At 59.4% G+C, this 57671-nt stretch carries 44 protein-coding genes (1 of these 44 running past the window's edge); 22 read left to right on the top strand and 22 right to left on the bottom strand.

Going from position 1 to position 57671, the window contains the following annotated elements; genetic code table 11:
* A protein-coding gene (locus AK821_RS20205) for a benzoate/H(+) symporter BenE family transporter (protein ID WP_064391281.1) crosses the window boundary here: on the top strand, window positions 1-810 show its 3' portion. 381 nt of this gene lie to the left of the window's left edge; 810 of the gene's 1191 nt are visible here — the last part of the coding sequence; its start codon lies beyond the left edge, outside the window; the stop codon is at window positions 808-810.
* Between the two features lie 242 nt (window positions 811-1052).
* Here the strand turns inward: AK821_RS20205 and AK821_RS20200 are convergent, their stop codons facing one another.
* The gene (locus tag AK821_RS20200) at window positions 1053-1397 is read right to left on the bottom strand and encodes a YggL family protein (RefSeq protein WP_064391280.1); all 345 of its coding nucleotides are present in this window, start codon (window positions 1395-1397) and stop codon (window positions 1053-1055) included.
* A gap of 233 nt (window positions 1398-1630) precedes the next feature.
* On the opposite strand from AK821_RS20200, the gene dacB reads away from it, so the two are divergent.
* A complete protein-coding gene (gene dacB, locus AK821_RS20195) occupies window positions 1631-3091 on the top strand; it encodes a D-alanyl-D-alanine carboxypeptidase/D-alanyl-D-alanine endopeptidase (RefSeq protein ID WP_064391279.1) in 1461 nt (486 codons plus the stop codon).
* Between the two features lie 137 nt (window positions 3092-3228).
* Here the strand turns inward: dacB and AK821_RS20190 are convergent, their stop codons facing one another.
* Window positions 3229-5610, bottom strand: a complete 2382-nt coding sequence (locus tag AK821_RS20190) for a sensor domain-containing diguanylate cyclase (protein ID WP_064391278.1) — start codon at window positions 5608-5610, stop codon at window positions 3229-3231.
* Between the two features lie 147 nt (window positions 5611-5757).
* The gene (gene rlmKL, locus AK821_RS20185) at window positions 5758-8028 is read right to left on the bottom strand and encodes a bifunctional 23S rRNA (guanine(2069)-N(7))-methyltransferase RlmK/23S rRNA (guanine(2445)-N(2))-methyltransferase RlmL (RefSeq protein ID WP_064391277.1); all 2271 of its coding nucleotides are present in this window, start codon (window positions 8026-8028) and stop codon (window positions 5758-5760) included.
* Window positions 8029-8560: 532 nt separating this feature from the next.
* On the opposite strand from rlmKL, the gene rmf reads away from it, so the two are divergent.
* Window positions 8561-8776 (top strand): ribosome modulation factor, encoded by a 216-nt coding sequence (gene rmf, locus AK821_RS29610; protein ID WP_003223300.1) that lies wholly within the window; start codon window positions 8561-8563, stop codon window positions 8774-8776.
* Window positions 8777-9029: 253 nt separating this feature from the next.
* Here rmf and AK821_RS20180 read toward each other — a convergent pair whose 3' ends face one another.
* Window positions 9030-10049: a quinone-dependent dihydroorotate dehydrogenase gene (locus tag AK821_RS20180; protein ID WP_064391276.1), complete on the bottom strand. Its 1020-nt coding sequence runs from the start codon at window positions 10047-10049 to the stop codon at window positions 9030-9032.
* 222 nt (window positions 10050-10271) lie between these two features.
* On the opposite strand from AK821_RS20180, the gene AK821_RS20175 reads away from it, so the two are divergent.
* The 8 genes from AK821_RS20175 to cobA all read left to right on the top strand — a co-directional run bounded on the left by AK821_RS20175 (window position 10272) and on the right by cobA (window position 22074).
* On the top strand, window positions 10272-11483 hold the full coding sequence (locus AK821_RS20175) for a CmpA/NrtA family ABC transporter substrate-binding protein (RefSeq protein ID WP_064391275.1): 1212 nt from the start codon (window positions 10272-10274) through the stop codon (window positions 11481-11483).
* A 15-nt stretch (window positions 11484-11498) separates the two neighbouring features.
* Window positions 11499-12074: an ANTAR domain-containing response regulator gene (locus tag AK821_RS20170; RefSeq protein WP_042558507.1), complete on the top strand. Its 576-nt coding sequence runs from the start codon at window positions 11499-11501 to the stop codon at window positions 12072-12074.
* A 434-nt stretch (window positions 12075-12508) separates the two neighbouring features.
* Entirely contained in the window at window positions 12509-13720 is a 1212-nt protein-coding gene (locus AK821_RS20165; RefSeq protein WP_064391274.1) for a nitrate/nitrite transporter, read from the top strand.
* Window positions 13721-13727: 7 nt separating this feature from the next.
* Window positions 13728-15398 (top strand): bifunctional protein-serine/threonine kinase/phosphatase, encoded by a 1671-nt coding sequence (locus AK821_RS20160; RefSeq protein ID WP_064391273.1) that lies wholly within the window; start codon window positions 13728-13730, stop codon window positions 15396-15398.
* A 413-nt stretch (window positions 15399-15811) separates the two neighbouring features.
* Window positions 15812-18265: a nitrite reductase large subunit NirB gene (gene nirB / locus AK821_RS20155; protein WP_064391272.1), complete on the top strand. Its 2454-nt coding sequence runs from the start codon at window positions 15812-15814 to the stop codon at window positions 18263-18265.
* The gene (gene nirD / locus AK821_RS20150) at window positions 18262-18579 is read left to right on the top strand and encodes a nitrite reductase small subunit NirD (protein ID WP_053118721.1); all 318 of its coding nucleotides are present in this window, start codon (window positions 18262-18264) and stop codon (window positions 18577-18579) included. Before nirB ends, nirD begins: the two co-directional genes overlap by 4 nt.
* Entirely contained in the window at window positions 18579-21293 is a 2715-nt protein-coding gene (locus tag AK821_RS20145; RefSeq protein WP_064391271.1) for a nitrate reductase, read from the top strand. Before nirD ends, AK821_RS20145 begins: the two co-directional genes overlap by 1 nt.
* Before the next feature lie 13 nt (window positions 21294-21306).
* Window positions 21307-22074: a uroporphyrinogen-III C-methyltransferase gene (cobA, locus tag AK821_RS20140; protein WP_064391270.1), complete on the top strand. Its 768-nt coding sequence runs from the start codon at window positions 21307-21309 to the stop codon at window positions 22072-22074.
* 97 nt (window positions 22075-22171) lie between these two features.
* Here cobA and AK821_RS20135 read toward each other — a convergent pair whose 3' ends face one another.
* The 8 genes from AK821_RS20135 to ppsA form a co-directional block, all read right to left on the bottom strand.
* Entirely contained in the window at window positions 22172-23206 is a 1035-nt protein-coding gene (locus tag AK821_RS20135) for an OmpA family protein (protein WP_064391269.1), read from the bottom strand.
* A gap of 107 nt (window positions 23207-23313) precedes the next feature.
* Window positions 23314-23904, bottom strand: coding sequence for an RNA polymerase sigma factor SigX (gene sigX / locus AK821_RS20130; RefSeq protein WP_011333251.1), 591 nt, complete (start codon window positions 23902-23904; stop codon window positions 23314-23316).
* A 90-nt stretch (window positions 23905-23994) separates the two neighbouring features.
* Window positions 23995-24819 carry a mechanosensitive ion channel family protein gene (locus AK821_RS20125; protein WP_007916401.1) on the bottom strand — a complete coding sequence of 275 codons (825 nt, stop codon included), beginning with the start codon at window positions 24817-24819 and terminating at the stop codon, window positions 23995-23997.
* A 2-nt stretch (window positions 24820-24821) separates the two neighbouring features.
* On the bottom strand, window positions 24822-25070 hold the full coding sequence (locus AK821_RS20120) for a hypothetical protein (protein ID WP_008076827.1): 249 nt from the start codon (window positions 25068-25070) through the stop codon (window positions 24822-24824).
* A gap of 63 nt (window positions 25071-25133) precedes the next feature.
* Window positions 25134-26129, bottom strand: coding sequence for a zinc transporter ZntB (locus AK821_RS20115; protein ID WP_064391268.1), 996 nt, complete (start codon window positions 26127-26129; stop codon window positions 25134-25136).
* A 22-nt stretch (window positions 26130-26151) separates the two neighbouring features.
* Window positions 26152-26643 carry a ribonuclease E activity regulator RraA gene (gene rraA, locus AK821_RS20110; RefSeq protein WP_064391267.1) on the bottom strand — a complete coding sequence of 164 codons (492 nt, stop codon included), beginning with the start codon at window positions 26641-26643 and terminating at the stop codon, window positions 26152-26154.
* A 226-nt stretch (window positions 26644-26869) separates the two neighbouring features.
* Window positions 26870-27859 (bottom strand): alpha/beta fold hydrolase, encoded by a 990-nt coding sequence (locus AK821_RS20105; RefSeq protein ID WP_064391266.1) that lies wholly within the window; start codon window positions 27857-27859, stop codon window positions 26870-26872.
* 184 nt (window positions 27860-28043) lie between these two features.
* Window positions 28044-30419 (bottom strand): phosphoenolpyruvate synthase, encoded by a 2376-nt coding sequence (gene ppsA / locus AK821_RS20095; protein ID WP_064391264.1) that lies wholly within the window; start codon window positions 30417-30419, stop codon window positions 28044-28046.
* 332 nt (window positions 30420-30751) lie between these two features.
* Between ppsA and ppsR the strand changes: the two genes are divergently transcribed.
* Entirely contained in the window at window positions 30752-31570 is an 819-nt protein-coding gene (gene ppsR, locus AK821_RS20090) for a posphoenolpyruvate synthetase regulatory kinase/phosphorylase PpsR (protein ID WP_016985584.1), read from the top strand.
* 123 nt (window positions 31571-31693) lie between these two features.
* Here the strand turns inward: ppsR and AK821_RS20085 are convergent, their stop codons facing one another.
* Window positions 31694-33103: an aminotransferase-like domain-containing protein gene (locus tag AK821_RS20085; RefSeq protein ID WP_064391263.1), complete on the bottom strand. Its 1410-nt coding sequence runs from the start codon at window positions 33101-33103 to the stop codon at window positions 31694-31696.
* 115 nt (window positions 33104-33218) lie between these two features.
* Between AK821_RS20085 and AK821_RS20080 the strand changes: the two genes are divergently transcribed.
* Window positions 33219-34133, top strand: a complete 915-nt coding sequence (locus tag AK821_RS20080) for a DMT family transporter (RefSeq protein WP_177330966.1) — start codon at window positions 33219-33221, stop codon at window positions 34131-34133.
* A gap of 89 nt (window positions 34134-34222) precedes the next feature.
* Here AK821_RS20080 and prpD read toward each other — a convergent pair whose 3' ends face one another.
* The 6 genes from prpD to AK821_RS20050 form a co-directional block, all read right to left on the bottom strand.
* Window positions 34223-35707 (bottom strand): 2-methylcitrate dehydratase, encoded by a 1485-nt coding sequence (gene prpD / locus AK821_RS20075; protein ID WP_064391261.1) that lies wholly within the window; start codon window positions 35705-35707, stop codon window positions 34223-34225.
* 485 nt (window positions 35708-36192) lie between these two features.
* Window positions 36193-37383, bottom strand: a complete 1191-nt coding sequence (prpF, locus tag AK821_RS20070; RefSeq protein WP_064391260.1) for a 2-methylaconitate cis-trans isomerase PrpF — start codon at window positions 37381-37383, stop codon at window positions 36193-36195.
* Window positions 37384-37437: 54 nt separating this feature from the next.
* Complete coding sequence (gene acnD, locus AK821_RS20065; protein ID WP_064391259.1) at window positions 37438-40032, bottom strand: Fe/S-dependent 2-methylisocitrate dehydratase AcnD; 2595 nt, start codon at window positions 40030-40032, stop codon at window positions 37438-37440.
* Between the two features lie 206 nt (window positions 40033-40238).
* On the bottom strand, window positions 40239-41366 hold the full coding sequence (prpC, locus tag AK821_RS20060) for a bifunctional 2-methylcitrate synthase/citrate synthase (RefSeq protein ID WP_064391258.1): 1128 nt from the start codon (window positions 41364-41366) through the stop codon (window positions 40239-40241).
* Between the two features lie 147 nt (window positions 41367-41513).
* Window positions 41514-42407 (bottom strand): methylisocitrate lyase, encoded by an 894-nt coding sequence (prpB, locus tag AK821_RS20055; RefSeq protein ID WP_016983750.1) that lies wholly within the window; start codon window positions 42405-42407, stop codon window positions 41514-41516.
* Window positions 42404-43126: a GntR family transcriptional regulator gene (locus AK821_RS20050; RefSeq protein ID WP_172828118.1), complete on the bottom strand. Its 723-nt coding sequence runs from the start codon at window positions 43124-43126 to the stop codon at window positions 42404-42406. The genes prpB and AK821_RS20050 overlap by 4 nt, the downstream gene beginning before the upstream one ends.
* A gap of 357 nt (window positions 43127-43483) precedes the next feature.
* Here AK821_RS20050 and rloA point away from each other — a divergent pair, with 357 nt between their 5' ends.
* From rloA to pabB, 4 genes are all read left to right on the top strand, one after another.
* Window positions 43484-44020: a retropepsin-like aspartic peptidase RloA gene (gene rloA, locus AK821_RS20045; RefSeq protein WP_053116866.1), complete on the top strand. Its 537-nt coding sequence runs from the start codon at window positions 43484-43486 to the stop codon at window positions 44018-44020.
* A 5-nt stretch (window positions 44021-44025) separates the two neighbouring features.
* On the top strand, window positions 44026-45561 hold the full coding sequence (rloB, locus tag AK821_RS20040; RefSeq protein ID WP_064391257.1) for an osmotic stress tolerance membrane protein RloB: 1536 nt from the start codon (window positions 44026-44028) through the stop codon (window positions 45559-45561).
* On the top strand, window positions 45561-46547 hold the full coding sequence (locus AK821_RS20035) for an alpha-L-glutamate ligase-like protein (RefSeq protein WP_064391256.1): 987 nt from the start codon (window positions 45561-45563) through the stop codon (window positions 46545-46547). Before rloB ends, AK821_RS20035 begins: the two co-directional genes overlap by 1 nt.
* A gap of 316 nt (window positions 46548-46863) precedes the next feature.
* Window positions 46864-48207: an aminodeoxychorismate synthase component I gene (pabB, locus tag AK821_RS20030; RefSeq protein WP_064391255.1), complete on the top strand. Its 1344-nt coding sequence runs from the start codon at window positions 46864-46866 to the stop codon at window positions 48205-48207.
* 125 nt (window positions 48208-48332) lie between these two features.
* Here pabB and thrH read toward each other — a convergent pair whose 3' ends face one another.
* Window positions 48333-48950, bottom strand: a complete 618-nt coding sequence (gene thrH / locus AK821_RS20025; protein WP_064391254.1) for a bifunctional phosphoserine phosphatase/homoserine phosphotransferase ThrH — start codon at window positions 48948-48950, stop codon at window positions 48333-48335.
* 164 nt (window positions 48951-49114) lie between these two features.
* On the opposite strand from thrH, the gene AK821_RS20020 reads away from it, so the two are divergent.
* The 3 genes from AK821_RS20020 to AK821_RS20010 all read left to right on the top strand — a co-directional run bounded on the left by AK821_RS20020 (window position 49115) and on the right by AK821_RS20010 (window position 52751).
* Window positions 49115-49849, top strand: a complete 735-nt coding sequence (locus AK821_RS20020; protein WP_064391253.1) for a phosphoadenylyl-sulfate reductase — start codon at window positions 49115-49117, stop codon at window positions 49847-49849.
* 579 nt (window positions 49850-50428) lie between these two features.
* Window positions 50429-51967 (top strand): NCS1 family nucleobase:cation symporter-1, encoded by a 1539-nt coding sequence (locus tag AK821_RS20015; RefSeq protein WP_064391252.1) that lies wholly within the window; start codon window positions 50429-50431, stop codon window positions 51965-51967.
* Window positions 51968-52022: 55 nt separating this feature from the next.
* Window positions 52023-52751, top strand: a complete 729-nt coding sequence (locus AK821_RS20010) for an aspartate/glutamate racemase family protein (RefSeq protein ID WP_064391251.1) — start codon at window positions 52023-52025, stop codon at window positions 52749-52751.
* Window positions 52752-52856: 105 nt separating this feature from the next.
* On the opposite strand, the gene AK821_RS20005 is transcribed toward AK821_RS20010, so the two are convergent.
* Entirely contained in the window at window positions 52857-53783 is a 927-nt protein-coding gene (locus AK821_RS20005) for a LysR family transcriptional regulator (protein ID WP_064391250.1), read from the bottom strand.
* Between the two features lie 127 nt (window positions 53784-53910).
* On the opposite strand from AK821_RS20005, the gene AK821_RS20000 reads away from it, so the two are divergent.
* On the top strand, window positions 53911-54657 hold the full coding sequence (locus tag AK821_RS20000; protein WP_064391249.1) for a 3-oxoacyl-ACP reductase family protein: 747 nt from the start codon (window positions 53911-53913) through the stop codon (window positions 54655-54657).
* Between the two features lie 75 nt (window positions 54658-54732).
* Here AK821_RS20000 and AK821_RS19995 read toward each other — a convergent pair whose 3' ends face one another.
* Window positions 54733-55428 carry an HAD-IA family hydrolase gene (locus tag AK821_RS19995; RefSeq protein ID WP_064391248.1) on the bottom strand — a complete coding sequence of 232 codons (696 nt, stop codon included), beginning with the start codon at window positions 55426-55428 and terminating at the stop codon, window positions 54733-54735.
* Between the two features lie 247 nt (window positions 55429-55675).
* Between AK821_RS19995 and AK821_RS19990 the strand changes: the two genes are divergently transcribed.
* Window positions 55676-57671: DUF6531 domain-containing protein (locus AK821_RS19990; RefSeq protein ID WP_236708330.1), on the top strand; the 1996-nt coding region annotated here is incomplete at its 3' end.

Below are 57671 nucleotides of genomic sequence, written 5' to 3'. Positions count from 1 at the left end.
AAGATTCCAGCCTCACTGGCGGCGGCATTGCTGGCAGGGATTCTGTTCAAGATCGGCAGCGAAATCTTCGTCGCCGCGCAGCACCGTACCGGGCTGGTGCTGGGGATGTTCTTCACTTATTTAGTGGTCAAGCGCCTGTCGCCCCGCTATGCGGTGCTCGCCGCGTTGCTGATCGGCACCGCGCTGTCGGGCTTCATGGGTTTGCTGGACTTCAGCGGCTTTCATCTGGAAGTGGCGACGCCGGTGTGGACCACGCCGCACTTCTCACTGGCCGCGACCATCAGCATCGGCATTCCGCTGTTCGTCGTGGCGATGACCTCGCAGAACATGCCCGGCATCGCCGTCCTGCGCGCCGACGGCTACAACGTTCCGGCCTCGCCGTTGATCACCACCACCGGCATCGCCTCGCTGTTACTGGCGCCGTTCGGTTCCCACGGCATCAACCTCGCCGCCATCAGCGCGGCGATTTGCACCGGGCCGCACGCCCATGAAGATCGCAACAAGCGCTACACCGCTGCGGTCTGGTGCGGGGTTTTCTACGGGATTGCCGGTGTGTTCGGCGCCACGTTGGCGGCGTTGTTTGCCGCGTTGCCGAAGGAACTGGTGCTGTCGATTGCGGCGCTGGCGCTGTTTGGTTCGATCATCAATGGTTTGAGCATTGCCATGACCGAGGTGAAGGAGCGTGAGGCGGCGTTGATTACCTTTATGGTCACGGCGTCGGGGTTGACGCTGTTTTCCATCGGGTCGGCGTTTTGGGGGATTGTTGCGGGGGTTTTGACACTGGTGATTTTGAATTGGCGTAAGGCTTAAGGTCAAAAGCCCCTCACCCTAACCCTCTCCCCGGGGGAGAGGGGACTGACCGAGGTGCTTGGAAGAAATACGCCGACGTGGGATACCGAGTCGAACTCAGGTATTGAACAGCTCGCATATCGGCTCCCTCTCCTCGGGGAGAGGGCTGGGGTGAGGGGTAGCCTCACCACAAATCCCAAACCGAACACCCAAACACCAGACGAAAAAAAACGGCGACCCTCAGGTCGCCGTTTTTTTCAGTATCACTTAGCCGCGTTGATCGGCTTTTCCGGATACCAAACGTCCAGCAACGGGCTGACTTCATACTTGGTCAGCTCGGCGCGGGTTTTCAGCCAGGCTTCAACGGCAGCGCGCTGCTCTCCGTTGACCGAGCCACGCTTCTGCAGGCATACCAGACCGAAGTCGTCGCCGCCAACATAACCCAGGCCGTTGGCTTCCATGGCTTCTTTGATGAATGCTTCGAGGAAAGCGTCAATGGCTTCTTCGGACAAGTCTTCTTTGAAGTCCAGGTTCAGTTCGAAACCCAGCTCTTGAAATTCATCAACGCACAGTTTTTTGCGCAGACGCTGGGAACGGTTAGTCGCCATTGGAACAATCCTCTTAAGTAAATACGGCGGGCACTTTACCAGTTTAAGCCGTCGATTGCCCGCCTCTGTAGACACAGCGGCTGACCGCCTGTAAAAAAATCAGCGAATCGCCACCCCGAGGACGGCACAATCGGTTACACCTTGGGGCATAATGCCGACACTTTCGTGACCACTGAGGGCTTTTTCATCCATGTCCTCGTCTTTTTCCCCTCGGCTGTAGGGTTTTATTTCATATGATCAAATCGTTGCGTCCACTGTTTCTCGCCGGCCTCCTTCTGCCTCTGGCCCTGCCTGTTTCTGCTGCCACCATCAACACCTCCCTCACCCCGAACGTCGAAAAAGCCCTCAAGGCGAGCAAATTGCAGCCTAGCGCCCTGTCGCTGGTGTTGGTGCCACTGGACGGTCCGGGCACGCCAACCGTGTTCAACGCCGACGTGTCGGTCAACCCGGCCTCGACCATGAAACTGGTCACCACCTACGCGGCGCTGGAAATGCTCGGCCCCAACCATCAGTGGAAAACCGAGTTCTACACCGATGGCGACCTGAACGGCGGCATCCTCAACGGCAACCTCTACCTCAAAGGTGGCGGCGATCCGAAGCTGAACATGGAAAAACTCTGGCTGCTGATGCGCGACCTGCGCGCCAACGGCGTGACCCAGGTCACCGGGGACCTGATCCTCGATCGCAATTTTTTCGTGCAGCCGGTGTTGCCGGAATTCAACGATGACGGCAACGACGAGAACAAACCGTTCCTGGTCAAACCCGATTCGCTGCTGGTCAACCTCAAGGCCCTGCGCTTTGTTGCCCGCAACGATAACGGCCGGGTGCTGATTTCGGTCGAGCCGCCGATCGCCACTGTACGTATTGAAAACACCGTCAAAGCACTGAACTCCAAGCAATGCACCGGCGGCGTGCGCTACAACCCGGTGCCGCAAGCGGACGGCAGCGTCACCGTGACCGTTGCCGGCCAGTTGGGCGAAGGCTGCAGCTCGCAGACCTACCTGTCTCTGCTTGACCATGCGACCTACACCGCCGGCGCCGTGCGCGCGATCTGGAAAGAACTGGGTGGCAGCATTCAGGGCAAGGATCGTCTGGCCTCGACCCCGGGCAACGCCAAACTGCTCGCGCGTGCTTACTCGCCGGATCTGGCGGAAATCATCCGCGACATCAACAAGTACAGTAACAACACCATGGCCCAGCAGCTGTTCCTCAGCCTGGGGCAGAAATTCCGCAATGACGCCGACGGTGACGACGCCAAGGCCGGGCAACGCGTGGTGCGTCAATGGCTGGCGAAGAAAGGCATCACTGCGCCGCATCTGGTGATGGAGAACGGCTCCGGCCTGTCCCGCGCCGAACGCGTCAGCGCCCGTGAAATGGCGAACATGCTGCAAGCCGCGTGGCACAGCCCTTACGCCGCCGAATACATCAGCTCGCTGCCGATTGCAGGTACCGATGGCACCATGCGCAAGCGTCTGAAAACCACCGCCATGCGCGGTGAGGCGCACGTCAAGACCGGCACTCTGAACACTGTGCGGGCGATTGCCGGTTTCAGCCGTGATGTGAATGGCAATACCTGGGCAGTAGTGGCGATCCTTAACGACAAGGCGCCGTTTGGTGCATCGTCGGTGCTGGATCAGGTGCTGCTGGACCTCTACAAGCAACCGAAACTGGCGCAGACCGCTTCGGTTTTGTAACGCCGTTCAAGCAACAGCACAAAACCCTGTGGGAGCTGGCTTGCCAGCGATTGCGGAATGTCAGCCACTGAATATGCTGACTGAAATGACGCTATCGCTGGCAAGCCAGCTCCCACAGGGGTTGCGGCGTATTGAAGTCAGCTCATCTGCTCGACGCGATCGCGGCCGCGCTGCTTTGCCATATACACACCCGAATCCGCGCGCAACAGCAACGCATCTGCGCCCTCCCCCGGTCGCCAACTGGCGATACCGAAACTCGCCGTGACCACACCAACCACGTCCACCGGCGCGCCGCGCAAGCCTTGCCACAACTCGACCGCGAGCATGTGCGCGTGCTCGCCGTCGATGTCCGGGCACAGCACCATGAACTCTTCGCCGCCCAAACGGCAGAACACATCGGTGCGGCGCAGGCGATGACCGATGCGCTCGCACACCGCTTGCAACACCCGGTCGCCGACGGCGTGGCCGTACTGGTCGTTGATGCGTTTGAAGTGGTCGATGTCGAGCATGATCACCGACAGCTCGCCACCGCCGCGCTCGACCCGGGCCATTTCGGTGGTCAGGCGTTCCTGGAAGTAGCGACGGTTGTGGATCCCGGTCAGGGAGTCGGTGACCGACAGCGCACGCAGTTCTTCTTCCACGCGTTTCAGATCGGAAATGTCCGAGATATAGCCATGCCAAAGCACCCCGCCACCCGGCAGCTCCTCCGGCGTCGCCTCGCCGCGCACCCAGCGCAGGCCACGTTCGGGCAGTTGCACGCGGTATTCCTCGCGCCACGGGCTGAGGCTGTCTGCCGAGGCGCGAATGGAAGAGCGCACGCGGGTGATGTCCTGAGGATGGATGCGCGTGAAGATCGCTTCAGCGTTGAACAACAGCACGTCCGGTTCCAGTTCGTAGATCTCGCGAATGCCGTCGCTGGCATAGATCACGCTGAACCGCCCGTCGAACTCCATTTTGAACTGATAGATACCACCGGGAACGTGCGCACTGAGCTTCTTCAGCAACACATCCCGCGCCGCCAGCACTTCGTGCACGCGTTTGCGCTCGGTGATGTCGATGCAGATCGCCAGATGGCCAACCCACAAACCCTGCTCATCGAGCACCGGTGTGGCCAGCATGTTCACCGGCAGATGGCTGCCATCGCTGCGCACCAGCGTCCACTCGCGCGCCTCGTGACCGCCGACTTCGCCGCCCTCGACGAGCATCGCGTGGCAGGTCGGAATGCTTTTACCGTAGCGCGCGCTCAACTCGGCAGCGCGCGCCGTCAACTCGCGCGGCAGGTGCAGGTTTTCCAGGGTCATATGGCCAACGACGTCGGCACTGCTGTAGCCAAGCATCTGTTCGGCCCCGGGATTGAAGGTGTTGATCACGCCGCGCAGGTCGGTAGCGATGATCGCCACCTGCGTCGCCGCATTCAGCACGCCGCGTAACTGGCCGTGGGTGCCCCGCAGTTCCTGTTCGCTTGCATGCAGTTCCTGGGTGCGCAATTGAACCAGACGCAAGGCCCGTTGACGTTGACTGACCAACACGTAGAGCAAGGCGCTGAGCAGCAAACTGAGCAAGCCACCCAGAATGATCACGCTACCAACCGACGAATGGTTAGCCTGAACGAAGGCGTCGCTCGGCAAGATATCGACCTGATAGTCGTGATCGGCCATGCGTACCAGACGCGTGGCGGACAAGTCGCTCGGCGCCGGCTCGTTGGTCGATTCGAACAACACCTCGTGCTGATCATGGGTCGACATGTCGAGAATGCGCACCGACAGGTAGTCATGGAAGGCATCCGGCAAACCGTCGGCGAGCAGCTGGCGCATGCTGATCACCGCCATCACGTAGCCGAACGATTGGCGCTCGCCATTGCGGCTCACCGGCGCCACCAACAACACGCCACGCGCATAGGACGGCTCGATACTGACCAGATGCATCGGTTGCGATACCGCCAGACTGCCGAGCTTGTCGGCACGTTGCAGGGTGTCGCGGCGCAACGGCTGCGCCAGCAAGTCGTACCCCAGCGGTGAACCAAGCCGGCTTTGCGTCTGGCTGAAGAGCACCGGCACGTATTCATCGCGCACGCCAGCCAGTTGCAGTTCGCCTTGAGGATTCAATTCTCGCAGGGTGAAGTGACTCAAGCCTTCGTCACGCACCCGCTGCTCGAAAGCGGCGCGCTCGGGTCCGCTGACCTTGAGAGCAAACGAGTAGGCCTGGGTACGCATTAGTAAAGGTTGGGTGTAACCGTCGAATTCGGCGCGGGACACCGATTCAGAGTTGGCAAAGAAGCGCCGCAGACCATCGAGGCGCTGTTCCTGATCCTGAAAGCGTTCTTCGATACGACTGTAACGTTCGTTGGCCAGCAGTTGGAAGCGCTGACGCGTTTGTTGCTGAAACTGATTGAGGGTCGCCCAAGCGAGTAACCCCGTGAGAATTGCACCGGCGAGCAATACCAGCATCGCGACCAGCCAGGCCGAGACGTCTTCGCTGATAAAACCCAGAATCTTAGGGCGCACGGGGTGCAACGACATAAAGACAACTCACACTACGCCAGCATTCACGGGAAAACCCCATTGACCGTGTGTGAGTTATAGCTATTAGCCACTAATTTAGCTAGCGCGGGCAGATCCACGGAGCCTTTAAAAATCAAGGCTCTGTGGATCCAACCCGACAAAGCGTCAACGAGCCGTGATTTTCCAGGCGCGGTGGATCTTGGTGTTGCGGGCAAAATCCGGATCAATGGTCTGCGCGCTGATTTCCTCGACCGCGTAGCGCTCGGCGAGGTTTTCTTCCAACTGGAACTTGCGGAAGTTGTTGGAGAAATACAGCACGCCACCGGTTGCCAAACGCGCCATGGCCAGGTCAATCAACTGCACCTGATCACGTTGCACGTCGAAGATGCCTTCCATGCGCTTGGAGTTGGAGAACGTCGGCGGATCGATGAAGATCAGGTCGTACTCGTCACGACTGCTTTCCAGCCACGCCATCACATCGCCCTGCTCCAGACGGTTCTTGTCGGAGAAACCGTTCAGCGACAGGTTGCGGCGCGCCCAGTCGAGGTAAGTTTTCGACAGGTCGACACTGGTAGTGCTGCGCGCGCCGCCCTTGGCCGCATGCACACTGGCGGTCGCGGTGTAGCAGAACAGATTGAGGAAGCGCTTGCCGGCGGCCTCTTTCTGGATGCGCATGCGCATTGGCCGGTGATCGAGGAACAGGCCGGTGTCGAGGTAGTCGGTGAGATTGACCAGCAACTTCACGCCGCCCTCGCTGACTTCATTGAACTTGCCCTGCGCAGCCTGACGCTCGTACTGCTTGGTGCCGCTCTGGCGCTCGCGGCGTTTGACCACCACGCGGCTCTTGTCGACGTTGAGCGCCTGCGGAATCGCTGCCAGCGCATCGAACATGCGCGCCGAGGCTTTTTCCGGGTCAATAGACTTCGGCGCGGCGTATTCCTGCACGTGCACCCAATCGTGGTACAGGTCGATCGCCATCGCATATTCAGGCATGTCGGCATCGTAGACGCGGTAGCAATCGATGCCTTCGCGCTTGACCCACTTACCCATCGCCTTGAGGTTCTTTTGCAGTCGGTTGGCAAACATCTGCCCGCCTTCGCTCAAGCGCGGCTGCTCGATCACCGGTGCCGGGGCTGGCGTCGGTTTGATCGGGTTGCCGTTCTTGTTGAACTTGCGCTCTTGCGGCTCGTCCGGAGTCAGATCGTAAGCCGCTTGCTCGCGCTCGGCCTGACGTTGTTCCGGGGTCCGACGCTCGCCGGTGACGAACTGATCCGGCAGAACCTTGATCAACAGCAGCTTGCACGGCAACGCGCCGTTCCAGAACGAATACTGTTTGTGGCTGCGGATGCCCATGCGCTTGCCCAGATCCGGCGCGCCGGTGAACACCGCCGCTTCCCAGTTCAGGCAGGCCTGACGCAGGCGTTCGCCAAGATTCTGGTAGAGATAGAGCAGGCTGGCTTCGTCGCCGAGACGCTCGCCGTACGGCGGGTTGCAGATCACCAGACCTTTCTGGTTCTGGTCCGGGCGCGGCTCGAAGGTCGCGACTTCGCCCTGATAGATCTTGATCCATTCGCTGAGGCCAGCGCGCTCGACGTTGTTGCGGCCCGGCTGAATCAGTCGCGGGTCGGCTTCGTAACCGCGAATCCACAGCGGTGGCTTGGCCAGACCGGCAGCGGCGCGTTCGACGGCTTCTTCATGGAGTTTTTTCCACAGCGCCGGCACGTGACCGAGCCAGGCCGTGAAACCCCACTGCTCACGACGCAGGTTCGGCGCCATATCGGCGGCGATCATTGCTGCTTCGACGAGGAACGTACCGACACCGCACATCGGGTCAGCCAGCGCGCCGCCTTCAGCGGCAATGCGCGGCCAGCCGGAGCGGATCAGGATCGCCGCTGCGAGGTTTTCCTTCAGCGGCGCCGCGCCCTGCTGCAAACGATAGCCGCGCTGGTGCAGGCTGTGCCCGGAGAGGTCGAGGGAGAGAATTGCTTCGCCACGATCCAGACGCAGGTGAATGCGCAGATCCGGGTTGAGCTTGTCGATCGACGGGCGGTCGCCCTGCGGGGTGCGCAATTTATCGACGATGGCGTCTTTGACTTTCAGCGCACCGAAATGCGTGTTGTCGATGCCCGAGCCATGACCACTGAATTCAACGGCCAGGGTGCCGTCGCTGAGCATGTGATCCTGCCATTCGATGTCGAGCACGCCGTGATAGAGGTCTTCAGCGTCTTTCATCGGGAAACGCTTGAGCACCAACAGCACCCGGTTGGCCAGACGCGACCAGAGGCACAGGCGATAAGCGGTTTCCATGGTCGCCATGCCACGCACGGCGGAAGTGTGCTCGCGCGCTTCTTCAAGGCCAAGCCCGACGGCTTCCTCGATGAGCAGGCCTTCAAGGCCTTTAGGGCAAGTGAGGAAGAGTTCGAAACGGTCGGACATGGTATTTCCAGAGCCTTTGGCTAGTGAATCGGCAACGCATTGCCGATCCGGTTTTCAATCAGGCGCTTTTCTTAAAGAGCGCCCGCGTGGCACGAAGGTGTGCCGTTCCATCCCCGCTGCTCGGGTTAAAAGAGCTTAGATGCCAGGACAGATAAAAAAGTTGATGCAACAAAAAGTCTTAAAACGACCCTTCGTCGAATAGTACCCCAGCGCAAACGTGGGTCATTCACACTAAAGAATTAACCCCATCATCCAGCGCGGGGCCGATCATACCGGGGTTTGCCCAATAAACATTCAATAAATACGCAGTTACTTATCGCTATAGCACCCTTTTCGTTACGTGCTTATGACAAAACGGTCATTCCATCGCTGTGACTCATTGGTTAGAACTGAGCACAGGTTGACGTCGCAACGGCGTCAACACCTTGGCTCGCCACGCCGGCAGCGAGCCGCACCATGGCAGGTTTTTTCTGCCAGACCTCAGTTGAGGTCAACGCGACACAAAACAGTCAACAAGTGAGGGAAACACCCTATGAGAAGACTTAAGCGTGATCCGTTGGAAAGAGCATTTTTGCGCGGATATCAATATGGCGTTGGTGGCAAATCCCGTGAGCTTTGCCCATTTACTCTACCGTCGGTACGTCAAGCCTGGATTAACGGCTGGCGAGAAGGACGCGGCGACAACTGGGACGGTATGACCGGCACTGCGGGAATCCACAGACTCAACGAACTTCACGCCGTCGGCTGACACAGGGCATTTATTCCGACACGACAATCTGAATTTGTAACAAATTAACCACGCACGTCCTTCCCGGACGGCGGGCTACGGCCCAGGGGCTCCTTCGAGGAGCCCTTTTTATTGCATGGTTTTTTGTGCCGAGCGCATAACCTGTAGGAGTGAGCCTGCTCGCGATAGCGGTCTGTCAGTCGCTGATGAAGTGACCGAAAGAAAGCTATCGCGAGCAGGCTCACTCCTACAAGGGAACAGTGGTGTCTATGGATCAGCGCAGAGCGGTGATCGCGTCGACCGATTCGCGAATCAACGCCGGGCCTTTATAGATGAAGCCCGAATAGATCTGCACCAGGCTCGCACCCGCGAGAATTTTCTCCGCAGCATGCTTGCCTTCAGTAATCCCGCCAGCAGCAATGATCGGCAAACGCCCAGCCAACTCACCGGCCAGCACCTTCACGGTATTGGTGCTCTTCTCCCGCACCGGCGCACCCGACAAACCGCCCGCCTCGTCGCCATGCTCCATGCCTTCAACGCCGACACGGCTCAGCGTGGTGTTGGTCGCGATCACCGCGTCCATACCGGTTTCGATCAGCGCCTGTGCTACCTGCGCGGTTTCTTCATCGGTCATGTCCGGGGCAATCTTGATCGCCAGCGGCACATGCTTGCCATGACGCAAGGCGAGTTCGGCACGACGCGTGGCCAGATCGGCGAGCAATTGCTTGAGCGAGTCACCGAACTGCAGGCTGCGCAGGCCCGGCGTGTTCGGCGAACTGACGTTAACCGTCACGTAGCTGGCGTGGGCGTAAACCTTGTCCAGGCAGATCAGGTAGTCGTCAACCGCGCGTTCAACCGGCGTGTCGAAGTTCTTGCCGATGTTGATGCCCAGCACGCCTTTGTATTTCGCTGCTGCCACCCGCGCCAGCAAGTTATCCACACCGAGGTTGTTGAAACCCATGCGGTTGATGATCGCTTCGGCTTCCGGCAGGCGGAAGATCCGCGGCTTCGGGTTGCCCGGCTGCGGACGCGGGGTCACGGTGCCGATTTCGACAAAACCGAAACCCAGTTGTGCGAAGCCATCGATGGCCGCGCCGTTCTTGTCCAGACCGGCCGCCAGCCCCACCGGGTTCGGGAACTCCAGCCCCATGACCGTCACCGGTTTCTTCGCCGGCGCCTTGCACAGCAAGCCGTTGAGGCCCAAACGCCCACCCGCGCCGATCAGATCCAGCGACAGATCGTGGGAGGTTTCCGGGGAAAGTTTGAACAACAGCTGACGGGCCAGGGTGTACATGGGCGGCGATGACTCGGGCGGCGAAAAGAGGCGGCGATTATAGCCGGGCAACGACCCACCGCGCGAGGCGCACGCGCAAATCACTGGCACTGGCATATGCCTTGCACCCTCTTCGCTATCAGCGCGCAGGCCAATGAAGGCAGGCGGGCAAGGACAATGGCGTCGTCCCGGATTTTGCCTGCGCAAAGTCCGTGGCGACGCTTTTTTTCGAGGTGGCGTTGGATGAATGAACCTTCGGTAGGGCCACTGGCCTGGGTCAATGGCAGCGATGCCCCGGAAAAAACTGCGATCAACCTCGGCTTCATGGCGTTGAGCGACTGCGCGTCGGTTGTCGTTGCTGCCACTCAAGGCTTTGCCCAGCCTTACGGACTAACGCTGAACCTGAAGCGCCAGGCTTCATGGGCCAATCTGCGCGACAACCTGGTCAGCGGTGAACTCGACGCGGCGCACAGTCTGTACGGATTGATTTACGCCGTGCATCTGGGCATTGGGGGCGTCGCTCCGACCGACATGGCGGTGCTGATGGGCCTCAATCAAAACGGTCAAAGCATCAATGTGTCCCACAACCTGCAACACCTCGGCGTGACCAGTCCTGAAGCGCTGGACCGCCACGTGCACCAAAGCCGCGCAAAACTGACCTTCGCCCAGACCTTTCCCACCGGCACGCACGCGATGTGGCTGTATTACTGGCTGGCGAGTCAGGGCATTCATCCACTTCAGGATGTCGACAGCGTGGTGGTGCCACCGCCACAAATGGTCGCGCACTTGCAGGCCGGGCGCATTGATGGCTTCTGTGTCGGCGAGCCGTGGGCGGCCAGCGCGGTGCAGCAGGATCTTGGGTTTACCTTGGCGACCAGCCAGACCATCTGGCCCGATCACCCGGAAAAAGTCCTTGGCTGCACCCGCGAATTTGTCGAGCAATACCCCAACACTGCGCGAGCGTTGGTGATGGCGATCCTCGAAGCCAGCCGTTTCATCGAAGAAAGCCCGGAGAACCGCCGCAGCACCGCGCAATTGCTGAGTGCGCCGGAGTATCTCGATGCTCCGCTGGCCTGCATCGAACCACGTTTTCTCGGTGACTATGCCGATGGCCTCGGCAATCGCTGGCAGGATCCGCACGCGCTGCGTTTTCACGGCAATGGCCAAGTGAATCTGCCGTACTTGTCCGATGGCATGTGGTTCATGACCCAGTTCCGCCGCTGGGGCTTGTTGCGTGAAGATCCGGATTACCTCGCCGTCGCCCGCCAGGTTCAGCAGCTTGATCTCTATCGCGAGGCCGCCACGGCGCTCGGCGTTGCCGCGTGGGGCAGCGACATGCGCAGCAGCCAGTTGCTCGACGGCAAGATCTGGGACGGCAGCGATCCCGCTGGTTATGCGCGCAGCTTCAAGTTGCACGCGTTGAGCGACGATGCTCCCCTTCTCGCCCGCCGCTGACAGGAGACCGCGAACATGTTGCGCATTCTGTTGATCAACGACACAGCGAAAAAAGTCGGACGCCTTAAAGCCGCGCTGACCGAGGCCGGTTTCGAAGTAATCGACGAATCCGGGCTGACCATCGACCTGCCCGCGCGCGTCGAAACGGTGCGCCCGGACGTGATCCTGATCGATACCGAGTCACCGAGCCGCGATGTCATGGAGCAAGTGGTACTGGTCAGCCGCGACCAACCTCGGCCAATCGTGATGTTTACCGATGAACATGATCCGGGGGTGATGCGCCAGGCGATCAAGTCCGGGGTCAGCGCGTACATCGTCGAAGGCATTCACGCCCAGCGTTTGCAGCCGATTCTCGATGTCGCGATGGCGCGTTTCGAGAGTGATCAGGCGTTGCGTGCGCAGCTGCACGCGCGTGACCAGCAATTGGCTGAGCGCAAGCGCATTGAGCTGGCCAAAGGGTTGCTGATGAAGATGAAGGACTGCAATGAGGAAGAGGCTTACACCCTGATGCGGCGCCAGGCCATGAGCCGGCAGCAGAAGCTGATTCAGGTGGCGGAGCAGATTATTGCGATGAGTGAGTTGCTTGGCTGAAAGTAATGACCGCTTGAAAAGCCCCTCACCCTAGCCCTCTCCCGGAGGGAGAGGGGACCGACCTAGGTGTCTGGCGTCAAACATCGACCTGAAAGACCGAGTCGATTATGGATTCACAGCAGAAAATCACAGGTCGGCGTACTTCTCGAGCATCCCCCAATCAGTCCCCTCTCCCTCTGGGAGAGGGCTAGGGTGAGGGGCTTTTGATTTTCAGGCTGTTGGCACAAATCTAGCTATGTAAAACGCACAGGTAACCAACGGCGGTTGCCCCACCCACGACAAAGACGTCGCTCACCCGTTCGCCCAACCGGCGCATCAGGTAGCGACGTTTTTGCGTTTTGGCCCCACAGCTCGGGGCCGGTGGTGCGGCCGTGGCGGCGCCCCACCTGCTGTTGCATGACTCCTTTCGAGACTCTTTTCAGCTGAGGTGCGCGATGAATTCAAGCTTCTGGAAATCCGGCCACACCCCGACCCTGTTCGCGGCCTTCCTCTATTTCGACCTGAGTTTCATGGTCTGGTACCTGCTCGGCCCGCTGGCGGTGCAGATCGCCGCCGACCTGCACTTGACCACGCAACAACGTGGCCTCGTCGTCGCTACGCCGATCCTCGCCGGTGCGGTACTGCGCTTCATCATGGGCATGCTCGCCGATCGACTGTCGCCAAAAACCGCCGGTCTGATCGGCCAAGTCATCGTGATTTGCGCTTTGTTCGGTGCCTGGAAAATCGGCATCCACAGTTATGAACAGGCGCTGATCCTCGGTCTGTTCCTCGGCATGGCCGGCGCGTCGTTTGCTGTTGCGCTGCCGCTGGCTTCGCAATGGTATCCGCCACAGCATCAGGGCAAAGCCATGGGCATTGCCGGTGCGGGCAACTCCGGCACCGTGTTCGCCGCGCTACTGGCGCCGGTACTCGCCGCCGCGTTCGGCTGGAGCAATGTCTTCGGTTTCGCCCTGATCCCGCTGATCCTGACGCTGGTGCTGTTCGCCTGGCTGGCGAAGAACGCGCCAGAACGGCCAAAAGCCAAAGCCATGACCGACTACTTCAAAGCCTTGGGCGACCGTGACAGCTGGTGGTTCATGTTTTTCTACAGCGTGACCTTCGGCGGCTTCATCGGCCTGGCCAGCGCCCTGCCCGGCTACTTCAACGATCAATACGGCCTGAGCCCGGTGACTGCCGGTTACTACACCGCCGCCTGCGTGTTCGGCGGCAGTCTGATGCGGCCACTGGGTGGCGCACTGGCTGACCGCTTCGGAGGCATCCGCACGCTGCTGGCGATGTACACCGTTGCCGCCATCTGCATCGCTGCCGTCGGCTTCAACCTGCCAAGTTCCTACGCGGCACTCGCCCTTTTCGTCTGCACCATGCTCGGTTTAGGGGCAGGCAACGGTGCGGTTTTCCAACTGGTGCCACAGCGTTTTCGTCTCGAGATCGGCGTCATGACCGGACTGATCGGCATGGCCGGCGGCATCGGCGGTTTTGCCTTGGCCGCTGGCATGGGCGCGATCAAACAGAGCACCGGCAGCTATCAACTGGCCCTGTGGTTGTTCGCCAGCCTGGGTGTATTGGCGTGGTTTGGCCTGCACGGCGTCAAGCGTCGCTGGAGAACCACCTGGGGTTCGGCGGCGGTGACGGCGGCGCGGGTCTGAAGCATCAATGGCCCTGCAACTGAGTTTTGCCGAAGCCAGCGCCACCGGCCCGCGCGCGGAGAATCAGGACGCTTTGCGCCTGGTCACGCCCGCTCCGGCGTTGGCGGCAAGCAAGGGTTATCTGTTCGCCATCGCCGACGGCGTCAGCCAGTGCGCCGATGGCGGACTGGCTGCGCGCTCGACGTTGCAGGCGCTGGCGCTCGACTACTACGCCACACCGGAAACCTGGAGCGTGGCGCAGGCGCTGGATCGCCTGCTGCTCGCGCAAAATCGCTGGCTGCAGGCCAATGGCGGTGGGCAACCGCTGCTCACCACGGTCAGTGCTCTGGTCATGCGTGGTCGGCGCTTTACCCTCGCCCATGTCGGCGATTGCCGGGTTTATCGCTGGCACGCCGAGCGCTTGCAGCGGATCTCGGAAGATCACGTCTGGGAGCAGCCGGGCATGCAGCATGTGCTCAAACGTGCGCTGGGGCTGGATCAGCATCTGGTGCTGGATTTCCTCGACGGCGAACTGCGTGACGGCGAAAGCTTTGTGCTGCTCAGCGACGGGGTCTGGTCGACGTTGGGCGATACCGCGATTGCGGCGATTCTGCGTGATCAGCCGGATCTGCGCAGCGCAGCGCAGACGCTGGTCAACGCCGCGCATCTGGCGGGGAGCCAGGACAATGCCAGTGCTTTGCTGGTGCGGGTGGATGCTTTGGGTGAGGCCAGTATCGGCGATGCGCTGATTCATTTGCAGCAATGGCCCCTGCCGCCACCGTTGAAACCCGGTCAGTCGTTCGAAGGCTGGCAAGTGCTGGACGTTGTCGCTCAGAGCCAGCAATCGCTGCTGTATCGGGTGCTTGATGGACAAGGTCAGACGTGGCTTCTGAAAACCCTACCCACGCGTTCCGCCGATGATTCCTACGCCGGGCAAGCGCTGTTGTCCGAGGAATGGTTTCTGAAACGCGTAGCCGGTCGCCACTTTCCTGAAGTCCATGCCTGCCAGCAGCGTCAGCATTTGTACTACGTGATGCGGGAATATTCCGGGGCGACGCTGGCACAGCTGTTTCAACAGTCAGGCCCGTTGCCCTTGGCGCAATGGCAGGACCTCGCCGAACGCCTGCTGCGTGCGGTCGGCCTGCTGCATCGGCGGCAGATTCTGCACCGGGATATCAAACCGGAGAATCTGCATTGGGGTGACGACGGTGAATTGCGCCTGCTCGATTTTGGCCTGGCGTATTGCCCGGGGTTGTCCGAAGACGCGCCGTCGACACTGCCAGGCACTCCGAGCTACATCGCCCCGGAAGCGTTCCGCGGTGATCCGCCGAGTGCGCAGCAGGATTTGTATGCGGTCGGTGTGACCCTGTATTTCCTGCTGACCGGGCATTTCCCCTATGGCGAGATCGAAGCGTTTCAGCGGCCGCGATTTGGTGTCGCGGTGAGCGCCAGTCGCTATCGGCCCGATCTGCCGGACTGGCTGGCGCAGAGTCTCGAGCGCGGGGTGGCGGCTGATCCGCAACAACGGTTTGAAACGGCTGAGGAATGGTTGCTGGTGCTGGAACAGGGTGAGCGGCGCAGTTTGAGTGTGCGGCCTCGGCCCTTGCTGGAGCGCGAGCCGCTGAAGGTCTGGCGGACGATGGCATTGGTGGCTTTGCTTGGGAATCTGGTGCTGCTGGTTTTGTTGTTTCATCACTGACACCGCGTCGCGGCCATCGCGAGCAGGCTCACTCCTACCATTTGAAATGCGTTCCCCTGTAGGAGTGAGCCTGCTCGCGATGACGTCAGCCCAATCACCACAAATTTATCTGCCTGAATGCCCCACGAACGAGCAACCCGCTTCGAATCAGTGCACAAAATCCATCCTCAAAATCCCTCGCCCCCAATAAACCCGCCACCGTCCCCACTTGGCACAACCACTGCATTACCCCTCTCAACACACACATAAAGCCCAGCCTTCAACGACGAAGGCTGCGCTTCCCGAGAGAACGGGACCAGGACAAAGGCGTCCTCGCTAGGCAACTAGCGGGACGCCTTTTTTGTTTGCGCAAAATTTCTCGAGCAAGGCCTGACTGCCCACAAGAGGCCAGCCGCAGCTCCCCGGAGAACCTGATGAAAAAACTCAAACTGGTGATGATCGGCAATGGCATGGCCGGGGTCCGCACCCTCGAAGAACTGCTCAAGCTGAGCAACGAGCTGTACGACATCACGGTCTTCGGCGCCGAGCCGCACACCAATTACAACCGCATCCTGCTGTCGCCGGTGCTGGCCGGTGAGCAGACCTTCGAAGAAATCGTGCTCAACGATCTCGACTGGTACCTGCAAAACAACATCAAGTTGTTGCTCAACCGCAAAGTGGTGGAGATCGATCGGGTCAAACGCCGGGTGATCGCCGAGGATGGCACCGAGGCCGAATACGATCGCCTGCTGATCGCCACGGGTTCGACACCGTTCATCCTGCCGATCCCCGGCAACACTCTGCACGGCGTGATCGGCTACCGCGACATCGCCGACACTCAAGCGATGATCGACACCGCGAAAACCCACAAACACGCGGTGGTCATCGGCGGCGGCCTGCTCGGTCTTGAAGCGGCCAACGGCCTGATGCTGCGCGGCATGCACGTCACCGTGGTGCATATCGGCGAATGGTTGCTGGAACGGCAACTGGACAAGACCAGCGGCCAACTGCTGCAAAGCGCCCTCGAATCCCGCGGCCTGCACTTCCGTCTGTGCGAACAGACCCAGGCCTTGCACGACGCCGGCAATGGCCGGGTCGGCTCGGTGCAATTCAAGAACGGCGACATCATCCCCGCTGATCTGGTGGTGATGGCCGCCGGCATTCGTCCTAACACCGAACTCGCTGAGAAGGCCGGCATCCCGTGCAATCGCGGGATTCTGGTCAATGACACGCTGCAAACCTACGATCCGCGCATCTACGCGATCGGCGAGTGCGCCAGCCATCGCGGGATTGCCTACGGTCTCGTCGCGCCGCTGTTCGAACAGGCCAAGGTGTGCGCCAACCACCTCGCCCAATTGGGTTTCGCTCGTTATCAGGGCTCGGTGACGTCGACCAAATTGAAAGTCACCGGCATCGACCTGTTTTCCGCTGGCGACTTCATGGGCGGCGAAGGCACCGAGACCATCACCCTCTCCGACCCGATTGGCGGCGTGTACAAAAAACTGGTGATCAAGGATGACGTGCTGGTCGGCGCCTGTCTGTACGGCGACACGGCAGATGGCGGTTGGTATTTCCGCCAGATTCGTGAGAATCACGCCATCGGCGAGATCCGCGATCACCTCATGTTCGGCGAAAATGCTTTGGGCGACGTAGGACATCAGGGCCAGGACAAAGCCATGGTCATGGCCGACACCGCCGAAGTCTGCGGTTGCAACGGCGTGTGCAAAGGCACCATCGTCAAAGCGATTCAGGAACACGGCCTGTTCAGCGTCGATGAGGTGAAGAAACACACCAAAGCGGCCAGCTCCTGCGGTTCCTGCGCCGGGCTGGTCGAGCAGATCCTGATCAACACCGTCGGCGGCGCAGCGGACGTCAAACCGAAAAGCGAAAAAGCCATCTGCGGTTGCAGCGACCTCAATCACGGCCAGATCCGCCAAGCCATTCGCGAGCAGCATCTGCTGACCATCGCCGGCACCATGAGCTACCTCAACTGGCGCACGCCGAACGGCTGCGCCACCTGCCGCCCTGCCCTCAACTATTACCTGATTTCCACCTGGCCCGGCGAAGCCAAGGACGACCCGCAATCGCGACTGATCAACGAACGCGCGCACGCCAACATCCAGAAGGACGGCACTTACTCGGTGGTGCCCCGGATGTGGGGCGGCGTGACCAATCCTTCGGAACTGCGGCGGATTGCCGACGTGGCCGACAAGTACAACGTGCCGATGGTTAAGGTTACCGGCGGTCAGCGCATCGATTTGCTCGGCATCAAGAAGCAGGACTTGCCCGGCGTCTGGAAAGACCTCGACATGCCGTCCGGGCATGCCTACGGCAAATCCATCCGCACCGTGAAGACCTGCGTCGGCAGCGAATTCTGCCGCTTCGGCACGCAAAACTCGACACAACTGGGCATCGAGCTTGAGCGCGACCTGTTCAACATGTGGTCACCGCACAAAGTGAAACTCGCTGTTTCCGGATGCCCACGCAACTGCTCGGAAGCAGGGATCAAAGACGTAGGAATCATCGGCGTCGACTCCGGCTGGGAGATGTACATCGGTGGCAACGGCGGGATCAAAACCGAGGTCGCCGAATTTTTCGTCAAGCTGAAAACCGCCGAAGAAGTCCGCGAATACAACGGTGCGTTCCTGCAGCTGTATCGCGAAGAGGCCTTCTACCTCGAACGCACCGTGCACTACCTGCAACGGGTCGGCATGGAACACATCAAGAAAGCCGTGCTGGAAGACCCGGAACGCCGCAAAGCCCTGAACGAGCGCCTGCAATTCTCCCTGTCGTTCGAGCAAGACCCTTGGAAAGAACGCTTGGCGCAGCCGCAACTGAAGAAAGAATTCGACGTAATTCCCGTGAAAAATCTGGAGGTGCCAGCATGAACTGGCTGGATATCTGTGCTCTCGAAGAGATCAACGCCCTCGGCTCGCGGATCATTGCCGGACCAAAAGGTGACATTGCGATTTTTCGTACAAGTGACGATGAGGTTTTCGCCCTCGACGACCGCTGCCCGCACAAGGGCGGGCCGTTGTCGCAAGGTTTGATCTACGGCAAACGCGTCGCCTGCCCGCTGCACAACTGGCAGATCGACCTCGAGTCCGGTGAAGCTCAGGCGCCGGACATCGGCTGCGCGCACCATCACCCGGCGCGGGTCGAAAACGGGCGCGTGCAGCTGGCTCTGCGGGACGCCATCTGATGAGCCGCCAGACGACCGCCTCGACCTGCTGTTATTGCGGAGTCGGCTGCGGCGTGCTGATCGAACATGATGGCGAGCGCATCCTCGGCGTCAGCGGCGATCCGGCGCATCCGGCCAACTTCGGCAAACTGTGCAGCAAAGGCTCGACCCTGCACCTGACCGGCGACCTCGCGGCCCGCGCGCTGTACCCGGAATTGCGTCTGGGCAAAGGCCTGGCGCGCAGTCGCACCGATTGGGACACCGCGCTTGAACATGCTGCCAACGTGTTCGCTGAAACCATCGCCGAGCACGGCCCGGACAGCGTGGCGTTCTATATCTCCGGGCAACTGCTGACCGAGGATTACTACGCCTTCAACAAACTCGCGCGAGCGCTGGTCGGCACCAACAACATCGACAGCAATTCACGCCTGTGCATGTCCTCGGCGGTGGTCGGTTACAAGCGCAGCCTTGGCGCTGATGCTCCGCCTTGCAGCTACGAGGACCTGGAGCTCAGCGATTGCGTGATGATCGTCGGCAGTAACATGGCCTACGCCCATCCGGTACTTTTTCGTCGGCTGGAAGAGGCAAAAACCCGACGTCCGCAGATGAAAGTCATCGTTATCGATCCACGGCGCACCGACACCTGCGACCTCGCCGATCTGCATCTGGCGATTCTGCCCGGCACCGACGTCGCTTTATTCCATGGGATTTTGCATCTGCTGTTGTGGGAAGACTGGGTTGATCGCGACTTCATCAAAGCGCACACCGAAGGCTTGGCTGAACTGAAAAATCTGGTGCGCGATTACACCCCGCAAATGGTTTCGCAACTGTGCGGGATCAGCGTCGAGCAATTGCAGCAGTGCGCCGAATGGGTGGGGACTTCACCAAGTTTCCTGTCGCTGTGGTGCATGGGTTTGAACCAGTCCACGGCCGGCAGCGCGAAGAACAGTGCGTTGATCAATCTGCACCTGGCCACCGGGCAAATCGGCCGGCCGGGTGCAGGACCTTTCTCTTTGACGGGTCAGCCAAATGCCATGGGCGGACGCGAAACGGGTAGCTTGTCCAATTTGCTGCCAGGGCATCGCGAGGTGGCCAACCCTGAACACCGCGCCGAAGTCGCGGCTTACTGGGGTGTGGATCGGCTACCGGAGAGTACCGGCCTCAGCGCCATCGAACTGTTCGAGCAGGTGCGCAGCGGCAAGATCAAGGCGTTGTGGATTGCCTGCACCAACCCTGCGCAATCGATGCCGGATCAACATTCGGTACGAGCAGCGCTTGAGGCCTGCCCGTTTGTAGTTCTGCAAGAAGCCTTTCGCACCACTGAAACCGCGGCATTCGCTGATCTGCTGCTACCCGCAGCCAGTTGGGGCGAGAAGGAAGGCTCGGTGACCAATTCCGAGCGGCGCATTTCCCACGTACGCAAAGCGATTCTCCCACCCGGTGAAGCGCGTCCGGATTGGGCGATCACGGTGGATTTCGCACAACGTCTGGAGAAACGTCTGCGTCCCGCCGAATCTAGCCTGTTTACCTTTAACCAACCTGCGCAGTTGTTCGATGAATTCAAAGGGCTGACGCACGGGCGGGATCTGGATATGTCCGGGATCAGTCATGCGCTGATCGACGAGATCGGACCGCAGCAATGGCCCTTCCCTGTCGGCGCGCGGCAAGGAACGCCAAGACTGTACGAGGACGGGATTTTCCCAACCGCCAACGGACGCGCGCAATTCATAGCCGACCCTTATCGCGCCGCCAAAGAACAGCGCGATGCGCGTTTTCCACTGACATTGATCACTGGACGTCTGCGTGATCAATGGCACGGTATGAGCCGCACCGGTACGGCGGCGCAGTTGTTCGGGCATGTCAGCGAAGCGGTGTTGAGCTTGCACCCGGACGAACTGCGCAGGCATCGCTTGCTGCCGGGAGATCTGGTCAACCTTAAAAGTCGTCGTGGCGCAGTGATCGTCGCGGTTGGCAGCGACGACAGCGTGCGTCCGGGACAGGCGTTTCTGCCGATGCACTGGGGTGACCGCTTTCTCAAGGGCGGCGTGAATAGCGTGACCCTGCCGGCCTTCGATCCATTGTCGAAACAACCGGAACTCAAACACAGCGGCGTGCGCCTGGAAGCGGTGAATCTGCCATGGCAATTGTTCGCACTCATCGAAGGCAATGTTCAACAGCATTTCGAGACCCTACGACCGTTGTGTGAGGCATTTTCCTACGTGAGTCTCAGCCTTGTCGGGCGTGAGCGACCGGCATTGCTGATACGCGCTGCCAGCAGCGAGGCGCCGAATCCGCAATTGCTCGGTGAAATCGACCAGTGTCTGTCGCTGATCGACGGTCCGGTATTGGCCTACGACGACCCGCGCCGGTCAATTGGCAAGCGCGTGCGCATTGAAAACGGGCGGATCACCGCGATTCGCCTGGCCGGCGAAACCCTCGCCCGGCATTGGCTGCAAGGGTTGTGGCTGGGGGGCCGTGCGGACGAACAACTGCGGCGCTGGGTGTTGGCACCGATGAGTACTCCGCCGGGTAGCGCCGGGGCGCAGATCGCTGCGGATAAAACCCTGTGCAACTGCAAGAACGTCAGCCTCAATGCGGTCTGCGCCGGCATTCGCCAAGGGCTGGATCTGCAAGGTTTGAAAAACAATCTGGGCTGCGGCACGCAATGCGGCTCCTGTGTCCCGGAAATAAAACGCTTGCTGGCTGCCGATGTGCAACCAGTCGCCGTCATCTGATGAGGAAAACCCCATGAATGCAAAAGTCTGGCTGGTGGGCGCTGGCCCCGGCGATCCGGAACTGTTGACCCTCAAAGCAGTGCGCGCCTTGCGCGAAGCCGATGTGGTGCTGATCGACGATCTGGTCAACGACGTGGTGCTGGAGCACTGCCCCGGCGCGCGCATTATTGCCGTAGGGAAACGCGGCGGTTGCCGTTCCACTCCGCAGGCGTTTATCCATCGACTGATGCTGCGTTACGCCCGCCAAGGCAAGTGCGTGGTGCGGCTCAAGGGCGGCGATCCGTGCATTTTCGGCCGTGGCGGTGAAGAGGCGCAGTGGCTGCGTCAGCGAGGGGTTGAGGTGGAGCTGGTCAATGGCATCACTGCCGGGCTGGCCGGGGCGACGCAGTGTGATATTCCGCTGACTTTGCGCGGGGTCGCGCGTGGCGTGACGCTGGTGACTGCGCACACCCAGGATGACAGCGAATTGAACTGGCAGGCGCTGGCGCAGGGTGGCACGACGCTGGTGATTTACATGGGCGTGGCAAAACTGGGCGAGATTCGCGACCAGTTGTTGGCGGGCGGGATGGCGGCAGATACGCCGGTGGCGATGATCGAGAATGCTTCACTGCCGCAGCAGCGCGAATGTCGGAGTGATCTGATGGGCATGAGTGATGACGCAGGTGTTTTCGGATTGAGAAGCCCGGCGATTCTGGTGATTGGTGCGGTGGCGGCTGTTGTTGAAGAGCAAAAGATCGCAGCCTGCGGCAACTCCTACAGGACGTATGCAGAATTCATGTAGGAGCTGCTGAAGGCTGCGGTCTTTTAAAGCTTCAAAGCCAAATCGCAGACAAAGAAAAGCCCGGCCTAAGCCGGGCTTTTCTCGGAGCGGCAGCTAATTACTTAGCTTGAGCTTCAACCTGCGCTTCTACGCGACGGTTAACAGCACGGCCAGCTTCAGTTTTGTTGTCAGCAACTGGGCGGGATTCGCCGTAGCCAACAGACTGAACGCGGGACGATTCAACACCGTACTGGTTGGTCAGAACTTGCTTAACGGCGTTTGCACGACGCTCAGACAGTTTCTGGTTGTAAGCGTCAGGACCGACGGAGTCAGTGTGACCTTCAACAGTAGTGGTGGTGGATGGGTACTGCTTCATGAAATCAGCCAGGTTCTTGATGTCGCCGTAGCTGTTGGTTTTAACAACAGACTTGTCGAAATCGAACTTAACGTCCAGCTCAACACGAACAACTTCAGCAACTGCTGGGCAGCCGTCAGCGTCAACAGTTACGTTGGCTGGGGTGTCCGGGCACTTGTCAACGTTGTCGCAAACGCCGTCGTTGTCGCTGTCGGAGCAGACTTCAGCTGGTGCTGGAACTGGAGCAGCAGCAGGCTTGGAGCCGCCACCGAAGTTCACACCGATACCGACGCTAGGAGCCCACTCGGTGTCGCCCTGGTCGATGTTGTATTGAGCTTCAACGCCAGCACGAGCGTAGAAGTTATCGGTGAAGTACAGCTTGGCACCAGCGCCCAGGTTAGCGAAGGTAGAACGGTTACGACCGTTCGAACCGTTCTGGTCGATGCTCTGGTCGGAGAAACCGGCCGAGACGTATGGACGCAGCATGTCGCCTGGGTTGTTGAAGTGGTACAGAGCGTCCAGGGCGGTGTTAGCGCCTTTTACGTTCTTGCCATCGTCGGCACGTACGTTGTGAACTTCATCGTAGCCCAGACGCAGTTCAACGTCGTCGGTCAGGAAGTAACCGATCGAACCGCCGAACAGGTTGCCGTTGTTCTTGAAGTTACGAGCGCTGTCGAATTGTTCTTTCTTTGCGAAGCCTTCGATTTCAACTGCGCCTTGGCCTTGTGCCAGAGCGCCGAACGAAGTGGCGGCAATCAGAGAACCAATGGCCAAGCCCAAGGTGTTTTTCAGTTTCATCCGTTAAATCCCCATCTGGTGATTGTGAAGCAGTCCCGCAAACCGGGGGACAACTCGGCGGCAAGTCTATCAGAACTTGCCTACACGTAAGAGATATTTGCGCTGAACTAAGTTTCAGCAATGCCTGCAAATTTCTCACGCAATTTATCTAGAGCACGTTTGTAACGCATTTTTGTCGCACTCAAACCCATGTGCATGATGTCTGCGATCTCCTGAAACTCCAGCTCTGCGACAAATCGTAGCACCAGAATTTCGCGGTCGATCGGGTTCACATACACCAGCCAGCGATCAAGTCCGCCCTTCTCCTCGGGTTTGGGCGCCTTTTCTTCGGACGCTTCCTCGAGGGGGTCAAGACTCAATGCGTCCATCAAGCGACGCTTTCGCCGTTCCTTCCGATACTGCGTAATACATTCGTTGTACGTGATGCTGTATAGCCATGTCTTGAACTTCGATTTCCCCTCGAAGTTCTTCAGGCCATACAGCACCTTCAACATGACTTCCTGACAGACATCGTCTGCGTCGCGATCGTTCCCAAGATATCTCGCACAGACGTTAAATAATGTTCGCTGGTAACGCCGCATCAGTTCTTCATAGGCGCGCGTCACGTGAAACAGCTCGGTATGCGAGCGCGCGACCAACTCCTCATCAGAGAGCTCGCGGGGGTCGTAGCGCGTAGATAGCGTTTGGGCTTTATTCAAAACAAGTCGTGCCGACAGTCAGGTCAATGTCCACCGCAACCAGCATCAGCTGGCATTTTGCGGCGGCATACATTAGCAGGGTTTGCCGGATTAGCGGCTACTCACATGCTGTTCCAGCAGGATCCGATTGGAGAGAGAGACTAGCTCACCCTCATCGGTCAGCAATGTGGTTTTAACCGTGCCGATCTCTTCGATCTGGCCTTCGACCTCGCCAACACGCACTTGTTGCCCAACCTGATACAACTCACGCACATAGATTCCCGCAAGAATCTGACCGGCAATTTCCCGGCTTCCCAAACCCATGGCCAGCGCAACCGCCAGACCAACGGTAATCAATACAATGACAATCACATGGTTCAGCAGGTCAGTCTTGACCTCGAGCTGACTGATCGCAACCGAGATGCTGATGATGATCACCAGCCCCTGAGCAATACGTCCCAGCCCGGAAGCGTAGTCCAGGCCTACGCCTTCTGCCGCCCCGCGCACCAGCCCGTTGGCCAGTTGCGCGAGCAAAACACCTACCAGCAATACCAGGGCCGCGCCGAATACTTTCGGCAAATACAGCGCCAACATATCCAGCGTAGCTGAAACTCGCTCAAGTCCAAGGGATTCTGCTGCAGAAACCAAAAATATCAGCAGAACGAACCAATAGACGATTTTGCCGATCAAGGTCGAGATCGGCACTTGCAGCCCGGCTCGCGACATCAATTTGGTCAGGCCGGTGCCGCCCATCAGACGATCGAGGCCCAGTTTGGCAAGCAGCTTGGACAGCAAGGTATCGAGCAGCTTGGCCACGACGAAACCCAACAGCAGCACGACCAGCGCGCCGAACAGGTTCGGAATGAAGTTGGCTACTTTGGTCCACAACGCAGTCATTGCAGTGACGAGGCTCTGAGTCCAGAGGTCGAGTTCCATATTCAATCAGCCTTATCAGCAGTGCGAGCGGTAGGTTTACGAAGACGGGAAACCGGCGAAACATGCGCCGATCCATTATTCAGGGCAATCATCAGCGCGGGCAGCCAACGGCCCAGCAGGCTGAACAGATCACCGGCGCCAACCTGGCGGTTGGCGGTTTTGAGTACGCGGCCCAGGCAGGCATCGTCGTCGCGGCTGGACGGCGAAGCGTTGAGCATGTCGCGCAAAGACTGTTCAAACGGATCGTGCATACGCACCTCTCGTGATGTCTGTGAAAGACGCGGGCAGATTTGGTCGGGTCACATGCACCATGTTCAGACCCAGCGCAAACGACGAAATAACCACCACTGACCGAAGGCCAGGGCGAGCACCGTCAAACAGGCGATCAGGAAACCATAAGGGCTGCTGGCGAAGGGAATTCCGCCAACATTTATACCCAGCAAACCGGTGATGAAACTCATCGGTAGAAAGATGCAGGTGATGATGCCGAAACGGTACATCGTGCGATTCATACGCTCGCTCAAACGCCGGTCTTCAGCCTCCAGCACAAGCCCCACACGCTCTCGGGTCAATTCCAGTTCTTCGAGATAGCGGGTCAGGCTGTTGTTCAATTCGTTCCAGTAATCGGCATCGTCATCGACGAACCACGGCATTTTGATCCGCGTCAATTGACCGAAAATATCCCGCTGCGGTGCGAGAAAACGCTTCAGTCCGGCGGCCCTGCGGCGGATGTGCAAAATGGCCCCATGCTCGGGAGTATACCGTTCGTCGGCATCCATCTTTTCTTCTTCTTCATCGGCGATTTCCGAGAGGCAAGTGACCAGATCCTGCACCTTGTTGGTGAGGAACTGCGCCAGATAAAGAATGAGTTCAGAAGCCGTTTTCGGGCCTTTGCCGTCCGCCAATTGCGCCAGCAACTCATCTGTTGCACGCAGAGGACGCAAACGCAAAGAGATGACGCGTTGGGCGGAGGCAAAAATCCGCACCGAGACCATGTCTTCCGGCTCGGCGCCCGGGTTGAGATTGACTCCGCGCAGGAACAGCAGCAGCTCGGAATCCGGCAGCGGCAACAAACGCGGTCGCGTGTTCTCTTCCAGCAGCAAGTCGCAGGTGAATTCGTTGAGCCCGCTGGATTTGCGCAGCCACGTCTGGGTCTGCGGATGACTGCGATCCCAATGCAGCCACAGGCTTTCATGGGCCTGCAGCCGCAAATCGTCGAGCTCAGTCCTGGCTATCGAACGCGCACCGCCTTTTCCGTCCAGCACCAGGGCATGCACCAGCCCCCATTGCGCGTTTTCTTCCTCGAACATCCGCATCCCTTTGTCGACAGGCTTATTCAGGCATCTTCAGCGGGCTCGGCGAGATGATCACGCCGTTGTTGTCCGCATAAATGTACTGGCCCGGGTGGAACGTCACGCCGGCGAAAGTCACCGGGACATTCAGGTCACCGAGGCCGCGTTTTTCGGTTTTCATCGGGTGGCTGGCCAGTGCCTGCACGCCCAGATCGGTTTGCGCGATAACGTCGACGTCACGAATGCAGCCGTAGATCACCAGCCCTTCCCAACCGTTTTTGGCGGCCTTCTCGGCAATCATGTCGCCCAACAGGGCCCTGCGCAGAGAACCGCCGCCATCAACCACCAGCACCTTGCCGTTGCCCTTGAGGTCAGCCTGCTCCTTGACCAGAGAGTTGTCTTCGAAGCATTTGACGGTCACGATTTCGCCGCCGAACGAATCACGGCCGCCGAAATTGCTGAACATCGGTTCCAGCACCTGCACCAGCTCCGGATAGGCATCGCACAGGTCAGGCGTGAGGTAATGGTTCATCGAAAAACTCCTGTAACAAGGAAGACGATCAAGGATGACGCATTCTGTTGAGACGAGATCCGGCGGTCGCTGTTTACCTTAGTCCATCCCATGGTCGCTGAACGAACCTGAACAAACGCTGAAACGTAATAGCTAAACAGCCACCAAAAATGACCAGAACCGCACAATGCGTCATATCTTAGCCGCAAGCCAATCTGAACGAAACGCCCTTTTCAGCGGCGCGACTTCAGACTGCTGCGGCCAGATCCGGCTTATCACCCAGCAACGGTGTCTGCTGATCGCTCAACCAGCGCGCCACCAACGGCCACACTTCAACCTGCGCCGCTTTGCTCACCAGCATTTCAACATGGCCGAAATTGTCGTTGAAGCCCTGATCACGCCCCAGATTGATGAACTGCTTGTGTTCGGCGCCAATCTGTTCGAACAACTTGCGGCAGGCCCAAGTCGGATCCTGATGATCACCCGCCGCGCTCACCGCCAATACCGGCACCTGAACATCAGCCAGCCCTGCCCACCAATCCTTGTCCTTGTCACCAAAACGGCCGAACAAGCCGTACCAGCGCATGCTCTCGATGGCCAGACCGATTGGTTCATCCTCTGGACCGCGCTTGAGGCGAGAGCCAGACAATTGCGCAAAACGCTTGAGAATGAAGCGACCACTCCACTCCACTGGCGGGATTTTCAGCGGCCAGTAAGTACGGCTGACCTGGGTGCCGAAAAACGCCGCCGAAGCTACGGCAGGCTCGCCTAGGTATTCGCCACCGAGCGCAGCCGCCAAGGTGATACCGCCCAGCGAATGGCCGATCCAGTGCGGAATCTGCCCGCTCTGCTCACGCACGAACGCAGCAATCGCCGGCAAGTCGTAACGGGCATAATCGGCGACACGGTTGCGTCGGTATTCCTCGTTGCGCTGCGACAAGCCGTGGCCGCGCATCTCCGGAATCCACACGTCGAAACCCAGTCGCGTCAGATACGCGCCCAGCCCCAGACCTTTCGGTGAAAACCAGAAGCGCCGATTGGAAAAACTGCCGTGCAGCAGAATCACCGGCACGCCGCGTGGCTGCGAGTCATCAGCCATGCCCAAACGGGTCACAGCGATTTCCACGGACCAGTCGGGACTGTTGCCGGGTTTCAGTCGATACACGTCTTCGCTCAGATCACCACGCCGTTCGGCGCTGATCAGGGCGACAGGAAACAGGTTGCTGCTGCTTTGCATAATGCTCTTGCACAAAAAAGGGCGGCATCCGAAGGCGCTCGCCCTACTTCAATCTCAAAGCCCGCCCCTTGTAGGAGTGAGCCTGCTCGCGATTGCGGTGTATCAGCCGACATTTATGGCGGATGTTATGCCGTCTTCGCGAGCAGGCTCGCTCCTACAGGGGAACGGTCCGTTCACATGTTGATCAAGCCGGGGTTTGGCCTTCGGCGAGGAAGAACCAGGTTTCCAGTACAGTGTCCGGGTTCAGCGACACGCTTTCGATGCCCTGTTCCATCAGCCACTTGGCCAGATCCGGGTGGTCGGACGGCCCCTGACCGCAGATACCGATGTACTTGCCGGCCTTGTTGCACGCGGCAATCGCGTTGGCCAAGAGCTTCTTGACTGCCGGATTACGCTCGTCGAACAGGTGCGCGATGATGCCCGAATCGCGATCCAGACCCAATGTCAGCTGAGTCAGGTCGTTGGAGCCGATCGAGAAACCATCGAAGAACTCAAGGAATTCTTCAGCAAGGATCGCGTTGGATGGCAGCTCGCACATCATGATCACGCGCAGACCGTTCTCGCCGCGCTTCAAGCCATTTTCGGCGAGCAGATCGACGACCTGGCTGGCTTCACCGAGGGTACGGACGAACGGCACCATGATTTCAACGTTGGTCAGGCCCATCTCGTTGCGCACACGTTTCAGCGCGCGGCATTCAAGCTCGAAGCAGTCGCGGAACGATTCGCTGATGTAACGCGAAGCGCCACGGAAGCCCAGCATCGGGTTTTCTTCTTCCGGCTCGTAGAGCTTGCCGCCGATCAGGTTGGCGTATTCGTTGGACTTGAAGTCCGACAGACGCACGATGACTTTTTTCGGCGTGAACGCTGCAGCCAGGGTGCTGATGCCTTCCACCAGTTTGTCGACGTAGAAGTCGACCGGGTCGTTGTAACCGGCGATACGCTTGTCGACGCTGTCCTTGATTTCCTGCGGCAGACCGTCGTAGTTCAACAGCGCTTTCGGGTGGACGCCGATCATGCGGTTGATGATGAATTCCAGACGGGCCAGGCCCACACCGGCGTTCGGCAGTTGCGCGAAATCGAAGGCGCGGTCCGGGTTGCCGACGTTCATCATGATCTTGAACGGCAGCTCCGGCATGGCGTCGACGGAGTTCTTCTTGATGTCGAAGCCCAGCTCGCCTTCGAAGATGTAACCGGTGTCGCCCTCGGCGCAGGACACGGTCACGCCCTGACCATCCTTCAGCAGTTGGGTGGCGTTACCGCAACCGACCACTGCCGGGATGCCCAGCTCGCGAGCGATGATCGCCGCGTGGCAGGTACGCCCGCCACGGTTGGTGACGATGGCGCTGGCGCGCTTCATCACCGGTTCCCAGTCCGGGTCGGTCATGTCGGATACGAGCACGTCGCCCGGCTGGACTTTGTCCATTTCGGAGACGTCTTTGATGATGCGCACTTTACCGGCGCCGATGCGCTGGCCGATGGCGCGACCTTCCACCAGCACGGTGCCGGTTTCTTTCAACAGGTAACGTTCCATGACGTTGGCCTGGGTGCGGCTTTTCACGGTTTCCGGACGGGCCTGCACGATGTACAGCTTGCCGTCGTCACCGTCCTTGGCCCACTCGATGTCCATCGGGCAGCCGTAATGCTTTTCGATGATCATCGCTTGCTTGGCCAGCTCGCTGACTTCAGCGTCGCTCAGGCAGAAACGCGCACGGTCAGCCTTTTCAACGTCGATGGTCTTGACCGAACGACCGGCCTTGGCCTCGTCGCCGTAGATCATCTTGATGGCTTTGCTGCCCAGATTGCGACGCAGGATCGCCGGACGACCGGCCTCCAGCGTGCCCTTGTGCACGTAGAACTCATCCGGGTTGACCGCGCCTTGTACAACGGTTTCGCCCAGACCGTAAGCGCCGGTGATGAACACCACGTCACGGAAGCCCGATTCGGTATCGAGGGTGAACATCACGCCGGCAGTGCCGGTTTCCGAACGCACCATGCGCTGCACGCCAGCCGACAGGGCGACCAGTTTGTGGTCGAAGCCCTGGTGCACGCGGTAGGAAATGGCACGGTCGTTGAACAGCGAAGCGAACACCTCTTTGGCGGCGCGGATAACGTTTTCCACACCACGGATGTTCAGGAAGGTTTCCTGCTGACCGGCGAACGAGGCGTCCGGCAAGTCTTCGGCGGTGGCGGAAGAACGCACGGCCACGGCCACGTCAGGGTTGCCGGCCGACAGCGCGGCGAACGCGGTGCGGATTTCGGCATTCAGTTTTTCGGGGAATTCGGCTTCCATGATCCATTGGCGGATCTGTGCGCCGGTCTTGGCCAGGGCGTTGACGTCGTCGACGTCAAGCGCGTCGAGGGCCTGGTGGATCTGGTCGTTCAAGCCGCTCAGTTCGAGGAAGTCGCGATAGGCCTGGGCGGTGGTGGCAAAGCCGCCAGGGACCGACACACCGGCGCCTGCCAGGTTGCTGATCATCTCGCCCAGGGATGCGTTCTTGCCCCCCACATGCTCAACATCGTGTTTGCCGAGCTTATCGAGGGAAACTACGTACTCTACCAAGGTGATCTCTCCACTAACTGTGTTGGAAAAGCTCAGAAACCGGCGGCCCGGGGGAGCCTTGGCCGGTTGTATGGCCTGGACCTGGAAAATAAGTGAGAATGCTGGCCATTGGCGGCCAACAAATCGCGCCTATCATATCCAAGAATGCTCATAAGTGTCCTGTGTTGCATAGGCATGCCGATGTGGCGAGTGACTGTTGTTGCCAGACAAGGCGCCGCGACAAGTCATAGCTGGCTATGGCGAGGAGCGGCAACGTAGTATGGCGACAACAGGCGCCGCCACATCGGCATTCCTATGCAACACAGGACACTCACTTAAGGCCCAAGGTGCAAATGAAACGATCTGCTTTCTTCATCTCCGATGGCACCGGCATTACCGCCGAAACCCTGGGTCAAAGCCTTCTGGCGCAGTTCGAAAACATTACCTTCAGCAAATTCACGCGACCGTACATCGACAGCGTTGAAAAAGCGCGGGCCATGGTACAACAAATCAACAAAGCCGCCGAAACCGACGGCTTTCGCCCAATCATCTTCGATACCATCGTCAATCAGGACATCCGTGAGATTCTCGCAACGTCCAATGGTTTCATGATCGACATTTTCTCGACCTTCCTCGCCCCGCTGGAGCAGGAACTGACCGAGCATTCTTCCTACACCGTCGGCAAGTCCCATTCGATCGGGCACAACTCCAATTACATGGAGCGCATCGAGGCGGTCAACTTTGCCCTCGACAACGACGACGGGGCGCGCACCCACTATTACGACAAAGCCGACCTGATACTAGTGGGCGTGTCGCGATGCGGCAAAACCCCGACGTGTCTGTACATGGCGATGCAGTTCGGCATCCGCGCGGCGAACTATCCGCTGACCGAAGACGACATGGAACGCCTGACCCTGCCGAACGCCCTGCGCGCCCATCAGCACAAGCTGTTCGGCCTGACCATCGATCCCGATCGCCTCACCGCGATCCGCAACGAACGCAAGCCAAACAGCCGTTATTCGAGTTACGCCCAGTGCGAATTCGAAGTGCGTGAAGTAGAGAATCTGTTCCGCCGCGAAAATATTCCCAACATCAACTCCACGCATTTTTCGGTGGAAGAGATTTCGGCGAAGATTCTGGTGGAGAAAGGTGTCGAGCGGCGCTTCAAATAGATTTGCGGTGTCTGTGCGACCGCTATCGCGAGCAGGCTCACTCCTACAGTTGATCTTCAGCGGGCACAGATCATGTGGACGACAGAGATTCATTGTAGGAGTGAGCCTGCTCGCGATGAACGATCACACTGTCTCTGTCAGTGCCTGACTTAAAGCTTCAAAACCTGCAAGCAACAACCGATCATCCCCCACCGAATTACACACACTCACCCGAATGAACTGCGGCACCACTGCATGCCCCACCGCAAACGCCTCAGCGGTAGCGACCAGATAATTGTTCTCCTTCAACTCCGCCGCAATCTGCGACGCCCGCCACAGCTCAGGCACTTGCACCCAGAAATGCGGACTGTAGGGGTGAGTCTTGTAGTCCAAGCCCTGCAGAACAGGCGCCACCAAGGCCTTGCGCCGAGCGATCTCGCTGATCTGCTCGTCCAGCAAACGCTCGGCCATACCGCTTTCAATCCACAGACTGGCGACCTCCATCGATAACGGATTGGCCATCCAGCACGTCGCACGAACGGCTGCACTCAAACGCCCGACCAACGCCTGCGGCGCATGCAGGTAACCGACGCGCAATCCCGCCGAAACAGCCTTGCTCAAACTGCCGATCAACACTGAACGCTCCGGGGCGAAATAACTCAGCGGCAACGGCCGCTGGCGATCCAGCACGGCATGCGCTTCGTCTTCGATGATCAGCAGATTGTGTTGGCGACAGACTTCGGCAATCGCCTCGCGCCGTGGGACGGACATCACCGCCGCCGTAGGATTCTGGATTGTCGGTGTGCAATACAGCGCCGAAACACGATGCTGACGGCAGACATCCTCCAGCGCCGAAGGCAAAAGTCCTTCGTCATCCATCGCCGCGCCAAGCAGTCTTATGCCCAACTGACGGGCGACACTGATCAATCCCGGGTAGGACAAATGCTCGGTGACCAGCGTGTCGCCGGCCTTGAGCAGTCCCATCAACGCGCACAGCAAACCATGTTGACCACCGTTGACGCACAGCACCTGATCGGCGTGCGGCACGAATTCGCCATGGCTGAGCCACACCGCTCCCGCCACGCGATGCCGTGCCATCCCGGCTTCAGCGGTGTACCCGCTCAATTGCCGCAGGACGCCTGGCTCGTTGGCCAGATCCAACAGACTTTGACGCATGAGTTCGGCTTCCTGTCCGGGCATCGGTTGATTTCGACTCATGTCCAGGCAGGTGGATGGCTCATCGCTGACATTGCGAAAGCCTTTGTCCTGCGGCCGATCCATCCCGCGCTGACGCACGTAAGTGCCATCGCCTACACGGGCGACGACCAATCCCACACGTTCCAGCTCACCGTAGGCACGGCTGATCGTACCGATGGTCACGCCGAGGCTGTCGGCCAACAACCGATGCGGTGGCAACTTGCAACCGGCCTCGATAACACCCTCATCGATGGCCTGAGCGACACCTTCGGCGAGGCGTTTGTACTTCACGCCGACGCCATTGCTTAGTCCGTCACGGAGGATTGACACCATGGCAATACTTACTTTGACAGTCATTGTCACCCCGAATAGCGTGTTGAAAACAGGTTCAATCAGAAATAGACCGTTTCCGCGATCAGGTCAATTCCACCGTTCGGAGTACGCCCACATGTCGACTGCCGTCAGCACACCGATGAACATCAGCAAACCCTGGCTCGCCGGACTGCTCACCAGCACCTTGTTTCTGATTGTCTGCCTGAGTTGGGGCACCACATGGTTGGGGATCAAGATTGCCGTGGAAAGCGTGCCGCCGCTGACCGCCGCGGGACTGCGCTTTCTGATCGCGTTTCCGCTGTTCCTCAGCTTCGCGTTGTTGCGCAAGGAACCGCTGTTGTTTCCCCGGCAAAGTCGCTGGTTCTTCGTGTTCGTCACGCTGTCGTATTTCAGCCTGCCTTACTACCTGCTCAACTACGGCGAAATGCACGTCTCGTCCGGCCTGACAGCGCTGCTGTTCAGTTGCATGCCGGTGTTTATCCTGTTGTTTTCCGCGCTGTTTCTGCGCGAGAAAATCTACCCGTCGCAAATGCTCGGCATCGCGATTGGTTTCGGCAGCCTGTTCATGATTATTCGCAGCCAGGGTTTGCATCTGGATCAGGCCGAATGGCTGGGAGTGCTGGCGATTCTCTGTGCCGCCGTGATGCATGCGCTGTGCTACGTGGTGACGAAAAAACACGGCAGTGCGATCAGCGTGATCACCTACAACACGCTGCCCATCGGCATCGCCGGGGCGATGTTATTTATTGTCGGCTTGAGCGTTGAGGCGCCGGTTTTTCAGGACATCACGACGCGCTCATGGGGTGCCCTGCTCTATCTCGGGCTGGTGGCGTCGGTCGGTGGATTCATCGTTTACTTTTTGCTGCTCAAACGCCTGAGCCCGATCATTCTGTCGTTCGTGTTCATCATTTTTCCGGTGTTCGCCGTGATCATCGGCGCCTGGTACGAAGGGCAAACCCTGTCCCGGGAGCTGATGATCTATTCGGCGATCCTGTTGAGCGGGTTTGCCATCACCAAATTGCCCATCGAAAAATGGCGTACGCGGCCCGTGTAGGAACTGCCGAAGGCTGCGATCTTTTGATCTTGTTTTTTACAATCAAAGTCAAAAGATCGCAGCCTGCGGCAGCTCCTACAGGTTTTTCGTCAGATCACAAGTAGGTCGACGAAACGGTTTACCGGGGTGGACTCCAGAAGCGCCTGATCCTTGCACAACGAAAAGATTTCGCCGCTACGCTGGCCGGTGAACCGTGTGGCCAGATTGGCCTTGAACTTGTCCTCCAGCAAAGGAATGCCCTCGACACGGCGCCGGCGATGACCGATCGGGTATTCCACCACGACGTTGTCTGTGCTGCTGCCATCCTTGAAAAACACCTGTACGGCGTTGGCAATCGAGCGTTTGTCGGCTTCGAGGTATTCGCGGGTGAAACGCGGTTCTTCAACGATGACCATTTTCTCGCGCAACACATCGATGATCGGATGCGCCCGGTGGAAATCGTCTTCGTATTGCTCGGCGACCAAATTGCCGAAGGCCAGTGGCACGGCGGTCATGTACTGGATGCAGTGGTCGCGGTCGGCGGCATTGGCCAGCGGCCCGACCTTGGAAATGATGCGAATCGCCGATTCATGAGTGGTGATAACGATGCGGTCGATTTCATGCAGACGGTTGCGCACTTGCGGATGCAGGGTCACCGCCGCTTCGCAAGCCGTTTGCGCGTGGAATTCGGCGGGGAAGCTGATCTTGAACAGGACGTTTTCCATCACGTAACTGCCGAACGCGCGCGAGAAACTGAAGGCGCGTTTATCTTCCGGTTTCAACGCCAGATCGCTGTTGGTATGGCTGAACAACACGTCATAAAAACCCCACTGTTTCGCAGTCAGCACCCCGGGAATGCCCATCTCGCCGCGCATGGCAATGTCAGCCAGACGTACACCGCGACTCGACGCATCTCCCGCCGCCCAGGATTTTCGCGAACCAGCGTTGGGGGCATGACGGTAAGTGCGCAGCGCCTGACCATCGGCAAACGCGTGGGACAACGCCGACAACAGTTGCTCGCGATTGGCGCCCATCAGTTTGGCGGTGACGGCGGTTGAGGCGACTTTCACCAGAATGACGTGATCGAGTCCTACACGATTGAAGGAGTTTTCCAAGGCAATCACGCCTTGAATCTCGTGGGCCATGATCATTGCTTCCAGCACATCGCGAATGGTCAGCGGTGCTTCAGCGTTGGCCACGCGCTTCTGCGACAAGTGATCCGCAACCGCGAGAATGCCGCCGAGGTTGTCTGAGGGATGCCCCCACTCGGCGGCGAGCCAGGTGTCGTTGTAGTCGAGCCAGCGGACGATGCAGCCGATGTCCCACGCGGCTTTGACCGGGTCGAGGCGAAAAGACGTGCCGGGGACTCGTGCGCCAAACGGCACGACGGTGCCTTCGACCATCGGGCCAAGGTGCTTGGTGCATTCAGGGAAACGCAATGCCAGCAGGCCACAGCCCAGCGTGTCCATCAGGCAGTTGCGGGCGGTGTCGAGGGCTTCGGCAGATTCGGTTTTGAAGGTGAGGACATAGTCGGCGATGTCCTGCAGGACACGGTCGTAGTCGGGGCGGTTGTTCAGGTCGACGTTGGCGCTCATTGCGGTTCTCCTGTGCGGAAATGATGAGTGGGGCGGTCTTCCTCAGGGCTTGGCTGGTTTGCTTGATTGCAGGTCTGGGGGGGCCTGCTCTTTTTGTGTTTTTTCAGTGGGAGAGCCCCTCACCCTAGCCCTCTCCCAAGGGAGAGGGAACCGATTGGGGGATGCTGTAGAGGTCCGCCGACGTGAGCGATCTACATTGAATCCATAATCGATTAGATCGATGAACATCCCATACACCTCGGTCGGCGCTCAAAATCCATAATCGCCTCAATCTTTCAGGTCGATGTACAACCCCAGAAACCTCGGTCGGCCCTTAAAATCCATAATCGACTCGATCTTTCAGGTCGATGTACAACCCAGAAACCTCGGTCGGCCCTTAAAATCCATAATCGACTCGATCTTTCAGGTCGATGTACAACCCAAGACACCTCGGTCGGCTCCCTCTCCCTCCGGGAGAGGGCTGGGGTGAGGGTAAAGCTCTTGGATCAGAACGAATCTCCGGGAATGCGCACGTAACCTTCCATCAGCACGCGCGCACTGCGGCTCATGATGGCTTTCTTCACCACCCACTCACCGTTTTCCAGACTGGCTTCAGCGCCAACGCGCAACGTTCCGGACGGATGTCCGAAGCGCACAGCATTGCGTTCAACGCCACCTGCAGCAAGGTTCACCAGCGTGCCGGAAATAGCCGCCGCCGTACCGATCGCCACCGCCGCCGTGCCCATCATCGCGTGGTGCAACTTGCCCATCGACAACGCGCGCACCAGCAAATCCACATCACCGGCGCCAACCGCTTTGCCACTGGACGCCACGTAATCTGCAGGCTTGGCGACAAACGCGACTTTCGGCGTGTGCTGCCGCTTGGCCGCTTCGTCCAGATTGGAGATCAGGCCCATGCGCAGCGCGCCATAAGCCCGAATCTTCTCAAACATCTGCAGCGCTTGCGGATCGCTGTTGATCGCGCTTTGCAACTCGGTCCCGGTGTAACCAATGTCTTCGGCGTTGACGAAAATCGTCGGGATGCCGGCGTTGATCATGGTCGCCTTGAACGTGCCAACGCCCGGCACTTCCAGCTCATCGATCAGGTTGCCGGTAGGAAACATCGCCCCTCCGCCGCCCTCTTCTTCCGCCGCCGGGTCCATGAATTCGACTTGCACTTCAGCGGCCGGAAAGGTCACGCCGTCGAGTTCGAAATCACCGGTTTCCTGCACTTCGCCGTTGGTGATCGGCACGTGGGCAATAATGGTTTTGCCAATGTTGGCCTGCCACACGCGCACCACCGCGACACCGTTGTGCGGAATGCGACTGGCATCGACGAGACCATTGCTGATGGCGAACGAACCGACCGCAGCCGAGAGGTTGCCGCAGTTGCCGCTCCAGTCCACGAACGGCTTGTCGATGGAGACCTGACCAAACAGGTAATCGACGTCGTGATGAGCCTTGGTGCTTTTCGACAGGATCACGGTTTTGCTGGTGCTGGACGTGGCGCCGCCCATGCCATCGATTTGCTTGTCGTACGGGTCGGGGCTGCCGATGACGCGCAGCAATAAAGCGTCGCGAACCGGACCGGGAACCTGCGCCGCTTCGGGCAGATCCTTGAGGCTGAAGAATACGCCTTTGCTGGTACCACCGCGCATGTAGGTGGCGGGAATCTTTATTTGTGGTGCGTGAGCCATGATGCTCCTTAACGAGGGCATGGGGCCTGAAACCCCACGCCCACATCAGTTGATTTAAACGGCAACCGCCGACTCTTCAAGGAAGTCCTGAGCGAAGCGTTGCAACACGCCGCCAGCCTCGTAGATCGACACTTCTTCAGCGGTATCCAGACGGCAAGTCACCGGCACCTCAACGCGCTCGCCATTCTTGCGATGGATCACCAAGGTTAGATCCGCGCGCGGTTTGCGCTCACCGATCACGTCGTAGGTTTCGCTGCCGTCGATGGCCAGGGTGTGACGGTCGGTGCCCGCTTTGAACTCCAGCGGCAACACGCCCATGCCCACCAGGTTGGTGCGGTGAATGCGCTCGAAACCTTCAGCGGCGATCGCCTCGACACCGGCCAGACGCACGCCTTTCGCCGCCCAGTCGCGGGACGATCCCTGACCGTAATCGGCGCCGGCGATGATGATCAGCGGCTGCTTGCGTTCCATGTAGGTTTCGATGGCTTCCCACATGCGCATGACCTTGCCTTCCGGCTCGACACGCGCCAGCGAACCCTGTTTGACCTTGCCGTTTTCCACGACCATTTCGTTGAACAGTTTCGGGTTGGCGAAGGTCGCGCGCTGTGCGGTCAAGTGGTCGCCACGGTGCGTTGCGTACGAGTTGAAGTCCTCTTCCGGCAGGCCCATTTTCGCCAGGTATTCGCCAGCGGCGCTGTCGAGCATGATCGCGTTGGAGGGCGACAGGTGATCGGTGGTGATGTTGTCCGGCAGCACCGCGAGCGGGCGCATGCCCTTCAGCGGACGCGCGCCGGCCAGTGCGCCTTCCCAGTACGGCGGACGGCGGATGTAGGTGCTCATCTCGCGCCAGTCGTACAGCGGCGTGACTTTCGGGCCGGTGTCTTCGTGGACGGCGAACATCGGAATGTAGACCTGACGGAACTGCTCAGGCTTGACCGAAGACTTCACCACGGCGTCGATTTCTTCATCGCTCGGCCAGATATCTTTCAGGCGGATTTCCTTGCCGTCGACCACGCCCAACACATCCTTCTCGATGTCGAAACGGATGGTCCCGGCGATGGCGTACGCCACCACCAGCGGCGGCGACGCGAGGAACGCTTGCTTGGCGTACGGGTGGATGCGGCCGTCGAAATTGCGGTTGCCCGAGAGCACGGCGGTGGCATACAGATCGCGGTCGATGATCTCTTGCTGGATCAGCGGATCGAGTGCGCCGGACATGCCGTTGCAGGTGGTGCAAGCGAAGGCGACAACGCCGAAACCGAGCTGCTCCAGTTCAGTGGTCAGCCCCGCTTCGTCGAGGTACAGCGCCACGGTTTTCGAACCCGGCGCCAGCGAGGATTTCACCCACGGTTTGCGCGTCAGGCCAAGCTTGTTGGCGTTGCGCGCGAGCAGGCCGGCAGCGATGACGTTGCGCGGGTTGCTGGTGTTGGTGCAACTGGTGATGGCGGCGATGATCACCGCGCCGTCAGGCATTTGCCCCGGCACGTCATCCCACTGCCCGGAGATGCCTTTGGCCGCCAGATCCGACACTGCAACGCGAGCGTGCGGGTTGCTCGGGCCGGCCATGTTACGCACCACCGAGGACAGATCGAAAGTCAGGCCACGCTCGTATTGCGCGCCTTTCAGACTATCCGCCCACAGGCCGGTGAGCTTGGCGTACTGCTCGACGAGCTGCACTTGCTGGTCTTCACGACCGGTGAGTTTCAGGTAGTCGATAGTCTGCTGATCGATGTAGAACATCGCTGCGGTGGCGCCGTATTCCGGGGCCATGTTGGAGATGGTCGCACGGTCGCCGAGGGTCAGAGCAGCCGCACCTTCGCCGAAGAACTCCAGCCATGCGCCGACGACTTTCTGTTTGCGCAGGTATTCGGTCAGCGCCAGCACCATGTCGGTGGCGGTGATGCCCGGTTGCAGCTTGCCGGTCAGTTCGACGCCAACGCTTTCCGGCAGACGCATCCACGACGCGCGACCGAGCATCACGCTCTCGGCTTCAAGGCCGCCTACGCCGATGGCGATCACGCCCAACGCATCGACGTGCGGGGTGTGGCTGTCGGTGCCGACGCAGGTGTCGGGGAACGCGACGCCTTCACGCACCTGGATCACCGGCGACATTTTCTCCAGGTTGATCTGGTGCATGATGCCGTTGCCCGGCGGGATCACATCAACGTTCTTGAAGGCCTTTTTGGTCCAGTTGATGAAGTGGAAACGGTCTTCGTTGCGCCGGTCTTCGATGGCGCGGTTTTTCTCGAACGCCTGCTTGTCGAAACCGCCCGCTTCCACCGCCAGCGAATGGTCGACGATCAATTGCGTCGGCACTACCGGGTTGACTTGCGCCGGGTCACCGCCCTGCAAGGCGATCGCGTCGCGCAGGCCAGCGAGGTCGACCAGCGCGGTCTGGCCGAGAATATCGTGGCAGACCACACGCGCCGGGAACCACGGGAAGTCGAGGTCGCGTTTGCGTTCGATCAGTTGCTTGAGAGAGTCGGTGAGCGTGGCCGGGTCGCAGCGACGCACGAGGTTTTCCGCCAGCACGCGGGAGGTGTACGGCAGGGTGTCGTAACTGCCGGGCTGGATCGCTTCGACAGCCGCGCGAGCGTCGAAATAATCCAGAGGACTGCCGGGCAGGGTTTTGCGCAATTCTGTGTTCATCGGGTCAGGACTCGGGTCACGGTGGTTGCAAGGATGATGCCTGGCACCGACTTCGAAATTCACACTGAACCCTGTGGGAGCTGGCTTGCCAGCGATAGCGGTGGGTCAGTCAGCATCATTGTTGGATGTGACGCCGTCATCGCTGGCAAGCCAGCTCCCACAGGGATTTAGGTGAGCTTCGAGATCAGTATTCGGCCCTCACCATTTCAGCGACGTTCGATTGGCACGAACTTGCGCTGTTCAACGCCGACGTACTCGGCGCTTGGACGGATGATGCGGTTGTTGGCGCGTTGTTCGAACACGTGTGCAGCCCAGCCGGTCAGGCGCGAGCAAACGAAGATCGGCGTGAACAGCTTGGTCGGGATGCCCATGAAGTGGTACGCCGAGGCATGGTAGAAATCGGCGTTCGGGAAGAGTTTTTTCTGTTCCCACATGGTCTTGTCGATGGCTTCGGAAACCGGGAACAGCACCTTGTCACCGACTTCGTCAGCCAGCTGTTTCGCCCAGCCTTTGATCACTTCGTTGCGTGGATCGCTGTCCTTATAGATCGCGTGGCCGAAGCCCATGATCTTGTCCTTGCGCTCAAGCATGCCGAGGGTGCCTTTGATCGCCTCTTCCGGCGACGAGAAGCGTTCGATCATTTCCATCGCTGCTTCGTTGGCGCCACCGTGCAGCGGGCCGCGCAGCGAACCGATGGCGGCGGTGACGCAGGAATACAGATCAGACAGGGTCGAGGCGCAAACGCGGGCGGTGAAGGTCGAGGCGTTGAATTCGTGCTCGGCGTAGAGGATCAGCGAGACGTTCATCACTTTGACGTGCAGTTCGCTTGGCTTCTTGTCGTGCAACAGATGCAGGAAGTGGCCACCGATGGATTGTTCATCGGTCACGCAGTTGATGCGTTTGCCGTCGTGGCTGAAGCGATACCAGTAGCACATGATCGCCGGGAACGCGGCGAGCAGGCGGTCGGTCTTGTCGCGCTGTTCGGAGAAGTCTTTCTCCGGCTCAATGTTGCCGAGGAACGAGCAACCGGTGCGCATCACGTCCATCGGGTGGGCGTCGGCGGGGATGCGTTCGAGCACTTCTTTCAGCGCTTGCGGCAGGGCGCGCAGCTTGCTCAGCTTGCCTTGGTATTCGTCGAGTTGCGCCTGGGTTGGCAGTTCGCCGTAGAGCAGCAGGTAGGCGACTTCTTCAAATTGCGCATCGGCTGCCAGTTCGCGCACGTCGTAGCCGCGATAGGTCAGCCCGGCACCGGCCTGGCCCACGGTGGACAGTGCGGTTTGCCCGGCAACCTGGCCACGGAGCCCGGCGCCACTGAGTACTTTTGCTTCGGCCATTGTGTTCTCCAATCTTCTTGAATTTGTATGGGGAAACTTGTGGGAGCGAGCCTGCTCGCGAAGGTGGCTGGAACACCTCGGTGCATCAGGGACACCGCGTTATCGTTGGCGTCCTTCGCGAGCAGGCTCGCTCCCACAGGGTTTGATTCAGCCTTTCTTTTGTGCAAACAACGCGTCGAGCTTCTGCTCGAACGTGTGGTAATCGATGCGATCGTAAAGCTCCATGCGAGTCTGCATGGTGTCGATGACATTCTGCTGCGTGCCATCGCGGCGGATGGCGGTGTAGACGTTTTCCGCCGCCTTGTTCATCGCACGGAACGCCGACAGTGGATAGAGCACCAGCGACACATCGGCGCCGGCCAGTTGCTCGGTGGTGTACAGCGGCGTCGCGCCGAACTCGGTGATGTTGGCCAGAATCGGCGCTTTCACGCGGTTGGCGAACAGCTTGTACATCTCCAGTTCGGTGATGGCTTCCGGGAAGATCATGTCGGCGCCGGCCTCGATGCACGCGGCAGCGCGATCGAGTGCCGATTCCAGACCTTCCACCGCCAGCGCATCGGTGCGCGCCATGATCACGAAGCTGTCATCGGTACGCGCATCAACCGCAGCCTTGATGCGATCGACCATTTCCTGCTGGCTGACGATCTCTTTGTTCGGACGGTGGCCACAACGCTTGGCGCCAACCTGATCCTCAATGTGAATCGCCGCCGCGCCAAACTTGATCATCGACTTGACGGTGCGCGCCACGTTGAATGCCGACGAGCCGAAACCGGTGTCCACATCGACCAGCAGCGGCAGATCGCAAACGTCGGTGATACGGCGCACGTCGGTCAGCACGTCATCCAGGCCGGTGATGCCCAAGTCCGGCACGCCGAGCGAGCCTGCGGCCACCCCGCCACCGGATAGGTAGATCGCCTTGAAACCGGCGCGCTTGGCCAGCAGCGCGTGGTTGGCGTTGATCGCGCCGACCACCTGCAATGGATGCTCGCTGGCGACCGCATCGCGGAAACGCTGGCCTGGAGTGCTGTGCTTGGAACTCATGACTCACCTCGTTCAGTGGCTGTCTTATTGTGGGCGCCGTCCTGGTAATGACGGGCGATGTTGCGTTTTGAGGCGCCGATGTGACGGCGCATCAACAATTCCGCGAGTTCGCCGTCACGGTCGGCGATGGCATCGAGAATCCGGTGGTGTTCGGCAAACGCCTGGCGCGGGCGGTTCGGTGTGGTGGAAAACTGGATGCGGTACATGCGCACCAGTTGATACAGCTCGCCGCAGAGCATCTGCGTCAACGTACGGTTGCCGCTGCCCTGGATGATCCGGTAGTGGAAATCGAAATCGCCTTCCTGCTGGTAGTAACCGACGCCAGCCTGAAACGCCGCGTCGCGCTCATGGGTCTCCAGCACGCGGCGCAGTTCGTCGATTTCTTCGACGCTCATGCGCTCGGCCGCCAGACGGCAGGCCATGCCTTCGAGGGATTCGCGGATTTCGTAGAGTTCGAGCAATTCGGCATGGCTGAGCGATACCACCCGTGCGCCGACATGCGGCACCCGCACCAGCAGGCGCTGGCCTTCGAGACGATGGATCGCCTCACGTAACGGCCCGCGGCTGATGCCGTAGGTGCGCGCCAGCTCCGGCTCGGAGATCTTGCTGCCCGGGGCGATCTCGCCTTTGACGATGGCCGCTTGAATGCGCCGGAAGACGTTTTCCGAAAGCGTCTCGGAATCGTCGCCGCTAATGACCGGGGGATCGAGTTGATCCAGCATGATTGTCGACACCTTTAAATCCAATGCGGCAAAAACTAGCCAATTCGCCCGCATCAGTCAAAGGATAAATAGGTATTGTCGACAATCGTCTAATAACCTTAAAAGATCGCAGCCTTCGGCAGCTCCTACAGGGCGCACGCAAATCCAATGTAGGAGCTGCCGAAGGCTGCGATCTTTTGATCTTTTATAGACCGGCCCAAGCGCTGGCGCCATAAACCCACCGTGCTAGAATGCCGCCCGCATTTGCTGGCCATTTGTACGGCTTGTCATAAAAAGCTGATAGGCACACGAAGGGCCTTGCGCAAGTTTTGCCAAGGACCTGAACCGAAAACGGAACGCTGCGCACCAGGATTTATGAGACTCAAGCCCTTCCCCACATTCTTTGCCCTGTTTTGCCTGCCCGGCCTTGCCGCCGCGGGGGAAAAAACCGTGTATGGCCTCAACGAATACGCTTCGCTTGACGGCATCAATCTGGAAGTCGCGGCCAAACTCGACACCGGCGCGAAAACCGCCTCGCTGAGTGCCCGCGACATTAAACGCTTCAAACGCAACGGCGAGTCCTGGGTACGTTTCTACCTGGCCATCGACGCCGCGCATTCGCACCCGATCGAACGGCCACTGGCCCGGGTCAGCAAGATCAAGCGCCGTGCCGGCGACTACGACCCGGAAGAAGGCAAGAAGTACACCGCCCGTCCGGTGATCGAGCTGGATATCTGCATGGGCACGGCAATGCGCAGCATCGAAGTGAACCTGACCGACCGAAGTGCGTTCCAATACCCGCTTTTGATTGGCTCCGAGGCGCTGAAACGCTTCGATGCGCTGGTCGACCCCAGTCTTAAATACGCTGCCGGCAAACCCGCCTGCACCATCGCCGCTCATACCGCCGAGTAATTTCCATGCGTTCTCTAACCTTCCACCTGAAAATCCTGATCACCATTCTGGTGCTGCTGGGCGTTTCGGTTACGGCCTATCAGATTTTCGTACTCGGCATCCCGGTGACCGAAGATGCGACCGACGACTTGTGGAACATCGACGCCAAGGTCGAGTTCGTCGCCAGCACCAAGGATCCGGTGAAGATCCAGATGTTCGTGCCGCCATTGAGCCGCGATTACGTCAGCCTCAACGAAAGCTTTATCTCCAATAACTACGGCGTCGCCGTGAACCGCGTCGACGGCAACCGCAAGGTGACCTGGTCGGCCCGTCGCGCGAAGGGCAACCAGACGCTTTATTACCGTCTGGTGCTGACCAAGCGTTACACCGCGGAAAAAACCAAGATCAAAGGCCCGACCTCCCGCGACAGCAGCGCCATCGAAGGCCCGGAAAAAATCGCCGCCGAAGCCCTGCTCGCGCCGATCCGCCAGCACTCGGCTGACGTCGAAACCTTCATCGGCGAGGCGATCAAACGCGTCAACAACCTCAACGATGACAACGTGAAACTGCTGCTGGCCGGCGATCCGTCGACCGCGCACAAAGCCAAGATCGTCGAACTGCTGCTGTCCATCGCCCACGTGCCGGTGGAAAAAGTCCACACCATCCGCCTCGTCGCCGATCAGCCGCAAATGCCCGAACTGTGGCTGCGCAGCTTCAACGGCAACGACTGGCTGTACTTCAACCCGGAAACCGGCGAGCAAGGCCTGCCGACCGACCGCCTGCTGTGGTGGACCGGCGATGAAAACCTGATCACCGTCGACGGCGGCAAGAAAGCCAACGTGACCTTCAGCCTGAACAACAGCGAGATGAACGCGATTCGTCTGGCCAAGCTGACCGACGAAAACACCGACGCCAACTTCCTCGAATACTCGCTGTACGGCTTGCCGCTGCAGACCCAGCAGACCTTCATGATCATGGTGATGATCCCGATCGGCGTGCTGGTGATCCTGATCCTGCGCAACCTGATTGGCCTGCAGACCCTCGGCACGTTTACCCCGGTACTGATCGCCCTCGCCTTCCGTGAAACGCAACTGGGCTTCGGCATTCTGCTGTTTACCGTGATTACGGCGCTGGGCCTGTCATTACGTTCGTATCTGGAACACCTGAAGTTGCAAATGCTGCCGCGACTGTCGGTGGTGTTGACCTTTGTCGTGGTACTGATCGCGGCTATCAGTCTGTTCAGCCATAAACTCGGTCTGGAGCGCGGCTTGTCCGTGGCACTGTTCCCGATGGTGATTCTGACCATGACCATCGAACGCCTGTCGATCACCTGGGAAGAGCGCGGCGCCAGCCATGCGATGAAAGTCGCGATTGGCACGCTGTTCGCCGCGTCCCTGGCGCACCTGATCATGACCGTGCCTGAACTGGTCTACTTCGTGTTCACCTTCCCGGCGATCCTGTTGATCCTGGTGGGCTTCATGCTGGCAATGGGGCGTTATCGCGGCTACCGCCTGACGGAACTGGTGCGCTTCAAGGCTTTCCTGAAGAAGGCTGACGCCTGATGTTCGGTTTCTGGAAGACCTGGAAGGCCCTGGAGGCGCGGGGCATCATGGGCATCAATCGGCGTAACGCCGACTACGTGCTCAAGTACAACAAGCGCAGTCTGTACCCGATCGTCGATGACAAGATCATCACCAAGGAGCGCGCCATCGCGGCCGGCATTCACGTGCCGGAACTGTATGGCGTGATCTCCACCGAGAAGGAAATCGACAAGCTCGGCGAGATCATCGGCGGGCGCAGCGACTTCGTGATCAAACCGGCCCAGGGCGCCGGCGGTGACGGCATCATCGTTGTCGCCGACCGTTTCGAAGGCCGCTACCGCACGGTATCGGGCAAGATCATTGCCCACGAAGAGCTTGAGCATCACATCTCAAGCATTCTTACCGGTTTGTACTCGCTGGGCGGCCATCGTGATCGGGCGCTGATCGAATACCGGGTAACGCCGGATCAGATTTTCAAAAGCATCAGCTACGAAGGCGTGCCGGACATTCGCATCATAGTGCTGATGGGTTATCCGGTGATGGCGATGTTGCGCCTGCCGACCCGGCAGTCCGGCGGCAAGGCCAACCTGCACCAGGGCGCCATCGGTGTCGGTGTCGATCTGGCGACCGGTCTGACCCTGCGCGGCACCTGGCTGAACAACATCATCACCAAACACCCCGACACCACCAACGCGGTGGACGGCGTGCAACTGCCCTACTGGGACGGTTTCATGAAACTCGCCGCTGGCTGCTATGAGCTGTGCGGGTTGGGTTATATCGGCGTGGACATGGTGCTGGATCAGGAGAAGGGTCCGCTGATTCTAGAGTTGAATGCGCGGCCTGGGTTGAATATTCAGATTGCCAATGATTGTGGGCTGACGTTGCGTACGCATGCGGTTGAAGCGCGGCTGGAAGAGCTGAAGGCGCGTGGGGTGACGGAATCGGTTGAAGAGCGCGTGGCGTTTACCCAGGAAATGTTTGGGCATATTCCTGCTGTGGAAGGCTAAAAGCTGAAAAGCCCCTCACCCTAACCCTCTCCCAGTGGGAGAGGGGACTGACCGAGGTGGATGTTCGAGGTACGCCGACCTGAAAGTCTTGAGTCGAGCTCAAGTTTTGAAAAGCCCCCGATCTGCCCCCTTCCCCCCGCCAGCTTGAGATATCGAGCCGAACCTGGATCTTGAAAAGCATGAAGATCGGCTCCCTTTCCCCCTCGCCCCCTTGGGGGAGAGGGCTGGGGTGAGGGGGTAGGCTTTTGATTTTGATCTGACAGCCGAGAGAGGACTACAATCCCCACCCCGCCTCAACGGCCGATCTGCCTCGCCCATGTTGACCTGTTCCGTACACCCGCTGCCCTACCGCGCCAATCCCGCCGACTACTTCGCGGCCATTCGCAACGCCCCCGGCGCCGTGCTGCTCGACAGTGGCCGCCCAAGCGCTGACCGCGGCCGTTATGACCTGCTCAGCGCCTGGCCGCTGGAACAACTGGCGGTGTTGCCGGACGAGAGCGGCAGCCATTTCCTGCAACGTCTGCGTGACAATCTGAATCGCCTCGGTGAGGCTGATTTACCAGCGGGTTTCGAACTGCCATTCGCTGGCGGCTTGATCGGCTATCTGAGCTATGACTTCGGCCGGCATCTGGAAAACCTGCCGAGCCAGGCTCGCGATGATCTGCAATTACCGGATGCACGTTTTGGCCTGTACAACTGGGCACTGATCAGTGATCACCAGTCGGCCACCAGCCAATTGGTCTTCCACCCGTCGGTGATCGATAGCGAGAAGCAACGGCTGATAGCGCTGCTCACTCAGCCACACACAGACACATTGGTACCGTTCAAACTGAACAATCCGATGACCGCCGACCTCTCGGCCGACGATTACCGTCAGGCCTTCGAACGCATTCAGCATTACATCCAGGCCGGCGACTGCTATCAGGTCAACTTCGCCCAGCGCTTTCGCGCGGCGTGTCAGGGCGATCCGTGGCTGGCTTACTGCAAATTGCGCGAAGCCTGCCCCACGCCGTTCTCCGGCTTCCAGAGCCTGTCCGGTGGCGACGCAGTGCTGAGCCTGTCGCCCGAGCGCTTTGTCAAAGTCAGCCGGCGCCAAGTCGAAACCCGGCCCATCAAAGGCACTCGCCCCCGTGGCCTGACTCCAGCAGAAGATGCCGCCAACGCCGCCGAACTGCTGGCCAGCCCCAAGGATCGCGCAGAAAACCTGATGATCGTCGACCTGCTGCGCAACGACCTCGGGCGCACCTGCCGCATCGGCTCGGTGCGCGTGCCGGAGCTGTTCAGTCTGGAAAGCTATCCGAACGTGCATCACTTGGTCAGCAGCGTCACCGGTGATCTGGCGGACGACCGTGATGCACTGGATCTGATTGCCGGCAGCTTCCCCGGCGGCTCGATCACCGGCGCGCCGAAGATTCGTGCGATGCAGATCATCGATGAGCTGGAGCCGACCCGGCGCGGTTTGTATTGCGGCTCGTTGCTGTATCTGGATGTGCGCGGCGAGATGGACAGTTCTATCGCGATTCGCAGTCTGTTGGTCAAGGATGGGCAGGTGTGTTGCTGGGGCGGTGGCGGGATTGTTGCTGATTCGGACTGGCAGGCGGAGTATCAGGAGTCGATTACTAAAGTCAGAATCCTCCTCGAAACCCTGCAAACCCTCTGAGCAATGATCGTTCCCACGCTCCGCGTGGGAATGCAGCCCGGGGCGCTCCGCGTCCCAAGCGGACGCGGAGCGTCCATTGAGGCATTCCCACGCAGAGCGTGGGAACGATCATCAGGTAGCCAGGCTTACAGGCTGAGGTCGCGGTTGGAGGCCTTTAAGAATTCCTGCTTCAACTCGGCAAAGCTGTGCACCGCCGGAAACTGCGGAAACTCGCGAATCACATTCTCCGGCGCATGAAACAGAATCCCCGCATCCGCCTCGCCCAGCATCGTCGTATCGTTATACGAATCCCCCGCCGCAATCACCCGGTAATACAGGCTCTTGAACGCCAGCACCGACTGGCGCTTCGGATCTTTCTGCCGCAACTGATAGCTGGTCACCCGCCCGCTTTCGTCAGTGATCAGACGATGGCAAAGCAAGGTCGGGAAGCCCAACTGACGCATCAGCGGCTGGGAAAACTCATAAAACGTATCCGACAGAATCACCACTTGAAAGCGCTCACGCAGCCAGTTGACGAACTCCACCGCGCCGTCGAGCGGCTTCAGCGTGGCGATCACTTCCTGAATATCGGACAGCTTCAAGCCGTGCTCGTCGAGGATGCGCAGACGCTGCTTCATCAGCACGTCGTAATCGGGAATGTCCCGGGTGGTGGCCTTGAGGGAGTCGATTCCGGTTTTTTCGGCGAAGGCGATCCAGATTTCCGGCACCAACACTCCTTCAAGATCCAGGCAAGCAATTTCCACAAGACACTCCCGTTTGTATTGATTATTTGAGTCGAGCGAGGCCGAACTCTAGCGGCTCAAATCCACTCGCGCAACGCACAGCGCACCCCGAGCCACGCAGCTTTTTGTTACCATCGGCCCCATATAGAGCGCCCAGCGCCACTGACCTGTAGGAAGCCGCCCTGATGAGTGCAACGTTCGACGTCGTGGAACTCGCCACGACCTATGCCAACAAATCCGCGCAAGACATCCTCAAACTCGCGTTTGCCGAGTTCGGCGATGACTTGTGGATATCTTTCAGCGGCGCCGAGGATGTGGTGCTGGTGGACATGGCCTGGAAGCTCAACAAAAACGTCAAGGTGTTCAGCCTCGACACCGGCCGCTTGCACCCGGAGACCTACCGCTTCATCGAGCAGGTGCGCGAGCACTACAAGATCGATATCGAAATCGTCTCGCCGGACTACACGAAACTGGAACCGTTCGTGAAGGAAAAAGGCCTGTTCAGTTTCTACAAGGACGGCCACGGCGAATGCTGTGGCATCCGCAAGATCGAGCCGCTGCGCCGCAAACTGTCCACCGTCAAAGCCTGGGCTACCGGCCAGCGCCGCGACCAGAGCCCCGGCACCCGCAGCGCCGTGGCGGTGATGGAAATCGACGGCGCGTTCTCCACGCCGGAACGCACCCTGTACAAGTTCAACCCGCTGGCGCAGATGACCAGCGAAGAGATCTGGGGCTACATCCGCATGCTCGAGCTGCCGTACAACAGCCTGCATGAGCGCGGCTTCATCAGCATTGGCTGCGAACCGTGCACCCGCCCTGTTCTGCCGAACCAGCATGAGCGTGAAGGTCGCTGGTGGTGGGAAGAAGCGACGCAGAAAGAATGCGGGCTGCATGCGGGGAATATCATCAGCAAGGCGTAACTCCCTGCCGCGCTGATTTCCCCCTGTAGGAGTGAGCCTGCTCGCGATAGCGTTTTATCAGCCGATGATTTTTTTGGCTGATACACCGCTATCGCGAGCAGGCTCACTCCTACAAAGGTCACTAGCGACTCAATAAATGTGTACACACGAATGTCACCATCGGTGCCATTTATGTGTGCACTTTTTTGTTTCCGCGCCCTGAAAAGTTACATCCCGCCTGAAAATCCCTCGCTCTCGCCTTTCCTGAAAATCCCTCATCAAAAATAAATACCTGTTCAAACGGTCAATTTTTAACCACTTATTTTCAAAGACTTAGCGTGCATCGATAACTTTTCGAAATGAGCACAGCTGCACATAGACCGCTAACTGGCACAAATCTGGCTTTAGTGCATACATGTTTTGTATACAAAACTGCAGAACATACCCACACTTTCGATCCGCAAGCCTGAAGCGCCCTATCCCGTACAGGCTGCAGATGCCCCGTAACCAGTGATGTTTTTCACTGCCGCGACGAAGATTTGTCGAGCCTGACGGCTTATGTACAGTCATCGCGGCCCTGAACATCAGGAGCCTGCCGGAATGCGTACAAGTCTCTCCAATAACATCGCGCTGAATCTGCCCGCCTCTCCCGTTACCCAACCGTTACCCCATGACGGACTCACCGAGCCGTTAAAACTCAGTCCGCGCCTGCACAATAGCGACCTGGCACCGACCAAGGCCGAAGGTCGACGCTGGGGCAAATACAGCATTTTCGCCCTGTGGACGAACGACGTGCACAACATCGCCAACTACTCCTTCGCCATCGGCTTGTACGCGTTGGGCCTGGGTGGCTGGCAGATTCTGTTGTCGCTGGGGATCGGCGCGGCGCTGGTGTATTTCTTCATGAACCTGTCCGGCTACATGGGACAGAAAACCGGCGTGCCGTTTCCGGTCATCAGCCGGATCAGTTTCGGCATTCACGGGGCGCAGATTCCTGCGTTGATCCGGGCGGTTATCGCCATTGCCTGGTTCGGTATTCAGACGTACCTGGCCTCGGTGGTCTTTCGCGTATTGCTCACAGCGGTACACCCCGGTTTCGCCGAATACGACCACAACTCGATTCTTGGCCTGTCGACTTTGGGCTGGGTGTGTTTCGTGGCGATCTGGTTCGTGCAACTGGCGATCCTTGCCTACGGCATGGAAATGGTGCGCCGCTACGAAGCGTTTGCCGGACCGGTGATTCTGCTGACCGTCGCTGCGCTTGCCGCGTGGATGTACTTCCAGGCCAACGCGACCATCGCTTGGTCGACTCGCGAACCGCTGACCGGTGGCGAGATGTGGCGCAACATCTTTGCCGGCGGCGCGTTGTGGCTGGCGATCTACGGCACGTTGATTCTCAACTTCTGCGACTTCGCCCGCTCTTCGCCATGCCGCAAGACCATCAAGGTAGGAAATTTCTGGGGTTTGCCGGTGAATATTCTGGTGTTCGCCGCGATTACTGTCCTGCTCTGCGGTGCACAATTTCAGATCAATGGCCGGATCATCGAGAGCCCGACCGAGATCATCGCCTCGATCCCCAACACGTTCTTCCTGGTGCTCGGTTGCCTGGCGTTTCTGATCGTCACAGTGGCGGTGAACATCATGGCCAACTTCGTCGCTCCGGCCTTCGTCCTCAGCAACCTGGCGCCAAAATACCTGACCTTCCGCCGCGCCGGGCTGATCAGCGCCACCATCGCCGTGTTGATTCTGCCGTGGAATCTCTACAACAGCCCATTGGTGATCGTGTACTTCCTGTCCGGCCTCGGCGCCCTGCTCGGCCCGCTGTACGGCGTAATCATGGTCGACTATTGGCTGATCCGCAAAGGCCGGATCAACGTCCCGCAGCTCTACAGCGAAGATCCCAACGGCGCTTATTACTACAGCCGCGGGATCAATTTCCGTGCGGTGGCGGCGTTTATTCCTGCGGCGCTGATCGCCATCGTCCTCGCGCTGGTTCCCGGTTTCCACAACGTCTCGCCGTTCTCCTGGCTGATCGGTGCGGGGATTGCCGGAATGCTTTACCTGATCATCGCCAAACGCCAGCCGCACTACGCCGACGTCAGTGGCGAATCCATTGCGGTCGACAACGTCTGCCATTAACTCCCTCGCGGCCCGGACTTCGGGCCGCAGAACTGCCCGCTATAAGGATTTCCCCATGCGTATTCTCGTGGTCAACGTCAACACCACCGAATCCATCACCGATGCCATCGCCCGCTCGGCGCAGGCTGTCGCTTCACCGGGTACTGAAATCGTCGGTTTGACGCCGTTCTTTGGCGCCGACTCGATTGAAGGCAATTTCGAAAGCTACCTGGCGGCCATCGCGGTGATGGATCGGGTGATGGCCTACGATCAGCCGTTCGATGCGGTGATTCAGGCCGGTTATGGCGAACATGGCCGTGAAGGTTTGCAGGAATTGCTCAACGTTCCTGTGGTGGATATCACTGATGCGGCGGCGAGTATGGCGATGTTTCTCGGCCACGCGTATTCGGTGGTGACCACGCTGGATCGCACCGTGCCGCTGATCGAGGATCGGTTGAAATTGTCCGGTCTGTGGGATCGCTGCGCTTCAGTGCGTGCCAGTGGTTTGGCCGTTCTGGAGCTGGAACACGAGCCGCAGCGTGCGCTGGAAGCCATCGTGCAACAGGCGGAACTGGCGGTGACGCAGGATAAAGCCGAGGTGATTTGCCTGGGTTGCGGCGGCATGGCCGGGCTGGATGAACAGATTCGTCGACGTACCGGCGTGCCGGTGGTGGACGGCGTGACGGCAGCGGTGACGATTGCGGAATCGCTGGTGCGCTTGCGCTTGTCGACGTCGAAGGTGCGAACGTATGCGACGCCGCGACCGAAGAACATTATTGGCTGGCCGGGGCGGTTTGCCCGCTAGACCGCGTTATCGTTCATCGCGAGCAGGCTCACTCCTACAGGCGGACGCATTCCAATGTAGGAGTGAGCCTGCTCGCGATGGCCACCCCTCGGTCTGATGCCTTGCTCAAATCGTACTGAACCGCCGCGCCAACCCCCGCTCCGCAAACTGCTCAATCACAAAATCCACAAACGCCCGCGTCTTGCCCGGCAACAACTTATGCTCGGCGTAGTAAATCGAAATATTGCCATCATCGACAAACCAGTCCGGCAACACCCGCTGCAATCTCCCCGACTCCAGATACCCCACCGCAAACGGCATGCTCACCAGCGCAATTCCCAAGCCTTGCGCCGCCGTCCTGCAAGCGGCCTCGGAATCACTCATCGTCATCCGTGCCTTGAGCGTCAACGGCCGACAGTTCTGCGGATTGCGCCCGGTCAATTGCCAGGAACGCACACGCCCTGTTTGCGGCGAGCGGATCAGAATGCCGTCGTGATGGCTGAGGTCGTCCGGCTCGGCGATCACGGGATTGGCCTGTAAATAGTCGGTGGACGCGACCAATATCCGATGCGCCGGGCTCAACTTGCGTGCGATCACGCCTTGCGGCAGTTCGAAACCGCCACCGATGGCCGCATCAAAGCCCTGGGCGATCAGATCGACCTGTCGATTATCGAAATGCCAGTCCGGGTTGATCGCCGGATATCGCCGCAAAAACTCTCCGAGCATCGGCACGATGTGCAGACAGCCGAACGCTGCGCCCATGCTCACCTTCAGCGTTCCCGCCGGAAGCCCTTCGACACTGGACAGATTGGCCACGGCATTTTGAATAGTGGTCAGGCTGCCACTGACCTGATTGAGGAAAAGTTGTCCGGCCTCGGTCAGCGTCAGGCTGCGTGTACTACGCTGGAACAGCCGTACGCCAAGCCGCACTTCAAGTTTGGCCACACTCTTGCCGACTGCCGCCGGGGTCAGACTCAAGCGCCGCGCGGCTTCGGCAAAGCTGCCGACCTCGGCACTGCGCACGAAGCATTCGATGCTGCTGAAGGTTTCCATGATCGCCACTATAAACTTCTGGTTTACACAGACTATAGCAATCATGGTCTACACAGTTGTCGATGCCAAGCCGATACTCGCCACCAATACCAAGGCATTCCCGCCTTGAACACTCTGGAGATCGAACATGACCACTCAACACCTCAGCGGTAAAGTCGCTCTGATTCAAGGCGGTTCCCGTGGTATCGGCGCTGCCATCGTCAAACGTCTCGCCGCTGAAGGCGCTGCAGTAGCCTTCACTTACGTCAGCTCCGCCGCGAAAGCTGAAGAGTTGCAAAACAGCATCACCGCCAACGGTGGCAAAGCTCTGGCGATCAAAGCCGACAGCGCCGATGCCGCCGCCATTCGCCACGCCGTCAACGCCACCGTCGAAGCCTTTGGCCGAGTCGATATTCTGGTTAACAACGCTGGCGTACTGGCCGTCGCACCACTGGAAGACTTCAAACTCGAAGACTTCGACCAGACTGTGGCGATCAACATTCGCAGCGTATTCATCGCCTCGCAGGAAGCCGCCAAACACATGGGCGAAGGCGCACGCATCATCAACATCGGCAGCACCAACGCCGACCGCATGCCCTTCGCCGGCGGCGGTGTGTATGCGATGAGTAAATCGGCGCTGGTCGGTTTGACCAAAGGCCTGGCCCGCGATCTTGGCCCTCGCGGCATCACCGTCAACAACGTGCAACCTGGCCCGGTCGACACTGATATGAACCCGGCGCAGGGTGACTTCGCCGAAAGCCTGATCCCGCTGATGGCCGTCGGTCGCTACGGTAAAGCCGAGGAAATCGCCAGCTTCGTCGCTTATCTGGCGGGCCCGGAAGCCGGTTACATCACCGGTGCCAGCCTGACCATCGACGGTGGTTTCGGCGCCTGATTGTTTCCGAATCGCCTGAGCGAAAAACGCCGCCCCTCTTTTTACAGAGGGGCGGCGTTTTTCTGTGTCAGGTGTTCAAGCCCATTCCAGCGCCGGTAATCCGCAGGCACTCGGTGTGAAGGCTTTCAGCGTACGAAGAATCCCGTCAGCGTGTGCGTATTTTTCATCGGCCATGGCCGCATCAGGGATGGCGATGGCAGTCATCCCGGCGGCTTTCGCGGCGGTCACGCCAAACGGCGAATCCTCGAACACCAGACAATCTTCAGGTGCAACGCCCAGACGCCGGGCAGCAGTGAGGAAAATGTCCGGAGCAGGTTTAGCCGCGCCGACTTCCGGGTCGTCCGCCGTAACGATGTAATCAAACAACGCAAACCAGTCGCGGTGCAGCGTGGTTTTCTGGCCAAACGACTGGCGCGACGAACTGGTGCCCACCGCGATGGGAATGTTGTGCGCCTTGAGGTGACGGATCAGTTCCTCGGCACCCGGCATCGCTTGCGCAGTGGGAAAACGCTCACGCATCAATGGCTCGCGGATCACCAGAAATTCTTCGGCGGTGATCGGCAGATCCAGCGCCTGCACCACGTAGTTCGCCAGGTCGTTGGCACCGCGACCGATGATGTTCTGCTTGACGCTCCAGTCGAAGGTGCGCCCGTAACGCTGGGCAATCAGCGAGGTGACCTCGGTGTAAATGCCCTCGGTGTCCAGCAGCAAACCGTCCATATCGAAAATCACGGCCTTGATCGGGCCGAACGCCTTCAGCGGTGCATTCATCATCGGATCCGTTAAAAAAGACATCCCAGGCGCCTGAAGCAGGTCGCTGCTCGGATCTGATTAAAGGGTTCAGCAGCATAACGAGCGCGAAGGACATTGGGCAACGGGCAATCTCCGTTGAACCGATGAACTACTCGCAAGCATTTAGCGAAACATCCTACAGGCATCACCTACTTACCCGACTTCTTTCCTTTTTCATCCCCAGCAAAGTCCCCGCACCTTTTTTGACGTGCGCGAGAGACTGCGAATGCTTGAGACCGATCGGTTACTGGCCCTGAACAACAGCATCGGCCTGCTGGTAGTTGCAGCGCTCAATCCCCGGCATCCGGATTTTGAAAGCCTGATCAGGGAGTTTCGCCTGTGCCTCAACGACTACGAGGCCTGGGCCGAGCAGTTCTGGACCGGGACGGCGCTGGATGCCGAACAAGTGTTCACCGTCGGCAACGACGTACGCCTCAGCGCACCGATCAAGTCTCGTCAACCGATCAGTTCATCGGTGGCGATGTGTCCGGCCAGCGGGCCGTTGACGCTGGTGCACATGTTCGACGCGGCTCGGTTCGTGCCGATCGGCGATACCCCGGTAACACTCGAACCGGTGCTGGCTGAAATCGACGGCGTCCTGACCTTTGGCGAGCCGCTGTACTACACCATCGGTTCGAGCGGCATTCTGCAAGTGGCCGACTGCGATCGGGGCCAGCGTTATCGCATCACCTTCTTTCCCGATGTTTGCGCCGAGCATGTGCGGACGCTGTATGCCTCCTACGAGGCAACGCTCGCCCATCTGGAAGGTTGGCTGCGTGACGAGTGGACTGGGTTTCAGCCGCAGTGGAAGGAGTTTTCCAGCGCCGGATTTCTTGACCGTTATGGTCAGTTGCAGCAGGCAGACTGGCGCGGATTCGAGAATGTCCTGAACGGGGTTTGGGATGACATCAAGCAACTGTTCGCTCTCCTCGCCGACTTGCAGGCCAACAGCGAAAAACTCCTGGACTACCTGAGCCCGGTTGAACTTGCGGCGCTGCTGCAAGCCTCCAGCGAAGCCATCGCCAACGCTTTGCTGATGCTCAGTGATGAGCCGCTGCTGTTCATTCAACTGGCGGCATTTACCAATTGGCTGAAGATGTTGCCACCGCAGTACCTGGCGGAAGTAGTCGCCGAAGTTCGCGTCGAACTGCTGATCAGCTTTCTGTTGATGAGGGTGTGTGGCGGCATCGGTGTGCAGATGCGCTTGAGCAGCAAGGTATTGGCGAAGATCAAGTCGCCGCGGGCACGGGAATGGTTGACGGCTTCGGCGTCGCGGTTGGCGGAGCTGAACCCGGCGTCCGAGCTGAGCGGGCATGCGCGCGTGCTGAAGCCGCTCGCGGTTAACGCGCGTGATGTCGAGTTGAAACCAACGCCAGCCATTGCGTTGAACATTCGCCAGGCTGACTCCATGGTTTTGAAGGTGGCTAATCCCCTGCCTATCGCGCGGGACAAGTCACGCGGCATGGCTCAATTGCAGCGGCATGAGCATCATGATGACTCACCCGATCAAGCAAAAAACCCCAACGGCGACAGCGCCGACTGCGTACCGCTGACCTGCACCAACGGTTGTCCGGTGTCGATGGTCACCGGCGAAGAACTGCTGACCCTGTCCGATGCGGTGCTCGATGGCGTGCTGCCGCTCGAGTTCAGCCGTCTGTATCGCTCGAGCGCCGTCGAGATCGATGTCGGGCTGGGCTTTGGCTGGAGCCATTCGCTGGCGCATCGGCTGGAGTTTTTGGGTGATGAGGTCGTCTGGGTCGATCACGAAAACCGTCGAACGCGGTTCCCGCTGCCGAGCGTCGAGCGACCGGCGATTCACAACAGTTTGTCGCGGGCAGCGATTTTTCTTGGCGATGAACCGGAGGAGTTGATCCTTGCGCTGGCCGGGGACACGGCGCGGTTCTATCACTTTCGCGCGGGTCTGCTGACGGCGATCAGTGATGTTTATGGCAATCGTCTGACGCTGCAGCGCGATCGGTCTGACCGGGTGCAGCGACTGGATAACGGCGCGGGTCGTGCGCTGTTGTTGCGTTATGACCGGGCGCAGTTGGTTGCAGTTGATTACCAGACGTTTCAGCGTGGTGAATGGGCGACTGAACAAAACCTCGTCAGCTACTGCTACGACGCCCGTCAACGCTTGTTGGCCGCGACCAACGCGGTCGGTGACAGCGAGCGTTATGACTACGATGACACCCACGTCATTTTGCAGCGGCAACTGGCTG

This window comes from Pseudomonas sp. RIT-PI-r (genome assembly GCF_001297015.1).
Lineage (GTDB): Bacteria > Pseudomonadota > Gammaproteobacteria > Pseudomonadales > Pseudomonadaceae > Aquipseudomonas.
This window is presented reverse-complemented; position numbering and strand designations above follow the sequence as displayed.

What these genes read in the sequence shown, in the direction of transcription:
- AK821_RS20200 (WP_064391280.1), bottom strand. Translation starts at nt 1,397, where the DNA reads ATGGCGACTAACCGTTCCCAGCGTCTGCGCAAAAAACTGTGCGTTGAT.
- dacB (WP_064391279.1), top strand. Translation starts at nt 1,631, where the DNA reads ATGATCAAATCGTTGCGTCCACTGTTTCTCGCCGGCCTCCTTCTGCCT.
- AK821_RS20190 (WP_064391278.1), bottom strand. Translation starts at nt 5,610, where the DNA reads ATGTCGTTGCACCCCGTGCGCCCTAAGATTCTGGGTTTTATCAGCGAA.
- rlmKL (WP_064391277.1), bottom strand. Translation starts at nt 8,028, where the DNA reads ATGTCCGACCGTTTCGAACTCTTCCTCACTTGCCCTAAAGGCCTTGAA.
- rmf (WP_003223300.1), top strand. Translation starts at nt 8,561, where the DNA reads ATGAGAAGACTTAAGCGTGATCCGTTGGAAAGAGCATTTTTGCGCGGA.
- AK821_RS20180 (WP_064391276.1), bottom strand. Translation starts at nt 10,049, where the DNA reads ATGTACACCCTGGCCCGTCAGCTGTTGTTCAAACTTTCCCCGGAAACC.
- AK821_RS20175 (WP_064391275.1), top strand. Translation starts at nt 10,272, where the DNA reads ATGAATGAACCTTCGGTAGGGCCACTGGCCTGGGTCAATGGCAGCGAT.
- AK821_RS20170 (WP_042558507.1), top strand. Translation starts at nt 11,499, where the DNA reads ATGTTGCGCATTCTGTTGATCAACGACACAGCGAAAAAAGTCGGACGC.
- AK821_RS20165 (WP_064391274.1), top strand. Translation starts at nt 12,509, where the DNA reads ATGAATTCAAGCTTCTGGAAATCCGGCCACACCCCGACCCTGTTCGCG.
- AK821_RS20160 (WP_064391273.1), top strand. Translation starts at nt 13,728, where the DNA reads ATGGCCCTGCAACTGAGTTTTGCCGAAGCCAGCGCCACCGGCCCGCGC.
- nirB (WP_064391272.1), top strand. Translation starts at nt 15,812, where the DNA reads ATGAAAAAACTCAAACTGGTGATGATCGGCAATGGCATGGCCGGGGTC.
- nirD (WP_053118721.1), top strand. Translation starts at nt 18,262, where the DNA reads ATGAACTGGCTGGATATCTGTGCTCTCGAAGAGATCAACGCCCTCGGC.
- AK821_RS20145 (WP_064391271.1), top strand. Translation starts at nt 18,579, where the DNA reads ATGAGCCGCCAGACGACCGCCTCGACCTGCTGTTATTGCGGAGTCGGC.
- cobA (WP_064391270.1), top strand. Translation starts at nt 21,307, where the DNA reads ATGAATGCAAAAGTCTGGCTGGTGGGCGCTGGCCCCGGCGATCCGGAA.
- AK821_RS20135 (WP_064391269.1), bottom strand. Translation starts at nt 23,206, where the DNA reads ATGAAACTGAAAAACACCTTGGGCTTGGCCATTGGTTCTCTGATTGCC.
- AK821_RS20125 (WP_007916401.1), bottom strand. Translation starts at nt 24,819, where the DNA reads ATGGAACTCGACCTCTGGACTCAGAGCCTCGTCACTGCAATGACTGCG.
- AK821_RS20120 (WP_008076827.1), bottom strand. Translation starts at nt 25,070, where the DNA reads ATGCACGATCCGTTTGAACAGTCTTTGCGCGACATGCTCAACGCTTCG.
- AK821_RS20115 (WP_064391268.1), bottom strand. Translation starts at nt 26,129, where the DNA reads ATGTTCGAGGAAGAAAACGCGCAATGGGGGCTGGTGCATGCCCTGGTG.
- rraA (WP_064391267.1), bottom strand. Translation starts at nt 26,643, where the DNA reads ATGAACCATTACCTCACGCCTGACCTGTGCGATGCCTATCCGGAGCTG.
- AK821_RS20105 (WP_064391266.1), bottom strand. Translation starts at nt 27,859, where the DNA reads ATGCAAAGCAGCAGCAACCTGTTTCCTGTCGCCCTGATCAGCGCCGAA.
- ppsR (WP_016985584.1), top strand. Translation starts at nt 30,752, where the DNA reads ATGAAACGATCTGCTTTCTTCATCTCCGATGGCACCGGCATTACCGCC.
- AK821_RS20085 (WP_064391263.1), bottom strand. Translation starts at nt 33,103, where the DNA reads ATGACTGTCAAAGTAAGTATTGCCATGGTGTCAATCCTCCGTGACGGA.
- AK821_RS20080 (WP_177330966.1), top strand. Translation starts at nt 33,219, where the DNA reads ATGAACATCAGCAAACCCTGGCTCGCCGGACTGCTCACCAGCACCTTG.
- prpD (WP_064391261.1), bottom strand. Translation starts at nt 35,707, where the DNA reads ATGAGCGCCAACGTCGACCTGAACAACCGCCCCGACTACGACCGTGTC.
- prpF (WP_064391260.1), bottom strand. Translation starts at nt 37,383, where the DNA reads ATGGCTCACGCACCACAAATAAAGATTCCCGCCACCTACATGCGCGGT.
- acnD (WP_064391259.1), bottom strand. Translation starts at nt 40,032, where the DNA reads ATGAACACAGAATTGCGCAAAACCCTGCCCGGCAGTCCTCTGGATTAT.
- prpC (WP_064391258.1), bottom strand. Translation starts at nt 41,366, where the DNA reads ATGGCCGAAGCAAAAGTACTCAGTGGCGCCGGGCTCCGTGGCCAGGTT.
- prpB (WP_016983750.1), bottom strand. Translation starts at nt 42,407, where the DNA reads ATGAGTTCCAAGCACAGCACTCCAGGCCAGCGTTTCCGCGATGCGGTC.
- rloA (WP_053116866.1), top strand. Translation starts at nt 43,484, where the DNA reads ATGAGACTCAAGCCCTTCCCCACATTCTTTGCCCTGTTTTGCCTGCCC.
- rloB (WP_064391257.1), top strand. Translation starts at nt 44,026, where the DNA reads ATGCGTTCTCTAACCTTCCACCTGAAAATCCTGATCACCATTCTGGTG.
- AK821_RS20035 (WP_064391256.1), top strand. Translation starts at nt 45,561, where the DNA reads ATGTTCGGTTTCTGGAAGACCTGGAAGGCCCTGGAGGCGCGGGGCATC.
- pabB (WP_064391255.1), top strand. Translation starts at nt 46,864, where the DNA reads ATGTTGACCTGTTCCGTACACCCGCTGCCCTACCGCGCCAATCCCGCC.
- AK821_RS20020 (WP_064391253.1), top strand. Translation starts at nt 49,115, where the DNA reads ATGAGTGCAACGTTCGACGTCGTGGAACTCGCCACGACCTATGCCAAC.
- AK821_RS20015 (WP_064391252.1), top strand. Translation starts at nt 50,429, where the DNA reads ATGCGTACAAGTCTCTCCAATAACATCGCGCTGAATCTGCCCGCCTCT.
- AK821_RS20010 (WP_064391251.1), top strand. Translation starts at nt 52,023, where the DNA reads ATGCGTATTCTCGTGGTCAACGTCAACACCACCGAATCCATCACCGAT.
- AK821_RS20005 (WP_064391250.1), bottom strand. Translation starts at nt 53,783, where the DNA reads ATGGAAACCTTCAGCAGCATCGAATGCTTCGTGCGCAGTGCCGAGGTC.
- AK821_RS20000 (WP_064391249.1), top strand. Translation starts at nt 53,911, where the DNA reads ATGACCACTCAACACCTCAGCGGTAAAGTCGCTCTGATTCAAGGCGGT.
- AK821_RS19995 (WP_064391248.1), bottom strand. Translation starts at nt 55,428, where the DNA reads ATGAATGCACCGCTGAAGGCGTTCGGCCCGATCAAGGCCGTGATTTTC.